Below are 57,671 nucleotides of genomic sequence, written 5' to 3'. Positions count from 1 at the left end.
ATCCAAATGGTGGTACTGTATCAACAGCATCTAGGGATGTTACCTATGGTGGTATTTATGGTTTACTCCCAGCACCAAATAAGGATGGTTACATTTTTGAGGGATGGTATCTCTCTGATAGTGATGGAACTAAAATAGAAAGTACCACGAGAGTTAATTTTATTGATGATCATACTTTATACGCCCATTGGACGCCATCTAGATATAGCATTGTATTAGATAACAATGATGGAAGTACTAACAAAAGTTATAAATCGATTTTATACGGAGAAAAATATGGATCTTTGCCTACTCCGAATAGATATGGTTATACCTTTATGGGCTGGTTTACATCTGCTAATGGAGATGGTGTACAAGTAACCCCGTCAACTATTCATAATGTAGCTTCAAGCGATACCATATATGCTCATTGGAAACCAAACCAATACATAATCCATTTTAAAGGAAATGGAGGAGAAATAGATGTAAATAATATTACAGTCACCTATGGAACTACTTATGGAGAACTGCCGACCCCAATATTTGATAATTATACTTTTGAGGGATGGTACGATGCGAGTGGAAGTTTAATAAAACCATCTAGTAATGTATATATAACGCTGGATCAAGTCCTTTATGCACGCTGGAAGGGTAATCAATTCACTATAGATTTTGACTCCAATGGCGGATCAACAGTATCTTCTGTCAAGGTGAACTATGGTAATAATTATGGATCATTACCGACACCGTATAGAACAGGCTATACGTTTATCGGCTGGTTTACTTCTCCAAATGGGGAAGAAATGGTGACATATTATAATACAGTCAGGTTAAAAAAAGACCAAACATTATATGCTAGATGGGATGTTATGAAACCTTCTGTTACGTTTAATGTAAATGGAGGTAATATGATTGTAAATGGGGAGAAGGTAACATCATCCATAATATCTTTGATCTATGGTGAAAGATATGGTAATTTACCGATACCAACTAGAGAAGGTTATTCCTTCTTGGGATGGCATTTTCAAGGCATGGCAGGCGTTATAATCACATCGGACACTATAGTAACAGAAACTTCGTCACATTCTCTGTATGCAAATTGGAGTGCAAACTCTTATACAGTTGATTTTGATACATCTGGTGGAAACCTAATAAACAATTCAATACAAGTTACTTATAACAATTATTATGGGAATTTGCCTGTTCCAGAGAAGGCTAATTATACTTTTAGCGGTTGGTATACGAAGCCGGATGGCGGTGAGGTAATTAAATCAAGCTCAACTGTAAAATTACAAGGAAATCAGACTTTATATGCACATTGGCAGGGTATAAGTTCTATAGTTAATTTAGATAATAATATGGGCAATCCAACTTATAGTAGAAAAGTGGTATATTATGGAGGCGCCTATGGCTCCTTACCAGTACCAGCTAGAACAGGTTATGATTTTGCTGGCTGGTTTACAGCTTCTTCTGGGGGGATCAAAATTGATGAAACTGCGAAAGTAGATTATACTATTGAACATACATTATATGCACATTGGACTCCTAGAAAAGTAATTGTATCTTTAAATCCTAATTATAATTCAGAATCAATTAGTACTAAAGTTGTATTATTTGAGGAAAGCTATGGATACTTACCGACGTTAACAAGAGTTGGTTATCGGTTTAAGGGGTGGTATACTTCACCTACTGGGAATGTTCAAGTAGTAGCAGAGGATTTGGTGAAAGCTTCAACTGATTTTACATTATATGCTCAATGGGAAGGATACAGTTATAATGTGTTTTTTGATGCCAATGGAGGGAGTATCACAACTACCAGCGATGTAGTAATGAATGGGAAAAATCATTATGGAGTATTAATTACGCCTACGAGACCGGGATATAGTTTTGATGGATGGTATACGGAAAGAAGCGGTGGAACTTTAATTACTTTATGGAGCGTTGTTGATACGATATCCTCTTATACACTATATGCGCATTGGACTCAGGAAGTCTATCGCATTACTTATTATGTAAATGGCGGGAATTTATCTTCTAGTAATACCACTACCGTATATATTGGGCAAGATTATAGTAATTTTCCAATACCTACAAGAGAGGGGTATTCTTTTGAAGGATGGTATACATCCCCTGATACCAATGTGTCAAGAGTTTATTCTGTGAGTCAAGCATGTAGCTTATATGCACATTGGAAACAGAATAAGTATACAGTATCTTTTGACGGAAATGGAGGAAATGTTTATCCTTCAACGAAAGAGGTTCTTTATGGATCACATTACGGGGAATTACCTACTCCTACAAAAGAAGGCTATTCTTTTGGTGGATGGCTTACCGAAGATGGAAAAGCAATAACCTTGAATTCGGTGATGAATAGAACAAAGAACCATAAATTGACTGCACAATGGAATAGTATGAGATATGAAATAACTTATAATTCTAATGGGGGAAATCCAGTTAATACAATAAAGAGTGCTTATTATGGTGGAGAATATGGTCCCCATCCAGTACCTACTCGTATAGGACATAATTTTGCAGGCTGGTTTACAGAACCTTCTGGTGGAAATGAAATTATTTCCAGCAGCATTATACGGAAGAAGAGCAATCACGCGCTCTATGCACATTGGACACCAATGAAGCCGCTTATTACATTCTATGCAAATGGAGGACGTATTTATGAAAATGGATTAAAAGTTCATTCAATGTCAAGTATTAAAACCTATGGCGAACATTACGGTGAGTTACCGGAGCCAATACGGGAAGGATATATCTTTAACGGATGGTATACATCTTCTTATGGTGGTGAAAAGATAACTGAAGATAATATGGTGGAAGTTGGGAGCAACTCAAATTTATTTGCACAATGGACAGGAATAAGTAATAAGGTATCTTTTGATTCTAATGGTGGGTCTAATATTAATGAAATAATAGATGTAATTTACGGTAATCCTTATGGAACTTTGCCAACTCCAACCCGGACCGGATATAATTTTGCTGGATGGTTTACAGAGAAAAATAATGGAACTGCAATTAATTCAGGTACTGTTGTAAATATTTTAAATAATCAAACTTTATATGCACATTGGATCAAGAGTGTTTTTTATATCACTCTTGATGGAAATGGCGGGTATATGTATGTGGGTAAAAACAATGTAGTAACTACCTCAAAACTAGTTACATATAGTGAAACATATGGACCTTTACCAACGCCAACCAGAACTGGTTACATATTTGAAGGATGGTATACAGAGTTAATTGGTGGACAAGAAATAACTCAAGAAAAGGATGTATTTATTACTGGACAACAAAGACTATACGCGCATTGGAGAAAAATAATTTTAGAGGTTGTGTTGAATGAAAATGGTGGAGAACCTTTATCAGCAAAAATTAAAGTTGAGTACGATGGTACTTATGGATATCTTCCTACACCAACTCGTGAATACTATGCCTTTAAAGGATGGTATTATAGTAACCAAGAAATACTTTCTGATACTAAAGTGACAAGTTATTATACACATACATTGTATGCGAAGTGGGAACCCAATACTTACAAAGTTACTCTTGAACCTAATGGGGGTAGTTTAACACAAACAAGTATAGATGTAGCCTATGAGGGTACTTATAATATACTACCAAATCCAACATGTGAAGGTTATTATTTTATAGGTTGGTATGATTCATTATGTGGTGGAAATAGAATTAGCAGTAATAATATTATGAATAAACCATCGGATACAATTTTGTATGCACGTTGGAAAGAGAATAATCATAGAATTACCTTTAATGTTAATGGTTATAATCAATTTGAAAAAAGTGTCATTAGCAATCAGGTTTATGGTGAATTACCAGTGCCTTCTCTTTCGGGATATAATTTTATAGGATGGTATACTGACCTCTTAGCAGGTGATATAATTACGGAAACTGACAAAACAATAATTAATAAGCCACATACTTTATATGCCCGTTTTAAAGTTAAGACACCGACTATTGTTTTTCGTGCAAATGGTGGTAAACTCGAAAATGCGACTAAAATAGTCACATATAATGGTAACTATGGTGAATTACCTATACCTTCATTAACGCATTATACATTTGATGGTTGGTATACTGCTGTTACGGGTGGTACTAAAATTACAGAAAGTTCTATAGTAAATATTATGGATTCGCAAGCTTTATATGCTCATTGGATACCGGATACTTACATAATAGAATTTGACCCTAATGGTGGAAATGTAACACCTACAAGCAAAACGGTTACATATGAATCAACATATGGAACACTTCCAACTCCAAGCAAACCAGGTAGCACTTTCGTGGGCTGGTATACGGAACAAACAGATGGAGTTCATATAACATCCAGCATGCTTGTAAAAATAAAATCTTCCCAGAAAGTGTATGCACGTTGGAAATAAATACGCATTTTGCTATAACTTTATAATACTTATTATCTATTCAATAGGAGAAATTTTAATATGACTGTGGCTATTATGTATTTGTTAAGTATTCTATATGGTATAGGCAAGGTAATATTTCTAATACTCGGAATACTTTGCTTTATTAAATACTTAAAAAGAAAAGATTGATATTTAATAATTATAATTTCAAAAAAGGAATCAATATTTCATTGATTCCTTTTTGAAATGTAATAAATTAGTCATAACAAAGAACTTGTTTTTTTATCCATTTTTTATGATTTAAAAGAAGGGCACATTAAATCTCCCGTGTATATTCCTTCAACCAAGCCTGCTCTTCAGCAGTCAGATATGGAGATAATTTTTCATACACTTTTTTATGGTATTCATTTAATCTTTTCTTATCGATAGGAGATAAGTAATCAATGTCAATGGCATCTAAGTCAATTGGTGCAAAGGTAATCGGTTCAAAATACATGAATTGACCGTATTCATTCTTTTCGCCTTTTAAACAAACCATTTCATTTTCTATACGGATGCCGTGGCTGCCTTCAATATATACACCGGGTTCGTTGGTTGTAACCATGCCTTCTTCTAAGACACATCCGTCATCCCGTTCCGGTACTTTCTTCCAACGGAAACCATTTGGAGATTCATGAACATTTAAGAGATAGCCTACACCGTGGCCAGTACCGCATTTATAATCCAAATCCATATCCCAGATTGGGCCTCTTGCAAGAATATCAAGATTTTGGCCGATACAGCCGTGTAAGAATCTGGCATTGGACAAGTTTAGCATACTTCTTAATACAGCCGTAAAATGAACTTTCTGTTCCTGCGGTACTTCACCAAGAGCCATAGTTCTTGTAATATCTGTAGTTCCTTCATAATATTGACCGCCGGAATCCACTAATAACAAACCTTCTGTTTTTAATACAGCATTGCTGTCTTCGTTAGCAGAGTAGTGCATCATAGCTGCGTTTGCTTTGTAAGCACAGATAGTATCAAAGCTTAATTCAATAAAGCCTTCCTGATCTCTGCGGCGGGCTTCCAGATAATCACTGGCACTGATTTCAGTAATTTCAGTTTTTCCTATATTGTTTTTTAACCAATACATGAATTTAGTAAATGCAGCTCCATCTTTAAGATGTGCTTTTTTCAAATTCTCGATTTCAACCGGATTCTTAATTGCTTTCATAAGAATCGTAGGATTTTTCTTATCAATTATATTAATATCAGCATTCAGGCTATGATAGATAGCATAATTTACTTTATCGGTATCCAGTAAAATAGCTTCTTTTACGGTAAATGTTTTAACAAATTCATAAATATCATTATAATCTTTTACTTCTACCTTGTCGGAAGCCAATTGCTTCTGAATATCAGAAGTTAATTTATCTTTGTCAACGAACAAATAAGCTTTATCTAAAGTAATGATGGCATAAGATAACACAACGGGATTGTATTCAATATCATTTCCTCTGATATTAAAGAGCCATGCAATATCATCTAAAGAAGTGATAATATGCACGGTGGCATTTTGCTTATTCATTTCTGCTCTTAATTCAGAAAGTTTATCTGCAGAAGATTTACCGGCATATTTAACATCCAGTAAAAAAGCTGGTTCTTCCGGAAGACTTGGTCTGTCAGTCCAGATTGAATCCACCAAATCTTTTTCGTAAGCAACGGTAACATTTTTATGTGCTAATTTTTCCTTTAACTTTAAGCCAAATCGGGTATTAATGACCCTGCCGTCAAATCCCAGGACGCCATTTTCAGGCATCTTATCTGCCAGGAATTCTTCAATGGATGGAACACCTTCTTCACCCATTTTGAATAAAGTAATACCGCTGCCTTCAAGTTGTCTTGCAGCCTGAATAAAATATCTTCCGTCAGTCCATAAACCTGCTTCTTTCAGTGTTACCACTAAAGTACCGGCAGAACCTGTAAAGCCTGACATATATTTTCTGGCTTTAAAATAATCACCTACATATTCGGATTCATGGAAATCTGAGGTAGGTATGATATAGGCATCTATGTGATTTTCTGCCATTAAAGCTCTCAAATGATGTACTCTTTCTTTTATCATGATTGATCTCCTTTCGTTGCAGCTGTTAAAAAATGCGGCATATGGCATTTTGTGGCGCATATGTCGCAAATGTCCTTTTATTTATAAACCTGAAGATGCAATAAGTAGAAGACAATTTGTGTCTGCAATAGTTCTATTACATCTTTTCCGGCTCTTCGTAAGCCTCTCCAAATAATTCAACAGTAACTTTCTTCATTACCTGTGGTTCTAATGGACGATCGGAATAATCGGTTTTATTTTCTGCAATCTGATTTACCACTTCCATACCTTCGGTAACTTTACCAAATGCAGCGTAGGAACCATCTAAGTGGGGTGAATCTTTGTGCATAATAAAGAATTGAGAACCTGCTGAATTAGGCATCTGTGATCTGGCCATGGAAATAACGCCAGCAGCATGTTTTAGATTATTTTCGAAATGATTATAGGAAAATTCACCTTTTATACTATATCCAGGGCCGCCCATTCCGCTTCCTTCCGGATCTCCACCTTGAATCATGAAACCACGAATTACTCTGTGGAAGATAAGACCGTCATAGAAATTTTTTTGTACCAAAGAAATAAAGTTCTTTACTGTGTTTGGAGCAATGTCAGGGTATAATTCTAATTTAATAATACTTCCATTCTCCATTTCAATAGTTACAATAGGATTTGTCGTTGCCATTTTTTTGTATCCTTTCTTTATGAAATGTCTGTTGGACAATTATAACATATATTCTCAAATGTGTCTAATAAATTATATTTTGTAGCTTTCTTAATTAAATACCATGGATTGTAAATTACCTCTTGCATTTTGTATATCCCAGTAATATAATAGGAATTAAATTAGTGGGAATTAAAATAATTGGATATAATATAAATAAAATTTGAATTCCCAGCTAATAACCGAGATATTGGAATTAAAAATATAGAATAAATATAAGAGAAAGTTTGAGGTGTTGATATGTCTGGTAATTTATTGGATATTAACAATCTGCAAGTTCGTGTAGAAGATAAAGTAATATTAAAAGATTTAAATCTTACCATAAAAGAAGGAGAAGTTCACGTTATTATGGGTCCTAACGGGGCAGGTAAATCAACGTTAGGTTATGCCATTATGGGACATCCGGGATATGAGGTGGATAAAGGCAATTTGGTATTTGAGGGTGAAGACATTACCAATTTCAAAACGGATGCCAGAGCAAAGAAAGGAATCTTTTTATCCTTTCAGAATCCGGAAGAACTGTCGGGTGTTACTCTTGAGAATTTTACAAGAACATCGAAGAATACAATAACCGGGGAACAAGCTCGTTTTATGACTTTTCGTAAGGAATTGTATGGGGTAATGGAAGCTTTGGATATGGATAAGGATTATGCTAACAGATATTTGAACGTAGGATTTTCAGGTGGTGAGAAGAAAAAATCAGAAATCTTACAGATGCTCATGTTACAGCCTAAACTTGCAATTCTTGACGAAACTGATTCAGGACTGGATGTGGATGCTGTTCGTCTGGTTTCAAAAGGAGTAGAAGCCTTTAAGAATGACAGCAATTCTTTGTTAATTATTACCCATAATACAAAGATACTGGAATACTTATCCGTTGACTATGTGCACATTCTGGTGGAGGGTAAGATCGTACAATCCGGAGATCGTTCCTTAATCAATCAAATTAATGAAAACGGATATAAAGATTTTATAACCTCAGAAATAAGTGCGTAAGGAGGTTAGCTATGGACAATTTAGAAAAGAACACAACAAGTAAAAAGACCTTTGTAGAAGATGTGGATCGCAGCATATATGATGTTAAAGATAGAGTAAATGCTTCTTATCAAAGTCATAAAGGACTTACTCCTGAAATTGTTGATGAGATATCACGTGAAAAAAAAGATCCGGAATGGATGCGGGAGTTCAGGCAGAATGCATTAAAACTATATAACACTATACAACTGCCAAAGTGGGGACCAAATTTAGATGAATTGAATATGGATGATATAGTAACCTATGTTCGTCCCAACACTGCCATGCAGGCAAAATGGGAAGAGGTACCTTCTGATATTAAGAATACTTTTGAGAGATTGGGAATCCCCCAGGCAGAGCGAATGTCGCTTGCCGGAGTGGGTGCTCAATACGACTCTGAAGTGGTTTATCATAATGTAAAAGAAGAAGTTAAAAGTCAGGGAGTTATCTATACGGATATGGAAAGTGCCCTAAGAGAACATGAAGATATGGTTCGCACTCATTTTATGAAATTAGTTCCTCCAAATGATCATAAATTTGCAGCTTTACATGGAGCTGTATGGTCCGGCGGATCCTTTGTATATGTACCCCCCGGTGTTAAGGTTGAGATTCCGCTGCAATCTTACTTCAGACTGAATGCTCCCGGAGCAGGCCAGTTTGAACATACTTTAATCATAGTGGATAAAGGTGCGGATCTACATTTTATTGAAGGATGTTCCGCTCCTAAATATAATGTAGCCAATTTACATGCAGGCTGCGTGGAACTATTTGTGGAAGAAGGAGCAAGACTTCGTTATTCCACCATTGAGAACTGGTCCAAGAATATGTTTAATCTAAATACCAAGAGGGCAGTAGTAGAAAAGGATGGAAAGATTGAATGGGTATCTGGTTCCTTCGGTTCCCATATCTCTTATCTTTACCCAATGAGTATCCTAAAAGGAGAAAATTCCAAGATGGAATACACCGGCATTACTTTTGCAGGTAAAGGACAGAGTCTGGATACGGGAGTGAAAGTTGTTCACGGGGCACCAAATACTTCCTCTATTATGAACTCCAAATCCATCTCCAAAGACGGCGGTGCCAGTACCTTCCGAAGTGCAATTCGTATTGCCTCCAATGCTGGCGGCTCTAAATCGGCGGTATCCTGCGAATCCTTAATGCTGGACGACAAATCACGTTCGGATACCATACCAGTTATGGATATTCGTAATGATGAAGTAGACGTAGGACACGAAGCAAAAATCGGAAGAATCAGCGATGATACCATATTCTATTTAATGAGCCGGGGAATTAGTGAAGCAGATGCCAGGGCCATGATTGTAAGCGGGTTTGCAGAACCTATTGCAAAAGAACTTCCTTTGGAGTATGCCGTAGAAATGAATAATTTAATAAGACTTGAGATGGAAGGTACCATTGGTTAAGGGAAAGGAGAGAACCATGAATTTAAATATAGAAGGTGTAAATGCTTTGCCGGTTCGAACCTGGAGCTGGCTTGGTATTAATGACAGAGATATAAAGGGAGATATTCCTGAAATTCTTCCTTATAAAAAGGATTCTTTAATTACAAAGGATATAAAAAAAGAGAAAGATATTTTGTTTGCCATAAACGCTGGAACAGGATATAAAGCCTTATTAAACGGGACTATTACCAATACAGATAAGAATGTCAGTGTAAAAGGCAGAGATATAAACGGAAGAGATACAGACACAGATATAAGCAGCAAGGATAATAACTACAATGTAAAGGATGTAGATTTAATTAATACAATTGAAAAAGTGTCTATGATTCCTACCGGTATGGGAGAAATTGCTGCAAATTATATCAGAAACAACAGTAATACAGGTATATTCCTAAGAATTCCTGCCGGTAAAAAATACAAAGAACCGATTTTTCTGGAGTATGATTTAGATGAAGAAAATAAAACGGTTGTTGATTTTAACACCATATATGCAGAAGAAGACAGCGAAGTGACGGTAGTGATGCATTATAAATCAAGAAAAGGAATTTCTGCTTTTCACAGTGGATTAACGTATCTCGTTGCAGGGAAAAATGCAGTTATAAACTTGCTGCAAGTTCAATTATTAAATGAAGAGACCCTCCATTTAAATGATATTGGAGCAGTTATCGAAAACGGGGGAGCCATTAATCTGGTCCACACAGAATTAGGCGGAAGTAAAGCATACAATGGATGCAAAGTCGATTTAAAGGGAAGTAACAGTAAAATTAATATAGAAACCATATACTTTGGAGATAAAGACAGAATTATTGATATGAATTATGTTATGAACCATCGCGGTAAGAATTCCAACAGCCGGATTCATGTAAATGGGGCATTACTAGACCAAAGCAGTAAAACCTTCCGGGGGACTATAGATTTTAAAAAAGGAGCATCCGGTTCAGTAGGCCATGAAGAGGAATTTAATCTATTATTCAGTCCCGGAATTAGAAACCTGACAGCACCTTTGATCCTTTGCGAAGAAGATGACGTGGAAGGAAAGCATGGGGCCAACAGCGGTAAGATAGATGAAAATAAATTATTTTATATGATGACAAGAGGTCTTGATGAACTATCTGCCAAGAAAATGATGATTGAAGCAGCCTTTTCTCCGGCGATGGAGCAAATTCCTTTTACAGACTTACAAGATCAAATCTCTGAATATGTGAAAGAGAGGTTGAATAACATTGAATCTATATAAAAATGATTTTCCAATATTAAGTACGAAAGCAAATGGAAAAGATTTAGTTTACTTTGATAATGCTGCAACCACACAAAAACCGGTATCTGTAATGGAAGCCATTAATAAGTATTATAAAGAGCAGAATGCGAATCCCTACCGGGGATTATACGGACTAAGTGTAGAGGCTACCAATGCTTATGAAGAAGCTCGTGAGACCGTTGCTGAATTTATAGGCGCCGGAAGCTCAAAAGAAGTTATATTTACAAGAAATGCTACAGAATCTTTAAATCTAATAGCATATACCTATGGGAGAATGAAGTTAAAAGAAGGAGATAAGGTGGTAACAGCAATCTCTGAGCACCATAGTAATATTCTGCCCTGGCAGCAGGTTACCAAAGAGAAAGGCGGGGTATTATCCTATCTGTATTTAAATGAATCCGGGCATATTACGGAGGAAGAAATAGAACAAAAGATTACGGAAGATACTAAAATCGTTGCTGTTGCACATGTATCCAATGTATTAGGAACCATTCATCCGGTAGAAGCTATTATTAAAAAAGCCCATGAAGTAGGAGCGGTCGTTGTATTGGATTGTGCCCAAAGTATTCCTCATTACCAGGTAAATGTGAAGGAGTTAGATGCTGATTTTATGGTATTCTCGGCTCATAAAATGTTAGGACCTATGGGAATTGGCGTTCTGTACGGAAAAGAAAAACTTCTTAATGAAATGCCTCCTTTCCTAACCGGTGGCGAAATGATTGAATATGTTTATGAACAAGAAGCAGCTTTTGCACCTCTTCCTAATAAGTTTGAAGCAGGAACACCTAACGTTGGCGGAGCTGTGGGATTGAAAGCAGCCATAAATTATATTCAAAAAGTTGGATATAATAATATAAATAAAATAGAAGAAGAATTAACGGAATACGCACTGACCAGAATGAAAGAGATACCTCATATTACTATATACGGAGAAACTGACAGCACCAAAGAAAGGTGCGGGGTAATATCATTTAATATAGATGATGTACATCCCCATGATACTGCTTCCATCTTAGATGCTGATGGTATAGCCATTCGTGCAGGCCATCATTGCGCACAACCTCTTATGAAGTACATGAAAGTACCTGCAACCTGCAGGGTCAGTCTATATTTTTATAATACAAAGGAAGAAATAGATATATTTATCAATAGTTTAAAGAAAGTCAGGAGGTGGCTCGGATATGGGGATTGAACAAATATATAATGAAGTATTAACGGAACATACCACATCCAATCGAAATAAGCACCATATTGAGAATCCAACCCATGTCTGTAAGGGCGTAAACCCAAGTTGTGGTGATGAGATTGAATTAGAAATACGTGAAAAAGACGGAATTATAGAAGATGCTGCTTTTACCGGTGTAGGCTGTGCAATTTCTCAAGCCTCTGCTTCCATTATGATTGATTTAATTAAAGGTAAGCCTGTAGAGGAATCTATGGAATTAGCTAAGACTTTCTTTGGAATGATTAAACATGAAATTACAGATGAGAAAGAATTGGAAGTGTTAGAAGATGCCATTGTATTAAAAGACATCGGACATATGCCTGCCAGAGTAAAATGCGCGGTACTGGGCTGGCATACCTTAGAGGATGTTATAAAAAAAGAAGAATAAAGGCACCATGAAGGACTTTAGGATAATAAAAAGACACTTTACATGGAATATACAGGGATGTTACTCTTGAAAGTAACATCCCTGATTTAGGTTTTTATCATATTTTTATTATAATTAATCTTCCAAAGAGATTACAGATACAGGGCAGCCGTCTCTTGCCTCTTCTGCAGCGGAAACATCTTCGTCTGAAACCTCATCTACATAAACTTCTGCAAGTCCTGCATCACCCATTTGGAATACAGATGGGCAGGTATCTGCGCAAAGACCGCATCCAATGCAGCCATCTTGATCTATAAAAGCTTTCATATATAATTCCTCCATTCTATGTAAGTATTCTGGTTATGATATGTTTACCAGATATCAACATTTTATCAGATGATACCATAATTTTCAATAATAAAGTATTCTAGTATTGAAATATTAATATGGGGTAAAAAGGGAACCTATTAATATTGATCAAGCATGCCAAAGAAAAGAACACTTATATTAAGGCATGAAAATACGCTTTCTCTTTTGTTTGATTTCATGGAAGTTTTGTAATCAGGATTGGTATAAAGTACATATTTTTTATTATAATCAGCATAATAAAGATGATAAAATCTTATGTCAGATACCAAATATGTTATAAATAGCTTCTATACATTAGCCGAAACCAGTGATAAAATAGAATAATGTAGGAAAAGATAAAAACAATGGAAAATATGATTAAAAGTAGTGCAATAATTGTATAGCAGGAAAGCTTGTAAGGAGGTTTTTATATGGCAACATTTGAAGAATTATATCGTAAACTAGTAAAGGAATCCTTGGAAACCAATGGGGCACCACAAATATCACCGGAATATGATCCACATCATTTGGATTGCTTATTATATCCTGAAAAATATGGTTCTGTAATTCATATAGGTAAGTGTGAATGTCCCGACGATGGACCTGCAAAATGTTCGGAAAGCTGTATATTTGATGCCATCACAAAGGATGAAGATGGAGTTATTCGAATTGATAAAGAAAAATGTGTAGGCTGCTATGCATGTATTGATAACTGCGATTCCAAAAAATTGACAGCAAGCCGCGATATACTACCTGCCTTAGACGCTATGCGTAAAGCGAAAGGACCGGTATATGCTTTAATTGCACCCGCTTTTTTAGGACAATTCAGTAATGATGTTACGCCGGGAAAGTTACGTACAGCTTTTAAGAAACTTGGATTTGATGGTATGATTGAAGTGGCTTTATTTGCAGATATATTAACCTTGAAAGAGGCTTTGGAATTTGATAAAAATATTCTTACTGAAACAGATTATCAATTAACCAGCTGTTGCTGCCCGATTTGGATCGGGATGATCCGTAAAATTTATAATGAATTGATGCCTCATGTACCCGGTGCTGTTTCACCAATGGTGGCAGCAGGACGTACCATAAAGGCACTGCATCCAGATGCACTTACTATGTTTATTGGCCCTTGTATAGCGAAAAAAGCAGAAGCAAAGGAAAAAGACATAGCCGATGCAGTGGATTTCGTACTTACTTTCCAGGAAGTACAGGACATATTTGAATTTGCTAATATTAATCCGATGGAGATGGAAGAAAGTGAAAAAGATCATTCCTCTAGGGCAGGAAGAATCTATGCCAAAACAGGAGGAGTTAGCGAAGCAGTATCCAGCACAGTAAAACGCCTGAACCCTGACCGTAAAATTACGGTACGCACCAGACAGGCAGACGGTGTACCGGCCTGCCGGGAGATGATTGCTCAAATACAAAAGGGTGAGATTCAGGCTAACTTCTATGAAGGCATGGGCTGTGTCGGTGGCTGCGTCGGTGGACCTAAAGTAATGATTGACCGTAATCTGGGACGGGAACATGTAATTCAATATGGAGAAGATGCCAGCTATCCCACACCTATAGACAATCCTTATGTTATTGAACTCCTTCATAGACTTGGATTTGATACCGTGGAAAGTCTCCTTGAAAAAAGTGATATATTTACCCGATATTTTTAATAAATAGTTTAAAGTCGATTGTAAAAGGCGAAGAATCTTATTGATAATAGATTTCTTTGCCTTTTATATTGTGGTACTTGTGCTTTCGTTTAATAAATAATATCCTCTTTAAAATATTTTGAGTTTAGGAGGATATTAGACCAAGACGTCATTGCACTTATGCTAAATATAGATTATATTTAACATATCATTTAACACGTATTTAGACAAAAGAGGAGGTATATATGGAACTGCCAAAGGTACCGATTGGGGAACGCCTGAAAACATTACGAAAGAGTAGAAATCTAACATTGGATGAAGTTTCAAAAATTACAAGTGTCAGTAAACCAATGCTTGGTCAAATAGAACGGGAACAATCTTCTCCTACGTTTAATACCTTACTCAAGATCGCAACAGGCATGAAGGTTCCTCTTTCGTATTTCATGGAAAGTAATGATTTTAATTACAAAATTGCTGATATAAAGGATATGAAACCCACTCTAGAAGAAAACGGGCATATGAGAATCTTTACCATGATTCCTTATGATCCAATACAAAATTTTGAAATGTTTTGTATAGAGATTGATCCGGGTTGTGAACACAAATCCCAAGCACACCAAAACGAAGAATGTGTTTTTATAATGGAAGGAAAAATAGAACTAAGATTAGTAGAGGAAACAATCATTCTGGAAAAAAACCAGATAATAAGATTTCAAGCTAACATAAATCATTCGTATTCTAATCCATACAATGAAAAGTGCGTTATCCAAAGCATTTTATTCTATCCCATCCTATGAGATAATAAGAACGGTTTTGAACTTGATAAGTAATCATTTTAAGTCTTTAATTAGGAAAATCACTTGTTTAATGTTCTTCTTGTATGCTATACTATATTAAAATATGTCATAACATATACATAAATATTGTAATATACAGTGATAAGGCATCAATAAAGCAAATACAATTAGAGATATGGGGGATTTGAAATGGCAACATTTGATGATTTTTTGAATCTGGATATAAGAGTTGGTGAAATTATTCAATGCGAAAGTTTTCCGAAAGCAAAAAGACCAGCGTATAAAATTTGGGTTGACTATGGAAATGAAATAGGTATAAAGAAGTCAAGCGCGCAGATAACTGAATGCTATACCCCGGAAGAACTGATAGGTATGCAGGTTCTTGGAATTATGAACTTTCCTCCAAGACAGATTGCAGATTTTATGTCAGAAGCGCTTATACTTGGGGTTTATTCAAAGAATGGAGTTGTTCTTATATCCCCTCAGCAAAAGGTTGAAAAAGGTGACAAACTGGGATAACCTTGTATCAACCTTCCAATAACTATTTTTGATAGTAACTGTGACAAAGTCACAGTTACTATATTTATTTTGTGATATTATTAACATATATTAAAATCCAATATAATTAATAGAAATAATGCAGACATTTTATTTCTGATCGGTTGATAGTTTTTATAAGAAAGAGAGGGTTAATATGAGCAAAGTAATTATTGTTGGCGGGGTTGCTGGAGGAGCGTCTGCCGCTGCACGTCTTAGGAGATTAGACGAAAAAGCAGAAATAATTATGTTCGAGAAAGGAGAATACATCTCCTTTGCAAACTGTGGATTACCTTATTATATAGGTGGAGAAATTACGGAAAAAGAAGCCTTGACATTACAAACACCGGAAAGTTTTCACGGCAGATTTAATGTAGATGTAAGAGTGTTACAGGAAGTAGTATCTGTTGATGTAAATAAAAAACTGGTTAAGGTTAAGAATCTTAAAACCAATGAAACTTATGAAGAAACTTATGATAAGCTGATATTATCCTCTGGCGCGGCACCTGCAAAACCGAATATAAAAGGTGGGGATAACGAAAAAGTATTTACCCTTCGCAATATACCGGATACTTATAGGATTAAAGATTATGCAGATCAAAGACATGTAAAAAGCGCAGTGATAGTAGGCGGTGGTTACATTGGAGTTGAGATGGCAGATAATCTTTATGCTGCCGGTCTTAAAGTCACCATAGTAGAATTTGCAGATCATGTAATAGCACCCATTGACTATGATATGGCTTGTGAAGTTCATAATCATATCCGTAGTAAAGGTGTTAATTTAATTCTTAAAGATGGTGTTAAGGAGATCAGAAACCATGGAGAAGAATTAAAAGTAATTCTTGGAAATGGTGAAATCATAACGGATATGGTAATTATGTCTGTTGGTGTCAGACCAGAAAGTACATTAGCCAGAGAAGCAGGTTTAGAAGTGAACCCTAAGGGCGCAATAATAGTGAATGCTAATATGCAAACCTCCGATAAGGATATTTATGCAGTTGGCGATGCAATTCAGATTAAAGATTTTGTTACAGGTGATGATGGATATATTCCTTTGGCAGGACCGGCCAATAAACAAGGAAGGATTGCTGCTGAGAATATAATTGGAATTTCAAGTACTTATAATGGAACCCAGGGAACGGGAATCTTAAAATGCTTTGATTTAACAATAGCTAATACCGGAATAACCGAGGCAAGAGCAAAGCAATTGGGTTTAAATTATGAAAAATCCTTTACCTATTCCGCTTCACATGCTTCCTATTATCCCGGTGCTGTAAATATGTCAATTAAACTTATTTTTGAAAAAGATAAGGGCAAGATCTTAGGTGCTCAAGTAGTAGGGTATGAAGGAGCAGATAAGAGGCTGGATGTTATTGCAACTGCCATGAGAGCAGGAATGACCATATATGATTTAACAGAGTTAGAGCTGGCATATGCACCTCCATTCTCATCAGCAAAGGATCCGGTTAATATGGCGGGCTTTGTGGCAGAGAATATAATGACCGGAAAGGTTAAAATCTTCCATTGGAATGAAGTAAAGGATCTACCAAGGGATGGCAGTGTCAGTTTGCTGGATGTTCGTACCAGTATGGAGTATGCAAATGGTTCTATAGATGGATTTATCAATATTCCATTAGATGATCTGCGTGAGAAGCTGCATGAATTAGATAAATCAAAACCAGTGTATGTAACCTGTCAGATTGGTCTTCGGGGATATCTTGCCTGCCGCATATTAGAGCAGAACGGGTATGAATGCTATAATTTATCAGGGGGTTATCGTTTATATAATACAATCTACTATAATAAACCAATGATTGTACGTGATGAAGAAAGAGCGGTGCCGGATAAATTGGAAGCTGCTTCTGTATCTGAAAAACCGGTGAATAAACTTGAGATTAATGCCTGCGGCCTTCAATGTCCGGGACCAATTATGAAGTTATCAGAAGCAATAAAAAATGCAGAGAATGATGATATAATAGAAATAACTACCACGGATCAGGCATTCGCAGCGGATGTTGAGGCCTGGTGCAGAAGAACCGGAAATACATTTCAAGGCATAGTTTCTGAGAGAGGAATAACCAAAGCTTCTGTCAAAAAAGGATGCGTAAACACCCAATCCGGAGGAGATTGCAGTGCACCTCTTTCCGAAGGAAATAACAAAAATATTATTGTATTTTCAGGAGATTTAGATAAAGCCATTGCCTCTTTTGTCATAGCGAATGCGGCAGCGGCCATGGGACGAAAAGTAAGTATGTTCTTTACTTTCTGGGGCTTAAATATCTTAAGAAAGCCGAAAAAAGTATCTGTAAAAAAAGATTTTATGAGCAAAATGTTTGGATTTATGATGCCTAGAGGAAGCAAAAAATTATCTTTGTCCAAAATGAATATGGCAGGTATGGGTTCTAAAATGATTCGCAATGTGATGAAAAAGAAAAATGTGGAGAGTTTGGAAAGCTTGATTCAAGCCGCAATAGACAATGGAGTAGAATTAATTGCCTGCACCATGAGTATGGACGTTATGGGAATTAAAATGGAAGAATTAATAGATGGTGTGAAACCGGGCGGTGCGGCCGCTATGCTTGCTAATGCAGAAGAATCGGATATGTCATTATTCATATCTTGATTTGTTTGATAATTCTAGGTACATTTTGAATATAAATTCAGCTGTACTGAATTATAAGTGAAGAGACTTATTATAGGAGAGTTTCTTTGGCGATAGAATTTAGTTATGCTGAATTTATGCTTAGAATGTCAGTTAATGATCTGAGAAATTATATTTAAACAGATATAAGCAGGATTCTACCTGAAATAAAATAGCTTGATTAATATATAAACATGGTATAGAATGGTAAACAGTTGAGCCATCTATTAAAAATTGAATATAATTCAATAAAATTGATGCGTTATGATATATCCTGTATTTGGGCACTTGGGGTATAGATAGCAAGTAGTGCAACCGGCAATTTTATGTTACTTTTTAAGGGACATTTATTTTACGTTAAGTAGAATAGATATCTCTTTCCTTGCATTTCTTTCTTGCATAAGCCCCATGATTTTCGAAAATAATAAATTTATTATTGATTCCGAGTAAATAGACAGGATAGTCGGATTTTTTCATGTTCTTATAATTCAACATAAGAACGTTAGATAGGAGAATATAATGGGACAAAATTATGCAAGTTTTCATATAATTGCAGAAGATACAAAAGAAACACAAAAACAGTTGGAGCAATACTTCAGTAATAATACCACCTCTAATAATATAAGTAATATCCGGGAAGGTTTGACAGAATCTATTGATGATGAATATATAAATAATAAGTTTAGTCTATTTAGTTTTCTCCAGGATTTATTTGAGAACACCCCAAAACTGATACTGATAAATAATAATAAATTCATTTCTGTATATGATGAATCATATTCTTTAGAAAACATGGAAACAGAAGGAATAAACTTATCTAAATATTTAGAGACTCCGGTTATTGGAACCGGTAATTTAGATGATGATGTTTTTAGTATCTTATTATTTCATAAGGGAAAGATTATTACCCGGTATACTATGGGAGAGGGTTTAGAGAAATACGAATTTAAGCTGTGTAACATGGACTTGGAACTATTCAAAAATGTAACGAATCTAAGTGTGGAAAAACTGGATGCTTTATTAAAGGAAGAGGACATCTATGACATAGAGGACGGGTTTTCAGAACTCTATAATATTGCATTAGATTTAACTTATGATGATTTAGCATCTTTTGAAAATAAATTTAAAAAGCTTAAAGAAACCAATTCATATTCTATTTTTGAACTACTAGTTACATCATGAGAAAAGAAGAAATGGCCGTCAGTAAAAGACTGCCATTTCTTGCTTTAATAAACTGTTTTTCCATGGATTATATAAAAACAAGCTTACATAAAATTTATATATTATGAAAATAATAATATCACATAGAAAGAGGAGTGCAGAAAAAATGGAGATAGCTGATTTAAATAGTAGGAAGGTTTTAAAAGACGAGGGAGATAATTACTCCATAAAAAAAGTTAATTTATTTAACGAAATCCATCAACATTTAATGGAAGATGAAAAACCATCAGACTTTTTAAATAGTTTATCTAATAATCATATATTTCAAGACATTCCTTTTTCTATGTTATTAAGGTTAAAGGAAACAGAACAATCCACCGTACACCATCCGGAAGGAAATGTATGGAATCATACTATGCTTGTTGTAGAGGAAGCTGCTAAAGTAAGAGAAAAAAGCAAAAATCCGGAGGCCTTTATGTGGGCCGCATTATTACATGATTTAGGGAAACCGGATACAACAAGAGAGAAAAAAGGAAAAATTACCGCATACGATCACGATAAAGTAGGAGCAGAATTAACCAGAAGATTTTTGTCATATTTTTCTTGTGAAGAAGAGTTTATTAATGATGTAATAGGCCTTGTGAGGTATCACATGCATATATTGTATGTTACCAAAGATTTGCCTTTTGCAAAACCAAAAGAGATGATAAATTATACGGATATTAATGAAGTTGCCCTATTAGGCTTATGTGACAGACTGGGAAGAAAAAATGCAGATAAGAATAAAGAGGAAGAAACCATTCAGCTTTTTCTTAATAAATTGAAAGTTTTGAAAGGAATGGTAAAGTAATGAGAGAGAGAAAAGATAATAAAGGCAGAAATAACATTAACAAAAAAGATCATCAATTAAAAACTAATTCTTTAGTAGACTGTAGTTCCGATAAAACAGAGGATAAGACAGAAAACAAAAGTCAAAATAAAAGCTGGAAATAGATGATTTCTCTTGACACTGATATCTGGTATTCATCCAGGATCGGAGTTCGATTTAAAAAATGATTTCTGAAATAGAGAGCGCTTTTATAAATTAAATATATATTTCTTACTATGTTTGATTAGTAAGGATTCTTGAAAAACTGCCATGGGGAGTATACTTTCCCAATGGCAGTTTTCATAAGAACATTATTGGGTTTTAGTGATTTTTAAACCCGAATCTACCAATTCGTTTACTTTAGTGCCCTGTTTGTCCATATCCGATGCTCCGTTCCCATCGTTTGCGTTATCTTTGTTAGTCATATTTGTATTATCTTTCGCAGCAGTTCTTTTGGTTGGCGTTCCTTTATTATCTTTTAATGGTACCATTGCATTTCCTCCTTTTTTGAATAGTATTTGTATAAAATAAAACCATATACATCAAATTGAGACATGTATATATAAAAAATAACTTGATTATGTGGAGGATTCGTGATAATACTATAGCTAGGACAAATACGCTAGTAAAATTATGTAAGTTTCTTTTTCCCCCGGATTTTCAGAATATTTCATAAAATATTTCACATATTTGCCACAATTTTGTGTTAATGTGTAGAATGTACATAAAGTGGATAAGGAGAAATAAGCTTTTATAATATAATGGAGGAAGTTATGAAAAAGCGATTTATTACCTTTATAATCATGCTATTTATGATGGTGGTTTTTACAGGATGTTCAAAAGATAAACCCAATAATATTATTGTTACACCCCCTTTAATAAGTAAAGAGAATAAAGAAAAAGAGAAAGAAAAAGTTCCTGAGAAAAAGACAGTAGAAGCAGCCGGCTGGAAGATGGATGTTTTAAATTATAAAATTACAACTTCCTTACAGGATGTCAAAAAAGATTTGGGAATTAAGAAAATAGACAAAGATATGGCACAGGCAGAAGCAAAAGAAGGAAACGAGTTTATACTTGTGCAGCTTAATATGGAAAAGGTAGACAGCATGGAACAGATTCAATGGGACAAGTTCTACCTGACAGATAACTCAGGCAATTCTTATACCAGAATAGATGATTCATTTTTATCGGACTTAGGTGTTGCACGTATGACCGGAATGGATTTAAACTTTGGCATAAAAAAAGGCTGGATTATGTTTGAAATAAAAGAAGGATATAATCAGCTACGGTTAAATTATAAATTTAAAAAGGCACGTATGGACTGTATTATCTTCGGTGAAGGAACGGTTGAAGAAACCAGTAATAAGTTACTTCCTACAGAAGTTGATTATTTGAAAGATCAAAACTATATTGATGAAGCACTTTTAGATGAAGCTAAGAAAAGTTATAGTTTTGATAACCCATTGATTGTTGTAAATCCTTATGGTAATTCACCTCTTACCGCCATAGCTATATTCAAAACAGAGGAAGAATCTTCTGTAAAACTTACTGTGAAAGGTAAAAAATCTCAAGATGATATTACCGCAGTCTTTGATAAGGGAAATACACATATATTACCTGTTTATGGACTTTATCCCGGCGATACAACAACTTTAGTATTTCAGCTGGAAGATGGCAGGGAAAAAACAGTTAAAGTAAAGACGGACAGTATAAAGACTAATCTGGATGATGGAATAGTAAAGATTTTGGATAGTAAATATTATAATTATTCTAAATTAACCTTTGTATCTACTGAATCCAGAGACGATGCATATGGCATTGCAGCTTATGACAGCGCAGGAGATATCAGATATATTTTAAAAGGATATTCCGATACATTTAAGAGATTAAAGAATGGCAATATTATGGTAGCTTCCTCCAGACTATTAAAAGCGCCAAACCATTACACCGGTCTGCTGGAAATGGATCTGTGCGGGAAAGTTTACAATGATTATATAATTCCGGGCGGTTATGTAAATGATTTTATGGAACTAAAAAACGGAAATCTTTTAATCATTGGCAATTCTAAGGATCTTCAGACATTGTCCGATTATATTTATGAAATAGACAGAACTACCGGGGAAGTTATTTATGACCTTGATATAAAGAGCCTTATGGAGCCGGTTTTAGGAGAAGATATAGATGTTGCCGAAGAAGACTGGTTCCAATGCAATGGATTGTGGTATGACAGAAAAACCGATACAATCCTTTTATCCAGTGGCAGTTTGAATTCAATTGTTGCGTTAAATAAAACTGACAAAACCTTAGAATGGATTATCGGTGATCCGGGAATATGGGAAAATGCTGATCCAGGCCTTTTATTCACACCTTCGGAAGAGGAATTTGAATGGATATATGGACCTCACCAGATTTCTATGTTATATAATGGAGATATATTGGTATTCGACAATGGTGTAGGTCGTCCGGCATATGATGAAGACGGTAAGAACAATGGTGTATTGTCAGGAGAGCAGGTTTATTCAAGAGCGGTTATCTACCGAATTAATTTGAAAGAAATGACAATTCGTCAGATTTGGGATTATGGAAAAGAAAGAGGACCGGAATGGTATTCCTCCTTCCATGGGGGAGCAGAGTTCCAAGACAGAAGAAATTATCTGTTAACTTCAGGTGGAAATCTCTTTGATCCTAAGAAAGAGACATATGATTTAACCCAAAAAGACATTACCGGTAGTGAGAAAACTACCTATATAACTCAGATTAAAAATGATGAAATAATATTTGAATTGAAACTGGATCAGTTGATTACCAAAAGTAATAGAATGCCTATCTATTCCAGAAAGAAAAATTTTGAACCTTCCATAGAGGGTAAATATTTAGGTGACTTAGGTGTTACAGCCACGGTTCCATTTGAAAATCTGGATACCAATGCTGCCATAAGTACTAATTATAAAATTAGCGTGTCACAGAATCCGGATAGAGTTGTTATCGTAGGAAACTGGCCTTTTGTAGCTGAAGATGCTACATTGATTTTAAGAAGAAGTGATGGTAAACTTCAGGCATATTCCATTCCGGAATTAATGATTGAGAAGAAAGAAAGCGATACAGTAAACTTCAAAATGTGGTTTTCACCAATAGGACTGGAAGAGTTTTCTTATGATATTTATATCCGAAACAATGGTGTCATCTATAATTCAGGATATAAGATTGAATTATAGATATAATATGAAGCAAGAAAAAACAGTACCGAATGCTTAGGGCTTTCGGTACTGTTTTTTCTTTGTTACAAGAAGAGTTAGAATATAAGATCTTATAATCTTTAAACCAATCCCAATTGTTCGTCAACAGGAAGTGAGAAAGTAATACCTTTTCCCGGTGAACTTAAACCGGTTGTTTTACAGATATTCTCCATAATGGATTTTTTATTTTCTTTTTTGGCAATTATCAGTACTAGTTCTTTATCCTCCTGGATGGATATTCCTAAGAACTTGGTTGCTTCATGACTTCCAAGACCTCTTGCATGAACTACGGTTCCTCCCGTTGCACCGACTTCTTTGGCTGCATCCATTACTTGATCAGAATGACCTTGATTTACGATTGTAATGATTAATTCATATAATTGTTCCTGCTTCATTGGATTCACCTCATATTCTTTTTTAATATCCATACGGTTTTCTTGTTCAGCAATGATTTTGCATATAATACTGCTAATACCGGTTATCATAATGGTAAATGCAATACCCCGTCCGGGCTTGTTAAAATACATTTTATTTTGTAATAAATCAAATATCTTTGATATTTTATAATCCGGTATTATACTTATAATAACGAATTTTTTGGTATCCCCAAGACCTAAGTAATCAAGTATATCAGAAGTGGCAGTACCTTGACCATGGGTGATTAAATTGAAAGGAATATGGTGCTCATTAAATAATTTAAGTAATTCCTGTTCATATTCATAATCAATAATAGTAATAAGAGCTTTTAAGATTTTATATTCAGGTGCTTTGCTTTCCATAATTACGACCTTTCTTCCGTATCAAAATATATAATTTCATCGGATAAGAGCAGTTCCGGTTGATAGGTATCATTCTCCAGCTGTAAACTACGCCTGGTTCGGAATTTATATAAAAGGCCCAAACCTTGAATCGTTATTAAGGGTGTCATAGCTACCATTGCAACTGTCCCAAAGGCATCGGATAATATATTTCCACCCACTGCTTCACAAGCTCCCATTGCCAGAGGAAGAAGAAATGTTGCAGTCATTGGTCCGGAAGCAACACCGCCGGAATCGAAAGCAATTGCTGTGAATATGGACGGGACAAAGAAAGTTAAAGTAAGAGCAATGAGATAACCTGGAATAATTAAGTACCAAATGGATAATCCGGTAGATACACGAAGCATGGATAATCCAACAGATACTGCAACTCCTATGGACAGACTTAATTGCATGGATTTTCCGGTTATATTACCTTCTGAGATGTCCTCTACCTGTTCTTTTAATACATGAACGGCAGGTTCAGCGGCTACAATGAAAAAGCCGATTAACATTCCCAAAGGGATAATTAGCCATTGATAAGTACCGCTAAGTAATTCACTGCCTAAATAGGAACCGGCAGGCATAAAGCCAATGTTTGCCCCGGATAAGAAAAAGACAAGCCCAAGATAGGTATAAAGTAAACCAATTATAATTTTTAAAACTTGTTTTTTGGGTAATTTCATTTTAAATATTTGAAAGATAATAAAAAAAGCAATAATTGGTAACAGTGCCATTGCCACTTCCTTAAAATACATAGGCATACCGATTAGAAAAGCTTTCAGTACTGCTGAAAAGCTATTGATTTCAGTAATGGTGGCTTCTGCATATTCTGTGGCGCCAGGTTTAAAAAAGATACCCAGTAACAATACCGCAAGTATTGGACCAACAGAACATAAGGCCACTAGTCCGAAACTATCCTCCTGGGAATTCTTATCACTTCGCAGGGAAGCCATACCGATACCTAGTGCCATAATAAAAGGTACTGTCATGGGACCTGTAGTAACTCCACCGGAGTCAAAAGCAACCGGTATAAAATCTGCCGGTACAAAAGCCGCCAGCAAAAATACAAGACCATACATAACAATAAATATGACGGAAAGTTTTATTTGAAATAAAGTACGAAGCAGGGCGATTACCAAAAACAATCCGACCCCAAGAGCGACAGCCAGGATAATTACCATATCAGGTACACCGGGAGTTTGTTTTGCTAACACTTGTAGATCAGGTTCGGCTATCGTTATTATTAAACCCATAAAAAAGCCTAGAATAACTAAAAGTTTTATTTTTCCTGATTTCGCAAGATAAGAACCGATCCTTTCACCGATGAACATCATGGACACATCCGTTCCCAGTGTAAATAGTCCCATTCCTATAATTAATAATAAGGAACCTATTATGAACATCATCACAGTACCGAAAGACATCGGTACAATAGTAAAATGCAATAGTAAAACTAATAACGTAATTGGTAAGACAGAAGTTAAGGATTCTTTTAACTTCATTAGAAATTTCTTATTCATGTGACACCACCTTTGGAGCTTGGTTAACGAGTTACATTGATGGTTTATATGGATAATACAATATTATTTTTTGAGAATTGAATACAGCTAAACGTGAAAATATGTAAAAATACCTATTGTTTTCATTATAAAAATACCTCCTGTCAATATATTATTAGAAAAAAGGAGCTGCTGTTAATTAATTGATAGTTATTAGCTGCCCTAATATATTATTGTATAGTAATATGGGTAAAATCTCAAGTTTTATTTGCTAAAAATTTTTATTGTTGAAATATTCTAAAAAATATCTTTTTTTTATAAAATTTATAGGATACAAATTGTCTCTCAATACATCACAAAATTAAAGATAAAACATGACAAAAATTTATGAAATCTTATAAAATTTTATCTTCCCCTATGATTAATCATTGACATATTTCAGGTCTTCCCCTATACTTGTCGTTATGAATAAAATTCGATGTTAGTTTCCTATAAGGAGCTGTTGCAAAACAAAAAGATTTTGCAGCAGCCTCTTATTTTATGTTATAGGAAATCTTTGACAGATGTAAGGGGAATGAATATGGAAGTATTAACATATATGGTAATTGGAATAGTGATAGGATTTAAATGGTTTCCTTTAAAGCTGAAGAAATGGAACGAGAGAATTCAGATAATAAGTATTTCTGTTCTAATTTTTCTAATGGGAGTTACTTTAGGCAGCAGACCTAATTTCTTAAGGGATTTTGTACAATTAGGAGTAGAAAGTCTTTTATTAGCATTTCTCCCAATAATTTTTTCCGTACTTTTTGTTTATTATATAACAAAATATTTTTTTAAATAGATTGTAGTATAATGTGAAAATTAGATTGTAACAATTTACTTTGCAAATTTGTTGTGTTTCGTTAGAATGGAGATTAGAATGGTTTATATCGCAATTATATCTTTAATATTGGGAATTATATGTGGGCAGTGGATTTTTAATGAACAGTGGATTCAGTTTTTTACAAATCAGTCCCAGCATGTACTATATGCATTGCTAATTTCTGTTGGAATTAGCGTTGGTCTTAATAAGCAGGTGTTTCAAAAAGTAAAAGAATATCATCTGAAGATACTATTAATGCCTATGGGAACTATTATGGGTTCTTTAATTGGAGGTCTTATAGCCAGCTTATTTATTAACATATCCTGGTATGACAGTATGGCTATTGCTTCCGGTCTTGGTTGGTACAGTCTGAGTGGTGTTATGATTACGGATTTAGCAGGAATACAATTAGGAACCGTAGCTTTTATGAGTAATCTTATGAGGGAAATTATTGCATTTATTATTATTCCCTATATTGCAAGAACCTTTAATAAATATACTGCTATAGCACCGGCGGGAGCTACCAGCGAAGATACCTCACTTCCTATGTTAATAAAATATACCAACGAAGAAGTGGTAGTTATGGCAATTTTCCACGGGGTACTATGCAGTGTAATGGTGCCTATATTAATAAAATATATATACATATTCTTTAAAGGATAAATAGTCTAAAAAGTATCTTTAAAATTTAGCAGATATTAAAAAGCTTTATGGTGCTAATGCACCGGAATTGAGGATTATGATGCATTTGGAAAAACACCATCACTTAAATAAGCAGCAGATGATAGAGGTAGAGGAATTAGTAAATAATTGCTTGAAAACAGATGGATTAAGCAGAGAACTTTACTTAGATAATGACATGAACCTTTATGAAAATTTAGACAGTTTCTTTCTGCTTTATGAGCAGCAGCAATTAATCAGTGTGTTAACTATATTTCAATTGAATGAGAGAGAAGCAGAAATATCAGGTTATACGTTACCTGATAAAAGGAGGAAAGGTTACTTTACCACTTTATTGGATGCTGCAGAAGATGAATTGTTAGATTTAAGTATATATGATATGGTTTTTGTAGTGGAACCAAATAGTACCAGCGGTAAAATGGCTGCCTTATCTTTTGGGGCTTCTTATATAAAATCGGAATATTTGTTAAGGTTAAAGCTTGAGGATTATACAAAGAAATACAGTGAATTTTTATCGAACCTAAAATTCATAATAACTCCTTTAACATCAAAAGATATTATGCAGGCAGCAGATATCCATTCTGAGATATTTAAGACGGCATTTCATGAATCGGAAGAATTGATACAAAACATTTTAGAATGCGATTATATGGTATGTTATGTTGCCAAATTAGACGAGGAACTGATAGGTATATGTAATGTAAACTATGGAATGGAAAAAGCATCTATATTCGGATATGGGGTTTTACCAAGGTTTCAAGGGAAGGGCTATGGAAAAGGGTTGATTAATTATGTACTAAGACAATTAATAAAAGAAAAAGTTGGAGAAGTTACGCTGCAAGTGAACAGTAATAGCAAAAAAGCAATGAGAATCTACAATTATTTAGGATTTCAAATAGTATCCCAATATGATTATTATGACTATAAGATTGAATTAGAGGAGTAACTAAGTCTTACTTTTGGCATAAAATAATTGTAAAACAAGGTATTAGAGGGTGCTATGGCAAACAGAGTGGTTATAGATCCGGGTCATGGAGGAGTTGACAGTGGTGCGGTATATGGTAACAGGCTTGAAAAAAATGATAATCTTAACTTAGCCCTGGCAGTTGGAAAGATATTGGAAGGTCACGGTGTTGAAGTTTTATATAGCAGAACGGAGGATGTTTATTCTTCACCGATTAAAAGAGCTCAAGTAGCAAATGCTGAAAATGCCGATTTATTTATAGCACTTCATAGAAATTCAAGTCCTTTACCCAACACGTACAGTGGTGTGGTAACTTTAATGTATGATGAGAAAGGTATTAAACCTATTGCTGCAGAACTTATTAATAGGGAATTAGAAAAAGTAGGATTTCCTGATTTAGGCATAGATATACGAAAGGATTTACCTATATTAAAAAGAACGAATATGCCGGCTTTATCTGTAAATGTTGGATTTATCAATACAGACTCGGATAATCTTTTATTTGATGAGCAATTTGAAGCCATTGCAAATGGAATTGCTGCAGGTATATTGGAAACTCTTAATATGATGAATGAAACTACTGAAAATACACATACTTATCGGGTACAGGTAGGATTATTTGGAGTTTTAGCAAACGCAGTTTATCTTCAATATCAATTAATGCTTCTTGGTTATGAACCCCTTATTGTTTCCCAGGGAGATTTATATGCAGTGCAAATAGGGGAACTTCCAAGCTTGGATCAGGCGGTTATGTTAGAACAGGAATTAAAGAGGGTTGGATATGATACATTAATTGTACGGTACGAATAGATGGTAGGGCAATTCACATTTTGTGTAAAAAAATTAAAAAAAATATTGCTTTTCTGCGTTAAAGTGATATAATTTATATAAGAGCAAAAACAAAGGCGTATTTGCCTAGCCTGAATCGCCTGTTTTTTGCTCTTTTTTTGTGCGATATATTTTCATGTGTTTGGTATAAAAATTATGAAAGATAAAGGAGTAATTATATGGGATACGTTGATGAAGTAATTGAATTAGTAGTGAAGAAAAATCCGGGTGAGCTTGAATTCCATCAAGCTGTAAAAGAAGTATTGGAATCACTAAGACCCGTTGTAGATGCAAATGAAAAGAAATACAGAAAAGAAGCATTACTTGAGAGATTAGTAGAACCGGACAGACAAATTAAGTTTCGAGTGCCTTGGGTTGATGACAAAGGTCAGGTTCAAGTTAATACAGGTTACCGTGTTCAGTTTAATAATGCAATTGGACCATATAAGGGTGGTCTGCGATTGCATCCTTCTGTAAACATTGGAATAATTAAATTTCTTGGATTTGAACAAATCTTTAAAAATTCTTTAACCAGTTTACCCATCGGTGGTGGTAAAGGTGGTTCAGATTTTAATCCCAAAGGCAAATCAGACAGGGAAGTACTGGCTTTCTGCACAAGCTTTATAACGGAGCTTTATAAATATATTGGAGCAGATGAAGATGTTCCGGCAGGTGATATTGGAACCGGTGCCAGAGAAATCGGTTATATGTATGGTCAATATAAGAAAATTACTGGTAAATATGAAGGAGTACTAACCGGAAAAGGTTTATCTTACGGTGGTTCTTTGGCAAGAACAGAAGCAACTGGATATGGTCTCCTATATTTAACAGAAGAAATGTTAAAATGTAACGGTCATGATATAGCAGGTAAAACTGTAGCAGTATCCGGATCAGGCAATGTGGCTATCTATGCAGCGCAAAAGGCTGAGCAGCTAGGGGCAAAAGTAGTTACCATCAGCGATTCCGATGGATGGATTTATGATCCGGAAGGCATAGATGTGGCTGCATTAAAGGAAATCAAAGAAGTAAAAAGAGAACGACTTACGGACTATAAGAACTACAGACCAAATTCTGAATACCATGAAGGCAGGGGAGTATGGAGTGTGAAATGTGATATTGCTCTTCCCTGTGCTACACAGAATGAATTATTATTAGAGGATGCAAAAGTTTTAGTTGCCAATGGATGTATTGCAGTTGCAGAAGGTGCCAATATGCCAACTACTTTAGAAGCAACTGAGTTTCTTCAGGAAAATGGTGTTTTATTTGCACCGGGTAAAGCAGCTAATGCCGGAGGTGTTGCTACTTCAGCACTTGAGATGACACAAAACAGCGAAAGACTAAGCTGGACTTTTGAAGAAGTAGATTCTAAGTTAAAACAAATTATGGTTCATATTTTCCATAATTTATCTGATGCTGCTGAACGTTATAACCAAGAGGGTAATTATGTTGCAGGTGCCAATATTGCAGGTTTTGAAAAGGTTGCAAACGCCATGTTGGCCCAGGGTATTTGGTAAACTGTGAATGTTTAATTTTATAGACAAAAATAAAAGGGATCAGGAATGATTATTGTCATTTCTGATCCTTATTTTTTTGTTTCTATAGGCAAAGCAATTTTCACTAAATTAAAATAATGTCATATTATAAGGTAAAGAATCATCAGATATGAGATGGCAGTATCAATATCAGAGAAAGATCATAGCACTTAAGGGGGAATTTCAGTTATGGAGTTTACACTAAAAGAAATGTTTGAAATATTTATGAAGCGAATTATTTTTATTGCAATTTGTACGATTGGAGGCTTATGTGTTTCTTTTCTATATAGTAAATATATTATAAAACCAACATATATTGCATCAGTACAAATGTATGTTAATTCCAATGATTCCACTTCTTCTGCTGATTTAAATGAATTAAATTATGCTCAGAAAGTAGTAACAACTTATATAAGCTTTTTGCAGACAAAGAAATTTTATGAACAGGTAATAGAAGAAAGTAATTTAAGATTATCCAGAGAACAGCTAAAAAGTATGACTAACATTGAATCTATCAATAATACAGAGATTTTTGAAATAAGTGTAAGCTCTATGAATCCCGAGGATTCATTTCTATTAGTAAAGTCAATGGAGAAAATTGCACCTAAATTAATAAAGAGTATTAAAGACACAGCACAAATCAGTATAGTTGATCCTCCGGCTTTACCAACCTCACCCTCCAGTCCCAATATATTAAAGAACACTTTAATTGGAGGAATGATTGCATTTATTATAACTATGCTGATTTCATTACTAGGGGAAGTTATGGATGTAAATGTTAAAAACCAGGAGGATTTATTAAAAAAGTACCAAGTTCCTATCTTAGGGGCAATACCAGATTATAACAAGAATAAAAAGAAAAAAGTTTTATTAAAAAAGATAATACCTATTGCAAAAAGACTAAAAAAGAAAATAGGCTGGAAGGAAAATAAAAAGACAAATGAAAGTGAAAATATAAAAGTAAATGTGGAGAAGGATACACAATTCATTATAACAGAAGCCTATAATTCTCTAAGAACCAATTTGAAATTTACCTTACGTCATGAAGGATGTAAGAAGATTGTAATAAGCAGCTCGCTTCCAGAGGATGGGAAGAGCACAATCACTACCAATTTAGGTATTGTAATTGGCCAAACCGGTTCAAAAGTATTATTGATAGACTGTGATTTAAGAAAAGGAAGATTGCACAATTTTTTCAATATAAAAAGCAGTCCTGGGGTCAGCAATGTATTGTCCAATATGATTGATATAGAAAATTCAATTCAGAAGACCTCATATGATAACGTATATGTACTGCCCTTGGGAACCATCCCTCCTAATCCCTCTGAACTGATAGCCAGTAGTCAAATGGAGGAATTATTAAAGAAGCTGGAAAGAGAATATGACTATATTATCATTGATACACCTCCAATCAGGGTTGTATCCGATGCCCTCAGCCTGATGAAGGCAGCGGATGGCGTGTTAATAGTTGTAAGAGAGGAAGTAACCTCACATTCGGATATTACAAACTTTCTATCTAGATGCAAATACATGGAGATTAAAGTACTGGGATTTATACTCAATGGGATTTCTTTTGATCAGGATAAGAAATCAAAATATCATTACTATTATTACAATAATTATAATGGTTGATCTGCATACACACATTTTACCGGGGATTGATGATGGAGCCAGTAGCATCGCTGAAGCAGTTGAAATGACGAAATCTCTTTCCAATCAAAATATTAATAAGGCAGTGTGCACTCCTCATTTTAACCCTATGCAGGTTTCACTCCAAGAATTTATAAATAAAAGAACAACTGCAATGAGCCTAATGCATGACGCAAAAGTTGAGCTGATTCCTGGGAGTGAAACAATACTTCACAGTTATTTATTTCATTATCCTGATCTTAGTAAGTTATGTATAAGAGATACAAAGTATTTGCTAATTGAATTGCCATATAGTAAAAAAAAGGATGGAAGTATATTTGAAACAATTGAAAAACTGATTTCATTCTATAATATCATACCCATTATTGCCCATATAGAAAGATATGATATAGCAAACAAGAATATAAGAAAGTTACGGGATATGGGCTGCGTAATTCAATTAAATACAACTTCATTAATAGAGAAAAAAAGAAGGAACCAAGCAGTCCGTTATTTAAAGGCTGGATTAATTGATGTACTGGGTAGCGACTGCCATAATATGAGGGATAGATTTCCTGTTATAACACAGACATTGGATATTATAACACAAGAAATTGGAAGTAATTGCTGCAGCAATCTAAAATATAATGCAGAGTGTATTGTGAATGGGATTGAAATGAATAAAAAAATAATGTTTCTTATAAATAAAGGGATTTAAACCAAAGATAGATTTATTTAAGATTTTAAAAAGGAGTGACAAATATGAAGTGGGATTACTTTTTTTTGTCGCCTTTTGTATTAACTAAGAGCGACTTTTCTATAAAATTTTTGAAACATGACGGAAACAACCCAGTGAATAAGTCAGTTCAGAGGTACTCCTATGATGAAAATTTTGCAAAATAGTGAAAATAATTTACCATCCTCTGCTAAGGATTTTAGAGTTGATGATCTTTTAGAGCGGGATTGTGTTTCTTTTGATAAGAAAGAAATTGATAAATTCTTTAATCAAAAAGTGATTATGGTAACTGGAGGAGGGGGGTCCATTGGCTCGGAATTATGCAGGCAGATTGCCAGTTCCAACCCGGCTCAGCTAATCATTATCGATTATTATGAAAATAATGCCTATGACATACAACAGGAGTTGTTATGTGATTATAAAGACGGCCTTAATTTGGAAGTTGAAATAGCCACCGTACAGGATAGGGATAAGATGGATCAGTTATTTCAGCGTTATAAGCCGCAAATAGTCTTTCATGCAGCAGCTCATAAGCATGTACCTTTTATGGAACAATGTCCGGAAGAAGCAATTAAGAATAATATTTTTGGAACTTATAATGTAGTTCAGGCAGCAAATCAATGGAATGCCGAAAAATTTGTTCTTATATCTACAGACAAAGCGGTAAATCCAACCAGTATGATGGGTGCGAGTAAAAGAATGTGCGAAATGATTATTCAAAGTATGAAGAATATTAGTAATACAAAATACGCAGCAGTCCGTTTTGGCAATGTTTTAGGTTCTAATGGGTCGGTAATTCCTTTGTTTAAACGCCAAATTGAGCATGGAGGACCCATTACCATTACAGATAAAAGAGTGGAACGATATTTTATGACAGTTTCGGAAGCAGTTCAGCTTGTATTAACAGCAGGGTCTATGGCATCACATTCTGAAATTTATGTATTAGATATGGGGAAGCCGGTAAATATTCTGAAACTGGCAGAAAATTTAACCCGTTTACTAGGTTATGTTCCATATTCTGAGATTCCAATAATAGAAGTAGGGATGCGCCCTGGAGAAAAAATAAATGAAGAACTTTTTATGCAGGAAGGACTTGTCATAACTGAAAATAAAAAGATATTTATTGAGAGACAGAAATCAATGTCGCCGGAAGAAATCGAAGAGAAAATGAAAATATTAAGGGAGGCATTGGAGACAAAAGAAGGGAATATTATTCGTCAATCCCTTATAAAGATTGTACCTAGCTTTATGATAAATAATAATGTTACGGATTAGGCTATTCCATAGGTTTATCCATGCATTGAATAAGCCTAATGAAAGTAACAGAATAAATACTTGGGAATATATTATTTAAAGGGTATGAGGACTTTGAAAGGGGTATGATCGTAAACATGAGTGGGGAAAAGATATACCTTTCGTCACCACATATGAGTGATGAAGGTTATGAAATGAATTATATCAGGGAAGCCTTCGATTCTAACTGGATTGCTCCTCTTGGCAGGAATGTTAATGAATTTGAGAAAGAGCTGGCCAATATGGTAGGAATTAAATCAGCCGCTGCTCTTTCCACTGGAACAGCGGCTATTCATATGGCCTTAAAAGCAGCAGGTGTCAGGGAAGGAGACATTGTGTTTTGCCAATCCTTAACCTTTTCTGCCACTGCTAACCCAATTATTTATGAAAAAGCAGTACCTGTATTTATTGACAGCGATTATGAAACTTGGAATATGAGTCCGTCAGCACTACAGAAAGCCTTTGAAAAGTATAGAAGGCTTGGGAAAAAGCCTAAGGCAGTTATTGTTGTCCATTTATATGGTTTGTCAGCGAATATGGATAAAATATCAGAGATATGTAATGAGTATGACGTAACTTTAATCGAGGACGCAGCAGAAAGTTTAGGTACCCTATATAAAGGCAGATATACTGGTACCATTGGTGATTATGGTGTTTTCTCCTTTAACGGTAATAAAATCATTACTACCTCGGGAGGCGGTATGCTGATCTCGGATAAAGAAGAAAGTATCAATAAAGTAAAATTCTGGGCAACCCAGTCCAGAGATCCAGCCAGGCATTATCAGCATAGTGAATTGGGTTTTAACTATAGGATGAGTAATATTTTAGCTGGTATCGGCCGAGGTCAGCTTATGATATTAAATAAGAGAATTGAGAAGAAAAGATATATATTTGAGTATTATAAGAAGATGCTTAAAGATATGGAAGGCGTCCACATGATGCCAATGAACAATTGGAGTAAATCAAATTGCTGGTTAAGCTGCATCTTGTTAAGAGGTAAGGTAAAGCCCCTTGATATTATACTGGCATTAGAAAAAAGCAATATTGAATCCAGACCCATCTGGAAACCTATGCATATGCAGCCATTTTTCGAAGGCTATGATTTTGTTGGGGCAGGTGTTTCCGAGATGATATTTGAAGAGGGAGTCTGCTTACCAAGTGATACAAAGATGACAGATGAAGACTTAAACAGGACAATTTCCATCATAAAAGAGTTGTGGTCATAAGGGTTAAAAACATCAGTAATATGGGGGAAATCAATTGATTCTATCGGGTGAGAAAGTTATATTAAGAGCCATTGAACTTTCTGATAAGGATATATTAAAAAACATGATAAATGACGGTGAAATGGAATACCTGCTTGGGGGTTGGTCATTTCCAGTATCTGATTTAAAGCAGGAAGACTGGATTAAGTCCATTGATTCCGAGCCTCATGTTTTACGATGCATGATTGATGATAAACAAGAACATTCTACCGCAGGTACAGTAATCCTGTCAGATATAGATTATATCAATGGTACCGCACAGATTCATATAAAATTATTGAAAAGCTTCCGGGGAAGGGGCTTTGGTACGGATACCATTAAAACAACGGTCCGTTACGCTTTTTCTGAACTTCGTCTTCAATGTATTTATGCACACATTAATGATTATAATATTGGCTCCCATAAGCTGTTTGAAAAATCAGGTTTTCAGAAAGAAGGGGTACTGCGAAACAGAATATATAAAAAAGGTGCTTATCATAACCTGTTTGTATACTCCATTTTGAAAGAGGATTTTTATGGAAATAGGGAGTGAATTTTGGTTAGATGACGTTTTGACAGAACAAAAAAGGGAAGCACAGTGGGTAAGAAAGTTTGGTAATACAGTACTTACAACTTCTGGAAGAGGTGCTATATCTCTGTTATTACAAGAAGTAAATCCCAGATTTAAATCCGTTTTATTGCCAGCGTATATCTGCGATTCCGTAATTTTACCATTTCAAAAGAATGGATATCATTGCAGCTTTTATGACGTTAATAAAGATTTATCTCCTGTAATCGAAACCATAAGGGAGAATAGAGAAGTAGGAATATTTCTTCATATGGGTTACTTTGGATTTTCTACTAATAGTAATCTAATGGAAGTAATTGGAGAACTCAAAAGAAGCTCTGCTATTATTATTGAAGATGTGACGCAAACTTTATTTTCTGATTTTAAGAGATATGAAGAGAATGACTACTATATTGCCAGTGTACGAAAATGGATGGGTTTACCCAGCGGTGGCCTGCTGGCATCACCAGCAGGGGAAATAAAAAATACATTACCGGAAGATAAATCCTTTGCGGCAATTCGAAAAGAGGCACTCTTACTTAAGGCAGAATATATACATAAGAAAGAGGAATCATTAAAGAAACAGTATTTAAATTTGTTTTCACATGGGGAGAGGATACTTTCAGAAGAACCTTATCCCTATAGAATTGATTCTTTATCAAATAATATTATGAATGGAATAGATGTAAATAAATTAGTAAAATCGAGAAATAACAATTACCAGAGATTAAAGAAAGGTTTGAATGGGATTGGATTCATAGAACCTGTTTTTAAGGATGTTCCGGAAAATACATGCCCAATGTTTTACCCGGTTTATCTTAATAATAAACGTGACCAAATCAGAGAAAGGCTTAGCAGCCAGCAAATTTACTGTCCCATACATTGGAGCAGACCAGAACAGATTTCTGCAAATAATTTTAAAAATGCAAGGGATATTTATAATAGGGTTCTGTCCATACCATGTGACCAACGATATGATTGGAGAGATATGGATAGAATAATATCCGTACTTGGTGAATTAGAAAATGACAGATCATTAATCAGGGGAAGTGAATAAATGAGAAAGGAAGTATTGATAAATCAACCGGAAGAATGGAACCGGATTGTTACCAGTTTTCATAAATATGATGTTTACTATTTGTCTGAATACGTAAAAGCTTTTCAGATTCATGGGGATGGAGAACCTGCTTTGTTTTATTATGAAGATGATGGGATAAAAGCAGTAAATGTATTTATTTTAAGAGATATAGAGGCAGACAAGAGGTTTAAAAATCAAATTCCCCAAGGCGCTTATTTTGATATCACCACGCCATATGGCTATGGAGGATTTTTAATTGAAGGAAATATTACCCGGGATACTGTGAAGCGGTTAGAAAAGGAATACACAGATTACTGTATTAATAAAGGTATCATAAGCGAGTTTGTACGCTTTCATCCCCTCCTAAGCGATTACGAAACACTTGAAATGCTGTATCATATTTCAAAACTTGGTAAAACCATTGTTATTCCATTAAATTCCAAAGAAGAAATATGGAATAATCTTACCAGTAAAAACAGGAATATGGTAAGAAAAGCAGTAAAATCAGGAGTTGAAATCTACTGGGGACGAAGCAAAGACTTAATTAAGTCATTTATGCCCTTGTATAAGGCAACTATGGATAAAGATAAGGCAAAACCATATTATTATTTCGGAGAAGATTTCTTTCACAGCATATTATATGATTTAAAAAATCAAGCAGTTTTATTTTATGCTGTATATCAGAAGCACATTATTTCAATGGCGGTCCTGTTGCTTACCAATGGTCATATGAACTATCATCTTTCTGCATCACAGAAAGTATACCAGCATCTTGCACCAACTAATTTATTATTATATGAAGCCGCATGCTGGGGTTTTGATAATGGATTTAAGACCTTTCATTTAGGGGGAGGATTGGGCAGTAAGGAAGATAGCTTATATAGGTTTAAAAGCAGTTTTAGCAGAGATTCGGATTATACTTTCACTATTGGAACTAAGATTTTCGATCAGGAAAAGTATGACCAGCTAATAGAAATCAGAAAAAAGGAAATGCAAAAATCCAATCACTCCGACACTACTATGTTACAATCTGCCACTGATTTTTTCCCTTTATACAGAGGTGATTATCTGTAGTAATACATACCAATTTCATAACATAATACTGCTATGTGAAAAGTATGAATTGTATTATGGATAGTTACTCTTGGGTCTGTTTTGTAAATTTGCAAGCATCCCAATTAGACTGGAGGAGATCATGAATATATTAGTAATAGCTCCCCATGCAGATGATGAAATTCTTGGAGTTGGAGGTACAATAGCAAAATATATCCATGAAGGTCATAATGTTTTTGTATGCATTACATCAAGGGGATATAAGCCTTTGTTTTCTGAAGAACTGGTAGAAACTGTTCTAAGGGAAGCAAAAGAATGCCATAAATTATTAGGAATTAAGGAAACGTTCTACTTTGATTTTCCCGCTTCCATGTTAGAAAAGGTAAATCGTAGTGAAATAAACGATAAGCTGTATGAAGTAATTTACAAAGTGCAGCCGGATATTGTATTTATTCCCCATTACGGTGATATGCAAAAAGATCATGAAATAATAGCAGAGGCATCCATGGTAGCTTTAAGACCGAAATATAAACATAGGGTAAAGACAATATATTCTTATGAAACTGTCTCGGAAACAGAGTGTAATATACCCCATACAGCAAATGTATTTATACCAAATGTTTATATTGATATTAGTAATTATCTTCAAAAGAAGATGGAAGCAATGAAACAGTATCAGTCCCAATTGTATGATTTTCCAAATTCCCGTTCCATTGAAGCTTTAGATGCTCTGGCTAAATACAGAGGTGCAACTATAAATGTAAGGGCTGCAGAAGCCTTTGCTTTAATCCGGCAGGTAATCTGACTGAAAAATGAGGTATTAATTTGTACAGTAAATATATAAAGCGCATTTTTGATATAAGCGTCTCTATCCTGGCAATTATAATGTGCATACCCTTTTTTACGATTATTTCACTATTTGTCCGGATTAAGCTTGGCAGACCAATTTTATTTAAACAGCTTAGAGTCAGTAAAAATAATCATATTTTTACTATGTATAAATTTAGAACTATGAGGGATAGCAGAGATGCCAATGGAAATTTACTGCCTAATGAATTAAGACAGACCAAGTTTGGAAGTTTTCTTCGTTCCACATCTCTTGATGAACTTCCCGAACTATGGAATATCTTAAAAGGAGATATTTCTTTTGTTGGACCAAGACCCCTTGTTCCAGAGTATCTGCCTTATTATACGGAATATGAGCTGCAGAGGCATAAGGTAAGAGGCGGGTTGATTCCACCAGAAGTTTTGTATGGTGACATTACGCCTACATGGCAGCAGCAGTTTAAATATGAAATTGATTATGCCAACCATGTATCCTTCCTTCTGGATTTTAAAATTATGATAGCATCCCTAAAAGGTATTTTTAAAAGGAACGCAATTCAATATGGTAATTATAATAGAGAATCCTTTTTTCAGGAGAGAAGGGATAAAATCAAAAAGGAAGATTAGAGCAAAAAGGATCCTCTTTTTTATAAGGAGATTTAAATTTATGATAATAGCCATTCACCAGCCAGATTATATACCTTATCCGGGATATTTTTATAAGATTGCCCAAAGCGATTGTTTTGTTTTTCTTGACGATGCCCAGTATTCCAATGAAGGTTTTAGCAATTGGAACCGGATTAAATCACCTCAGGGAGAACTCCGGCTAAAGGCTCCTGTGCAGCAGACATTAGGAAACCGTATACAGGAAGTAAAGACCAGGGATTATCTGGGATGGAAACAAAAGCATTTGAAAACTTTGTGGATGAATTATAGAAAAACAAAATATTTTGAACCCGTCTATTCGGATTTTGAAAGTATTTTACATCCTGAATATGAGAATATTGCAGATATGAATATTGCTATTATTCAACTTTTTTGCCGCAAACTTGGTATAACCAAAAGATTTGAGCGTTCCTCTTCCTTAGGTATTACAACTTTTAAAGAGGAGCGGATTCTTGATATATGTACGGCGCTAAAAGGCAGTGTTTATTTATCCGGGAATGGAGCCAGGGTATACCAGGTAAGGGAACATTTTCTTGAATCTGGCATAGAACTTAGGTATACCGATTACCATTCCATTATCTATAAACAGCTCTGGGGAGAATTCCTGCCTGATTTATCAATCATAGACTACCTGTTTAATTATGGTTATGACTGGGATTCTATTAAGGTACAAATGGGGGGGGAGAGCCATGGAAGTTAAAAAGGAAATAGGAAGTTTTCTTGAGTTGGATTTTCCTAAGGGACTTGAATATTATAAAGGCAATGCTGCACGTTTAAATTCTGCCAGGGCAGGTATTTATCATGCTGCACGTGTACTTAATTGCCATACTGTTTTTCTTCCCTATTACCAATGTGAAACGGTAAGGGATTTTCTTATAAAAAAAGGGATAAAGGTTCTTTACTATTCCCTGGATAGAAACTTTAGTCCCAAGATACAAAGCTGTTCTGAGAATACAGCAATTGTACTGGTCAATTACTTTGGAATCATGGGGCACGATAGAATGAATTATTTATCATCCAATTTCCAGAAGGTGATTATTGATAATTCCCAGGCCTTCTTTGCACCGGCTATAAAAGGCTGCTTAAATGTATACTCTGCAAGAAAATTTATTGGGGTACCAGATGGTGCCTATGTAATTGGAAATCATGGGGAGGAGTATTTACAGGAGTATGAGCTGGATTATTCTTCTGACACAAGTCTGTTTTTATTACAGCGCATTGAATATGGATGTGAGGGGAAGGCATATCAGGCCAGGGAAGCCAATGAAGCCAGAATAAATCAATCCGACATAAAGAGAATGTCTAAATTAACCCATGCTATATTAGATGGAACGGATTATGAGTATATAAAGAGCAAACGCCGGGAAAATTTCAAAACCGCCTGTAACTTATTTGACAACATCAACAAAATCAATCCGGGGATGTTCTATTCCGATGATTGTATTCCCATGGTGTATCCATTAGTAGTGGAGGATGATAAGCTATTGCTCAAATTACTTAAACATAAAGTATTCCAGGGACATTGGTGGAATTATCTTTTAAGTGAAACAGATCCGGATTCTTTTGAATACTATATGTCCAAATATATGATTCCAATAACCATAGACCAAAGATATGGTGAAAATGAAATGAAATATATCTTTAATATTATAAGTAAGGAATTATGAATCAATGAAAGTATTATTGATAACAATGTCATGGCCTGAAAAAGCGGATTATAATCTGTATACAGATCTAATGCAGGAGTTTGTTGAACATGGGCATCAGGTTACTGTACTGACTGCAAATGAATGGGTAAATAAGCAGAAAACCCATCTGTCCTATGAAAATAAGATACAGGTTCTGCGAGTAAGGACCGGGAATATACAAAAAACCAATAAATATTGTAAGGTTATTTTTTCCTTCCTTGCAAATCCACAGATTATCTATGCAGTACATAAGTATCTAGAAAACCAGACCTTTCATTTAATTCTTTTTACAACACCTCCTATTACTTTATCGCCTAGTGTGGTGCTATTAAAAAGAATGTATAAAACCAAACTATATCTTTTATTAAAAGATATATGGCCACAGGATACGGTCGATCTGGGTGCCATGAGGAAAGGTGGAATTGTCTGGTTAGTTTTTCGGTACTTAGAAAAATTCACTTACAAAAGTTCGGATTATATTGGGTGTATGTCAAAGGCAAATGTAGAATATGTAAAAAAAAACAATGAATATCTAAACAATAAAATAATTGAAGAGTGCCCAAACAGCCAGAAAATACGGGATTCAATAATGATAGACAGAGAGTTTATCAGAGAAAAATATAATCTGCCGAAAGACAAAACTATCCTCGTCTATGGCGGAAATCTGGGAAAATCCCAGGGAATCGGGTTTTTAGTTGATATCATAAATTCTTATAAAGACGACTCTGATTATTTCTTTTTAATCACAGGGTCTGGTACCGAATATGATTTTTTATACAAGAGTATAAACAGTATGCCCGCCCAAAATGCAAAAATATTACCATGGATTCAGAAAAAAGAGTTTATCCAGTTAATTCAGGCTTGTGACATTGGACTAATTTTATTAGATAAAAAAAATACAGTACCTAATTTTCCATCCAGGATGCTGACTTATCTGAACGCCAAAATCCCAATTATTGCTGCTGTTGATAAAGCTACGGATATTGGCGATATTATTGAAAGCGCTGGCTGTGGGGTAAAAACCTGCCATGGGGATATAGATGGTTTCAGGAAGGCTGCAGAAAAAATGAATCAATCAGAAGAAACCAGAAAATTAATGGGAGAAAAAGGACATCAACTGCTTTTGGATAACTATTCCTCGGATGAAAGTTATAAAATAATCATGGAGCATTTTCAGGAAGAAGAGCAAATAGAAAAGGAAATAGAAAAGGAAATAGAAGAGCAAGTAGAAAAACAAAATAAGGTTATGAATGGGCATAACAGATTCAATAATTATGTACCAGAAGGGAGGGTGAGTTCAATAAACAAAATAAAAAGTTTTATTTTATCTTCAATCTTTAAGCTTATTAATTTTATCTGCTACGGAGATTTACCAACGACTTATTATTTGAAAAAAGGAATGAAGATAGGCCGCAATTTTCACAGACAGACAGCAACGAAATTTGATCCTGCCCATTGCTATCTTATAGAGATCGGGGATAACGTAACAGTGGCTAACAATGTTCAGATTCTTGCCCATGACCAGTCTGCCAGAGTTCATTTGGGGTATGGTAAGGTTGGAAGAGTTGTTATTGGGAATAAGGTATTTATAGGTGCTAAAACCTTAATATTGCCGGGCGTAATCATTGGAAACAATGTGATTATTGGGGCTGGCAGTGTGGTAACAAAAAGTATTCCGGACAATTCAGTTGTAGTTGGTGTACCTGCCAGAATAATTGGATCTACAAGCGATTATCTTATAAAATACAAAAAAGAGTTGTTAACAAAACCGAAGTTTAATAAATCTTATAGTAATAGCCGGAAATTATCAAAACGTCAAAAAGCGAAAATAATAAAAACCTGTAAAGAGGGTTATGCATATATTGAATTAGGTAAAGTAATTGAATATGGAAGAAGGAAGCAGACTCTGCATGATAAATAACATTAAACAAATATTATTAAAGAATCAAAAGCTATCCATAGTCTTTGCTTATCTTTATACCCATCTATTTGGATTAAACAGAATGAAAGGGAAAATTAAAAATAAGATTTACCTTAAAAACTGTTTCATGAAAAACAGCCAGATTAAAATAAGAGGCAGGAATAATACAATATTTGTAGATAGTCAAAGTGTATTATCCAGATGTAAGATAAATATTACCGGTGACAACAATAAAATCTTTATAGGCAGCAGAGTATCTGCCGTAGAATGTGAAATCCATATAGAGGATGATAACAATCTTGTATGGATTGGGATGGGAACACATATCAGCGGAAGGACCCATTTAGCATGTATGGAAGGAAGTAAAATCACAATAGGGGAAAGCTGTCTTTTCTCCTCAGATATTGTTTTTCGAACAGGAGACAGTCATTCTATTCTTGATTTACAGGGAAAACGTATTAACCAGTCAAAGGATATCAGAATAGAAAATCATGTATGGATCGGCAATAAAACCATAGTAACTAAAGGAGCAAAAATAGCCCAGGATTCTATTGTAGCAACAGGTGCAATTGTTACAGAAAAATTTGACGAACCCAATGTTATATTAGGGGGGATCCCGGCTAAGGTAATAAAAAGAGGAATTAACTGGGAAGAAAGAAGGATATAATTTGGTGAGTATATGAAGGAATCGAAAAGCTTTTCTGAGAGAGATTATATATTCGTTGTAAAAGCATTTGCTTTATTAAGTATTGTTGCTGCACATGTTGCAACCGTACCCCAAAATACACCACCATGGAATGTTTTATTGGGGAATATGCTAAGCAGCATTGGCTCTATTGGTGTTGGCGTATTTTTCTTATTTTCTGGATATCTTTACTTTCGTACTACTAAAACATTCTACCAATTTTTTTATTCCAAAATCAGGACGATTTTAATCCCGTGGTCTTTTTGCGGAACCCTCCTGTTTTTGTATGTTGCTCTTCGTAAAGGCGGATTAAATTTCTATAATTGGTTTACCACACTTACTGTATTTAGCCATTTATACTATTTGACGGTTTTAATGATTTTTTATTTATTGTTTTGGAAGTTAAGAAATAATAATCGTTTTTTAATAGTCATCAGTTGTTTATCCGTAATTAGCATTACTTTAACCGGACAGGAATTGCTGGACATTTATCCATATATTAACCCTTTGAATTGGGCCATTTACTTTATACTTGGGTTGCTTATCCGAAAGTATAATCTTCTTGAAAAGCTGGCTTTATTTTGTAAGAAATGGCTTGCAATAATATGCAGTATATATGTGTTTATTCTGATGGTCTATCTGTCCATTGGCATATACATCAGTTATTGGAAACATGCTGCAATAATTGCCGAACTGTTTGCAATTGCCTTAGTATTGGGAGTATCTAGTTATTGCTCTGGTATGAAAAAAGCAAATTGGTTTGTCTACCTGGGTAAAATGTCATTTTCCGTATATTTATTGCATACACCATTTGCAGGAATTATTACGAACTTTTTTAACCGCTTCCATCTTTGGTATTTTACATTATTCAGGCCTTTTATTGTTATATTAATGACTTTAACAGGTATTGAAATGGTACGGTATCTATCGAAAAAAATCAAAGTAAATAAGATTGCTGATATATTACTTGGGGTCTATAAGACAGATAGGAGCCGGATATGAGAATTTTATTAATCAATTCTGACATTGGATATGGAAGTACAGGAAGGATTACCAGTGATTTATATCATTCCATAATAGCATCTGGAAATGAGGCACGAATAGGGTATGGAAGAGAATGCACGGAGGATTTGGATGGTAATATAAGAATAGGAAACCTCCTGGACGTTTATATTCATGCATTAAAAACAAGGCTGTTTGATTTACAGGGCTTTGGCTCCGTTAAGGCCACGAAGAAGTTTGTACAGCAATCAAAAGCATACCATCCTGACCTGATTCATCTTCATAATATTCATGGAAGTTATATTAATATAAAATTATTGTTTGAATACATAAAGGAAATGGGGGTACCTGTCATATGGACACTACATGACTGCTGGGCCTATACAGGTCATTGTGCCCATTATACCTTTGTGAATTGTAATAAATGGAAGAGGGAATGTGATAATTGTATTCAAAAGAACCTATACCCTGCCAGTTATTTATTCGATAATTCAAAAGAAAATTATAATTTGAAAAAAGAAATTTTTACTGGCGTAGAAAATCTAACCATAGTTACTGTATCAAACTGGCTAAAGGAAGAAGTTAAGAAGTCTTTCTTATGTGACTATGAGGTTAGAGTGATACCAAATGGAATTGATCTGAATATATTCAAGCCATCAAGAAGCAGCTTTCGGCAAAAAAATCATTTGGAAGGTAAAACAATATTATTGGGAGTAGCATCCATATGGAGTAACAGAAAAGGGTTATGGCTATTCAATGATTTGGCAGAAAAATTAGACAATAACTATAAAATTGTACTTGTGGGAATGGATAAAAAGCAAAGAAAGTTACTTTCCAGCAATGTATTAGCTGTAAGCCGCACGAACCAACTAACAGAATTGGCAGAAATTTATTCTGCAGCGGATATATTTCTCAATCCATCTATAGAAGAGACCTTTGGAATGGTTTCCTTGGAAGCCCTGGCATGTGGAACACAGGTAATTACCAATAAATATTCCGCTAATCCGGAACTGGTTAACGAAAAATGCGGAAGGATTGTGAAAGCCATCAATGCAGAATCGTATATGACTGCTATCAGGGAATTAAAGAAAATGCCTAAGAATACAAACGATTGCGCTCAGTGGGCGAGACAGTTCAATAAGCATAAATGTTATCAAGCATATCTAGATTTATATAAGGAAGTGATTCCATGAAAATTTTATGGGTAATCAATGTACCCTCCCCATACAGAGTTGATTTTTTTTCAGAGTTGGGAAAATACTGTGAACTAACGGTACTATTTGAAAAATTTACATCAACGGAACGGGATGAAAGCTGGAGTCATCATCATTTTGTTAATTTTACCGGAGTTATAATGAAAGGAATTCCGGTTGATGTAGATAAAGCAGTTTGTTTGGGAATGATTAAGTATTTGAAAAAAGAAAAGTATGATTTTATAGTCGTATCTAATATAGCAACTCCAACAGGAATTATCGCTATTGAATATATGAAGCTTCGTAAAATTCCATATTTACTGGAAGGTGATGGGGGATTTCCTAAGAATGGAAAAGGTCTGAAAGAAGCTTATAAAAAGCATTTAATAAAAGGTGCTGCCGGATATTTCAGCACTTCTCAAAGCCATGATGAATATTTTCTTACCTATGGAGCTAAGAAAGAAAAAGTATTCCGCTATCCTTTTACCTCCCTTAGAGATCAGGATATCAGTTCTCACCTAGCAGAGAATGAGGAAAAATTGCAGCTAAAAAAAGAACTGGGGGCTGGAGGAGGAAAGGTAATCTTATCCGTAGGCCAATTTATCGATAGAAAGGGTTATGATATTTTATTCCGATCCTGCAAAGATATCCGTCCCAATTTGGATATCTACATCGTAGGGGGGAAACCCACAGAGAAGTATATCAGCCTTATAAAAGATTTAGATTTAAACAATGTCCATTTTGTAGAATTTAAGTCCAGGGAAGAATTAAGTAATTACTATCGGATGGCCGATTTATTTGTTTTGCCAACGAGAGAGGATATATGGGGCTTAGTGGTCAATGAGGCTATGGCACATGGTTTACCTGTGGTAACCACGGATAAATGTATAGCGGGAGTAGAGTTGATTAGGAATTATGAGAATGGCTTTCTTATTCCTTCTGAAGATCCGGAAGCACTTGCAGAAAAAATAAGTGAGATTCTGGAAGATGCGGATTTAAGATTAAAAATGGCAAATAACAATCGAAATAAAATCAGGGAATATACCATTGAGACTATGGTAAAACGACATATAGACGTATTTATGACTCTTAAAGAAGAAAATAAATAATTTTTAACCCAAATTTCTGAATATTACTACCTTTATTTCCTCCATTCTGATTAAGAGAGGGTATGAATAGAAAATGAAAGTTTTATTTTTAGGGTATGCAGTCAACCGGGAAACTGCTTCACAATTATATGGTGCATCGGTGGCCGGTAATAAAATGCAGGTCAATGTATTGGAGCAGTTAGCGAAGTATTCGGATATGGATCTGAAATGCATTACAATTTACCCGGTTGCTGCTTATCCAAATGGAAAATTAGTTATAGAACGGGAGAGAATTTGCCTTTTTGATTCATTTTATTCTCTTAAAATAGGATTTCTTAATTTACCAATCCTAAAACAAGTATATGAAACTTTTTCCACCTATTTTGAAGGAAAAAGACTTATTAAAAAATATAAAATTAAAACTATATTTACTTTTAACATGTTTCCTGAAATAGGATTACCTGCAAAATGGCTGAAAAAGAAATATGGCTGTAATATTGTAACACTCCTTGCTGATTTGCCCGTTGATGATACGGTTGGCAGAAAGGGCATTTCAAAGGTGCTTCGACGTATATTTGATTACTTAACCGGGAAGGGAATAACCCTCTGTGACAAAATAATCACATTAAATAAATATGCAATCCAGTTATTTGCACCGGATAAGCCTTATATTGTAATGGAGGGGGGATTGGATTCCCGTGATATTAATGAAATACCAGTAAAAACGTCTGCAGAAAAGAATCTGGTTTATTCAGGAGCTCTTGTTGAATATAGTGGAATTATGAATTTAATAAAGGCCATGGGGTATATAGAGGATAAAGAGGCAATTCTTAATATCTATGGCAGTGGTCAGATTACAGAGTATGTAGCTCAATGTGCGGAGAAAATGGATAATGTCCGCTATTGGGGTAAAATTGATAACAATTCCATAAAGAGAATCCAAAGCGAAGCTTACTTACTAATTAATCCGAGACCTGTTGACAATCTTATCTCTAAAGTTACATTTCCTTCTAAGATCTTTGAGTATATGGTCAGCGGAACTCCGGTACTAACCACAAGACTAAATGGTTTTACAGAAGAATATTACGATAAAATGTTTTTTGTGGAGAATAATGAACCAATGGAATTAGCCGGTAAAATCAATGAAATAATGGGGTTACCAAGCAGTGATTTAGAAAAAAAGGCATCGCTAGCCAGAGAATTTGTTTTAGAAAATAAGACATGGGAAAAGCAATGTAAAAAAATATATGAATTTATTAAAAAAGAAGTGTGAAGGAAAAGCATTCACGCTTAAAGCTTATGTCAGATGGAATCAGAACAGTTTGATTTTGCCTGGCTTGGAGGACTGAATATGAAAGAATTTATTATGAATTCCAGTGAAAATAAAACAGACAATTTTGATAAGTTTGTGTTTTACGCCTGTGTTATTGATACACTTTTTTTGCCTTATGTTTGGTTTATATCAGTTCCCTATACAATGCCTCTGACATTTTATTGGTTCTTAAGAAGATATAAGAAATTAAATGAATCAAAAGAATATAAATTATTTCTCATAATTTTTATTTTAATGTGTATCAGTACAATGTTTAGCTTTATTTTAGCTCCCCAGTATATATATAAAAATCTAGTGTACTTAATCCAGTTCACCACTATGTTTTTGTATTATTTTATATTTGTGAATTATCTGAATCAATTTGACTTTAAGGTTAAGAATTTTTTAATTGTATTTATTGTTTCTGTAGTCATATTAGCCGTATTCTACAATATTGATAAATCTTTTTACCACAAAGTAATACTGTTTTGGAATCACCGTTCCGGTATTTCCATCAACGAACTTTCCTATGCAAATTTTGTTGGATACCGATATTCTTTCATATGGATGGATGCCAATAACATAGGATATATGATGAATGCAATTGTATTATATTTATGGTGTAATGAGAAAACCAGTTTTTTCACCAAAACATTTTCCTTATTATCCTTACTGTTTGTATTAATATCCTGCATGAGCAACGGAGGATTCTTAGTTTTTGCTTTTAATATTATTGTATTTATTATTGTAGAGCTAATCCAGTTGGTAAAAGGAAAACACAAGTTAAAGTTTCAAATTACCCCCACTTCTCTAGTTTTGTTTTTGATTACGGTATTATCACTGATATATATCATTCCACAAATACCAAAGTATTTAGAAACTGGTGTTGCTCTGGAAGCATTAGAGCGAATTGATAGAAATTCAGGAGATTCCCGTATTAGAATATGGCAGTATATCATTCAGAAAGTTAATTTTCTGGAATATATACTTTGGGGTAAAGGTGGGGTTACATTAGTGGATGGCAGCAAGTTTTCTCCTCATAATGGACATTTTTACTGGATTCTTGGATATGGATTTGTTTCTTATTTTATTTTTATGTATTTAGTATTCCGAAAAAGGAAAAGAACCAGCCTGAAACAATATATTTGGGTGCTGTCTATATTAATAGGTTTTACTGTTAATATCTTGCTTGGAGAAATAAAAATGATGGGTATTGTGATGCTGTTGGTTGCATGTTCCTCCAGCCAAAAATATCTGGAAGCAAGAGGCAGTTAAACCTGATTCAAAGCCATAAAAAGAAGTGAGATAATTATGAATAAAGATTTAATTAGTGTTATTGTACCTGTTTACAATGTGCAGGAATATATATGTGAGTGTATTGAATCCATACGGGGTCAGACTCACAATTTATTGGAAATCCTCCTGGTTGATGATGGCTCTACAGACAGTAGCCGAGAAATATGTGACAGATATGCAAAAAGTGATAGTAGAATTATTGTCATTCATCAAAAAAACAAAGGTGTCTCATCTGCAAGGAACTCCGGATTAAAGCGGGCTTCCGGGGATTATATCGGCTTTGTGGATGGGGATGATAAAATTGCACCTAATATGTATGAAGAGATGCTAAAGAACATCCAATCCCATCATTCACAGATGTGCGTATGCACAAAGCATATCTTTCATAATCGAATATTAAAGAACTCCAAAATCGGAAAGAAAGAGATTGCAAACAAAGAGGCAATTTTAGAGCTATTGCAAATGAACTTTCCAACTTCATTGGGTTCCGGCCTATATGAAAAAAGTTTAGTTAAAAACCTTTATCTGAATAAAGAAATCCATTACTGGGAAGATTTTGAGTTTCAGCTTCGGGTGCTGGATCGGGCAAAATTAATTTCAACCTGTGACTATCCATTGTATTACTACCGGCAAAGAAATGAGAGTGCCAATCATCAGCAAATCAATGACAAAGTAATGTCATGCTTAAAAATAGCCCCTTATGTTAACAAATTTATAATTAGTAATTATCCGGAGTATAAGGAAGAATCAAAAGAGCTTTATACAATCTTTTTACAAATTGTTATAGGCTATTTATCAAAATCTGAAATTGTCCATAAAAAATACTTTAAAGCAATAACAAAATCTGCAAGAAAATATTTCTTATATGCAATAAAATCGAAAAGAATAAGGTTTTTAATGAAAATATATATTATTTTATGTGCTATTGATTCCAGAATCTTTTGGAAGCTATACAGGACTGTAAAAGATATCTAGACAAGGACTATAAAGGGCTAATAGCAGGAACAGCAGAGGAAAGACTTTGAAGATGTGGCAAACAGAGATCGCACTTTGCGAACAGATGTGATATGCAGGGGGTGTATATATGAAAAAGGTTGGAGTAATTACCCTGAATGGTTATTTTAATTACGGAAACCGCTTACAAAATTATGCTTTACAAGAAGTATTAAAATCTTTGGGTTTTCAGGTGGAAACCATATTAGTCGATACAACAAGTCATTCTGAAAACACCTCTTCAATTCCTATGAGGAAAGGAAGGTTTTTTAAAAATAGAAAGAAAAAAGATATGGCACTTTCAGAAGTACTTTATAAGATTATTACAATATTGTGGAACCAAATTCATAAGAAGGAAATTGTAAAATCCAGAATGCAGCGGATCAAACGATTGAAAGCTTTTTCAAATAAGTATATTAGAGAAACGAAATTTTCTATTTCCAGTCAAAATATACCGGAGGATTTAGCCAGCCGTTATGATTATTTTGTTACTGGAAGCGACCAGGTATGGAATCCAGACTATATCCGGAATTCATCCATTTATTTTTTAACCTTTGCTCCCGGGAAGAAAAGAATTGCTTATTCCCCTAGCTTTGGTATCTCTCATATTCCACCTGAATATCTAGAAGATTATAAACTATGGCTGTCTGAAATGGCCAGCTTATCGGTAAGAGAAGAGGCGGGAGCAGATATTATAAGAAATTTAACAGGGAGGGAAGCGAAGGTTTTTGTTGATCCCACTCTTTTATTAACAAAAGAAAAATGGCTTTCGATATCGAAGAAACCTTTCTGTAAGCCGAAAGAGCCTTATCTTTTAACATACTTTTTGGGAGAACAAACACTGGGTCGAAAGAATAAAATAAAAGAGGTAGCAAGGAAAAATAGATTAATTGTAGTTAATTTAGCAGATATGGCGGATTTAAAAAGATATTCAGCTGATCCTGGTGAATTTATAGGATATATACAATCATCCAGTGTTCTCTTTACAGATTCTTTTCATGGATGTGTATTTGCTATTTTGTTTGAAAAACCATTTGTTGTATTTGATCGGATTGGGACCAGGGTTTCCATGAATTCCAGAATCGATACCCTTCTTGGTACCTTCCGGTTACAAACAAGGAAGTGGGAGCTTTTAAAAAAGGATGAAATTTTTCAAATAGATTATTCGCAGACTGCTCCTATTTTAGAAGATGAACGTAATAAAGCAATTGATTATCTAAAAGGTGCATTAAGTTAAAAAGAATCTAAATTTTAAATATGAAAAGCTCTATGAAAGTGGTATCAATATGGGGAGAATTGAAAATGCAGAACGGAATATTTTCTTTGGCATCTTAGGGAATTTTGTATCCTTTATCCTGGGATTTATATCAAGAACAGTATTTATTCACAACCTGAGTGTAACCTATCTTGGTGTCAATGGCTTATATACGAATATATTATCTGTTTTATCATTAGCAGAACTTGGTATTGGCACAGCAATGAATTATAGTCTTTATAAGCCCGTAGCGGAAAATAATTATGAAATTATAAAGACACTGATGCAGTTATATAAAAAAATTTATCGTATCATTGCCATAATTATAACAATGGCAGGATTAATTCTACTGCCCTTTTTAAAATTCATCATAAAAGATCCAGGTAACATCAGTCAAAATGAATTGCTCCTATATTACCTCATATTTCTATTCAACACAGTTAGTACCTATTTTGTATCGTATAAATACAGTTTAGTAAATGCGGAGCAAAAGAATTATATTCAATCTAATATTCAAGTTATTACTTCAGTGGCAGTATTAATATCACAAATTATCATTCTGAAAATATTTAAAAGTTTTATGCTCTATTTAATTACTGGGGCGGTTATTGGAGTTATACAAAAAGTATTCGTCCATTTATATATGAATAAGCAATATCCTTATCTTTTAGAAAAAGATTATGTTCCTTTATCAAAAGAAGAAATGAACCCCATTAAAAAGAACATAACTGCATTAATGTATCATAAATTTGGAGACGTTATGATACATCAAACGGATAATATTATTCTTTCTTCATTTATTAGCGTAACTTTTGTTGGATTATTATCTAATTATAATCTGATTATTCTTTCAGTAATTAGTTTTATAAATACAATTTTTAATTCTCTAATCTCTGGGTTTGGCAATGTGATTGCATTAGACAGTAAAGAAAAGCAATATAAATTATTTAAAGTTTATCGCTTTTCTGCTTTCTGGATCTATGGAATGGTTCTGATTATATTATATTTTATGCTGACCCCCTTTATTACCCTTTGGATTGGAGAAGATATGGTCATTAGCAATACAGCAATACTATTAATCATGGTGGACTACTATTTTAAAGCCCACCGTATTGCGGTAAATAATTATAAAACAGCAGCAGGTATTTTTGATGCGGATAAATACATTGCTCTGATTCAAGGAATTGTAAACTTAATTATTTCCATACTGCTGGTTCAATTAATTGGAATAAATGGAGTATTTATAGGAACCATAGTATCCGGTTTAATTTCTAATTTTACCAGGCCTTTTATTATATATAAAATGATTTTTAATAAAAAAGCCCATGAATATTACAAGGATTCCTTCCTTTACTTCGTTGCCATCAGCGTAGTGTTTTTTATCTGTCAATTTGTAAGGAAGTCATTTTGTAATCACATAACACCAGTAAGCTTTTTTGTTTTATTTATACTGGTAATTACAATACCAAATGTCTCTTTTTTCATCTTGTTTCGTAAACGGGAGGAATTCGTATATATGCAGGAACTTTTAAAATCGTATCCAGATAAGTTTAATAATATTAATAAATTCTATTCCAATACCCTTTTAAAGGCCGGAAATAAGATAAGATTCATTAAGAATAAAAAAACAGTCTACGTGAATAAGGATATCACGGATAAAAGAAAAGAGGCTCTACCCTCCAATTCTAACAAGATAGAAGAAGAGAGGATTGCTCTATTCAATAATCTGCGTAAAAACACAAGAATTCAGCTTCTCGCTTATCCGGAGATTAGTAGGAAGCAGATGATAAAAACTAATATCTATAGTATTATTTTCACAAGGAAGCTGACCAGAGCAGATCATTTTTTCTGGCCCAATGGACTTTTAGCTTTGGCTTTAGAATGCTCTTACCATGCTAGCAAGGATATTCAGGATATCTATATTCTGAAACAATATTATGATAAATGGATTCATAATGGTATTCCTATTATAAACCCTGATTATGCCATTAATGGTTATTCCTTAATTTATGTACATCAAAAAATGAAAAAAGATATTTATAAAGAAGCCATTCAAAAAATTATCAATTATTTATATGACTATCCAAGAGATAAGATGGATAGTATTCCCTATAGAAAAAACAGTCCTGATGATATTTATGTCGATAGTATAGGTATGATATGCCCTTTCTTGTGTCGTTATGGAAAAACACATAATGATGAAAAGGCTATAAGTTTAGCAGTAAAACAAATCATCAATTTTATTCATTTTGGATTAGACAAGAATACCTCCCTTCCATACCATGGATATAATTTAAAAGAAAAGAGCAAGCTGGGAGTCATTGGATGGGGCAGAGGGGTAGGATGGTTATTAATAGGCATGGCAGACAGCCTTGAATATATCGATCCCATGAATCCAAATTATAATTTTTTAGTAAGATCTTTTATTAGAATTGTTGAAACGACTATAAAGTATCAGAGAGAGAATGGGTATTACTCCTGGCAGTTAACAGCTTTAGAAGGACATATTGATACATCATCAACTTCCATGATATCTTATGCCATTCATAGAGGAGTTAAAATCGGTATACTCAATAAAACTTACTTATATTATTCCAATTTAGGACTACAGGCTATTCAGAATTCTATAATAGGCGGTCTGGTAACCAATTCCTCAGCAGAATGTATGGGATTTAGCATGTATCCTCAAAGGTATGATGTGTTTCCATGGTCTCAGGGACCAGCCACTGCATTAGCAGCTTTATCTCTGGACGAAGAATTAGAAACTATGAATTAAAGAATCTTTTTCAGCAGTTGGGAGGATTTTAAAATATAAGACTGTATTCTTACAAACATTTATTCAAATGAGGCCCCATTTCCTCTTAAGGGGCCTCATATACTTAATACCAATTAAATTTATACTTCACTCTAGCTTCGTCTTCTAAAGATAGGAAAAATATGAAAAACCCGGTATATAGTACCAGATATTATTGCAAGGAAGATACCCACAAATATGCTTAAAATACCATACCTTCTTGTAAAACTTAAGCAATTAAGGCTCGTTATAAGAGCTGTCATGGTATAAATACCCTTGAAAAAATACAATCCTGTAATATTTATCAAAAAAATAAACAAGTCAAATATTAAAGCAGTGATTATTCGGGGTTCTCCTTCTACACATCCTATTTTTCCATATACTTTAGCTGCAATTAATCCAGGGACTAACATTATTAAAAAGAATCTGATAAAGTCCATAGGTCCTCTCCTTTCAGGCATTCTGATAAATGAGCCATCAAATATATTAATATATTATGAAACAAACTTATAAAATGTTACAATAAATGTCGTAAAAGTGAGAAGCAAAAAGAATAATACAGAATAATGTTTTTTTACCTAAATTTCTTTGTTCTACATTATTATAAAATTCATACAATAAAAAGATAGAGGTTTTAAATAGGAGTAAAAATGTTTAAAGATAAAAAGCTTTTGATAACAGGTGGTACTGGCAGTTTTGGAAATGCTGTGTTGAAACGTTTTTTAGACACAGAGATTGACCAAATCCGCATATTTTCAAGAGATGAAAAAAAACAGGATGACATGCGAAACCTTTATAAAAATAGTAAATTGAAATTTTACATCGGTGATGTGAGGGATATACAGTCCATAAAAAATGCCATGTACGGTGTTGATTATATTTTTCATGCTGCGGCTTTAAAACAAGTTCCATCCTGTGAGTTTTTTCCGCTGGAAGCGGTAAAGACAAATGTTTTAGGGACGGATAATGTTTTAACTTCAGCTATAGAATTTGGAGTAAAGAAAGTAATCTGTCTGTCTACGGATAAAGCGGCTTACCCAATTAATGCAATGGGGATTTCCAAAGCCATGATGGAAAAAGTATTTATTGCAAAATCCAAGACGGTGGACCCTGACAGAACAACAATCTGCGGTACCCGTTATGGAAATGTAATGGCTTCCAGGGGTTCCGTCATTCCCCTTTTTATTCAACAAATTAAAGCCGGAAAGCCTTTAACAGTTACCAATCCTAATATGACCCGGTTTTTAATGAGCCTTGAAGATGCCGTGGAACTTGTAATCTATGCATTTTCAAATGGAGAATCCGGAGATCTTATGGTACAGAAATCACCTGCCTCCTCAATTGGAGATCTGGCTCAGGCACTAATTGAATTATTTGGCAGTGACAGTAAGCTAAATATTATCGGTACCCGTCATGGTGAAAAATTATATGAAACCCTGTTAACAAAAGAAGAGTATTTTGTAGCTCAGGATAAAGGAAAATTCTATCGTGTGCCCGCAGACAAACGGGATCTAAATTATGATAAATATTATCATCAAGGTAACAAAATACTTTCTAACTATAAAGAATATAACTCCAATAACACAGAAAGATTAAATATAGAGCAGATTAAAGAACTTCTATTAACTATTGACTATGTCCAAAAAGAATTAAAAGGCGGGTGTCATGAATGAAGATATTAGTAACAGGAGCAAAGGGGTTTATCGGAAAAAATTTAATTGCTCAGTTAAGAAATTTAAATTATACAGATCTCTTTCTATTTGATAAAAATACAGAAATCACTCTGTTGGATCAATATTGTAAGGAAGCTGAATTTGTATATCACCTTGCGGGGGTGAATCGCCCTAATGATGACAGGGAATATATGGAGGGAAATTTTGAATTTACGTCAGTTCTTATGGATACCTTAAAAAAACATAAAAATAATTGCCCGGTTGCTATGTCATCCTCCATACAAGCTATTCTTGATAATCCATATGGAAAAAGTAAAAAAGCAGGAGAAGCTGCGGTATTTAATTATTCCAAAGAGACAGAGGCAAAAGTTTTTGTATATCGGCTGCCAAATGTATTCGGAAAATGGTGCAGACCCAATTATAATAGTTTTATAGCAACTCTTGCTCATAATATAGCCAGAGATTTGCCTGTAACGGTCAATGATCCGGAAACAGTTTTAAATCTGGTTTATATTGATGATGTAGTAGAAGAATTAATAAATCTATTAAAGGATAAGGGGAATAGGGAAGGTGATTTTTGTGAAATACCGGAGGTATATCAAATCACACTGAAAGAAGTGGTGAATTTACTACAGTCTTTTAGAAATAGCCGTTTTGATTGTTCCATTCCTAATATGTCTGAGGATTTTACCAGAAAACTATACAGTACTTATTTAAGTTATCTGCCGGAAAACAATTTTATGTATCCTTTAAAAATGAATGCAGATCATAGAGG

Annotated in this window: 49 protein-coding genes and 1 riboswitch (2 of these 50 running past the window's edge); of the genes, 43 read left to right on the top strand and 6 right to left on the bottom strand. The window is 34.4% G+C overall.

Annotation, left to right across the window (positions count from 1 at the left end; all coding sequences use genetic code 11):
* On the top strand, positions 1-4,388 hold the 3' portion of the coding sequence (locus RT261_RS06415) for an InlB B-repeat-containing protein (RefSeq protein ID WP_313130830.1). It extends 4,132 nt beyond the left edge of the window; only the last 4,388 of its 8,520 coding nucleotides appear in the window; its start codon lies off the left edge, out of view; its stop codon occupies positions 4,386-4,388.
* A 298-nt stretch (positions 4,389-4,686) separates the two neighbouring features.
* On the opposite strand, the gene RT261_RS06410 is transcribed toward RT261_RS06415, so the two are convergent.
* Entirely contained in the window at positions 4,687-6,477 is a 1,791-nt protein-coding gene (locus RT261_RS06410) for an aminopeptidase P family protein (protein ID WP_313130827.1), read from the bottom strand.
* Between the two features lie 136 nt (positions 6,478-6,613).
* Positions 6,614-7,138 carry a peptidylprolyl isomerase gene (locus RT261_RS06405; RefSeq protein WP_313130824.1) on the bottom strand — a complete coding sequence of 175 codons (525 nt, stop codon included), beginning with the start codon at positions 7,136-7,138 and terminating at the stop codon, positions 6,614-6,616.
* Between the two features lie 279 nt (positions 7,139-7,417).
* Here RT261_RS06405 and sufC point away from each other — a divergent pair, with 279 nt between their 5' ends.
* The 5 genes from sufC to sufU are packed head-to-tail and all read left to right on the top strand — an operon-like array spanning position 7,418 to position 12,522.
* The gene (sufC, locus tag RT261_RS06400) at positions 7,418-8,173 is read left to right on the top strand and encodes a Fe-S cluster assembly ATPase SufC (protein WP_313130822.1); all 756 of its coding nucleotides are present in this window, start codon (positions 7,418-7,420) and stop codon (positions 8,171-8,173) included.
* An 11-nt stretch (positions 8,174-8,184) separates the two neighbouring features.
* Positions 8,185-9,612, top strand: coding sequence for a Fe-S cluster assembly protein SufB (gene sufB / locus RT261_RS06395; protein ID WP_313130819.1), 1,428 nt, complete (start codon positions 8,185-8,187; stop codon positions 9,610-9,612).
* Positions 9,613-9,628: 16 nt separating this feature from the next.
* Positions 9,629-10,888, top strand: coding sequence for a Fe-S cluster assembly protein SufD (sufD, locus tag RT261_RS06390; protein ID WP_313130817.1), 1,260 nt, complete (start codon positions 9,629-9,631; stop codon positions 10,886-10,888).
* Positions 10,869-12,101, top strand: a complete 1,233-nt coding sequence (locus tag RT261_RS06385) for a cysteine desulfurase (protein ID WP_442871766.1) — start codon at positions 10,869-10,871, stop codon at positions 12,099-12,101. The genes sufD and RT261_RS06385 overlap by 20 nt, the downstream gene beginning before the upstream one ends.
* A complete protein-coding gene (gene sufU, locus RT261_RS06380) occupies positions 12,091-12,522 on the top strand; it encodes a Fe-S cluster assembly sulfur transfer protein SufU (RefSeq protein ID WP_313130812.1) in 432 nt (143 codons plus the stop codon). Before RT261_RS06385 ends, sufU begins: the two co-directional genes overlap by 11 nt.
* Before the next feature lie 114 nt (positions 12,523-12,636).
* Here the strand turns inward: sufU and RT261_RS06375 are convergent, their stop codons facing one another.
* Positions 12,637-12,828: a ferredoxin gene (locus RT261_RS06375; protein ID WP_313130810.1), complete on the bottom strand. Its 192-nt coding sequence runs from the start codon at positions 12,826-12,828 to the stop codon at positions 12,637-12,639.
* A gap of 452 nt (positions 12,829-13,280) precedes the next feature.
* Here RT261_RS06375 and RT261_RS06370 point away from each other — a divergent pair, with 452 nt between their 5' ends.
* The 7 genes from RT261_RS06370 to RT261_RS06340 all read left to right on the top strand — a co-directional run bounded on the left by RT261_RS06370 (position 13,281) and on the right by RT261_RS06340 (position 20,627).
* The gene (locus RT261_RS06370; RefSeq protein WP_313130808.1) at positions 13,281-14,519 is read left to right on the top strand and encodes a [Fe-Fe] hydrogenase large subunit C-terminal domain-containing protein; all 1,239 of its coding nucleotides are present in this window, start codon (positions 13,281-13,283) and stop codon (positions 14,517-14,519) included.
* 224 nt (positions 14,520-14,743) lie between these two features.
* Positions 14,744-15,295: a helix-turn-helix domain-containing protein gene (locus RT261_RS06365; protein WP_313130806.1), complete on the top strand. Its 552-nt coding sequence runs from the start codon at positions 14,744-14,746 to the stop codon at positions 15,293-15,295.
* Positions 15,296-15,484: 189 nt separating this feature from the next.
* Positions 15,485-15,814 carry a tRNA-binding protein gene (locus RT261_RS06360; protein WP_313130804.1) on the top strand — a complete coding sequence of 110 codons (330 nt, stop codon included), beginning with the start codon at positions 15,485-15,487 and terminating at the stop codon, positions 15,812-15,814.
* Positions 15,815-15,989: 175 nt separating this feature from the next.
* Positions 15,990-18,455, top strand: coding sequence for a DsrE/DsrF/DrsH-like family protein (locus RT261_RS06355; protein WP_313130802.1), 2,466 nt, complete (start codon positions 15,990-15,992; stop codon positions 18,453-18,455).
* Between the two features lie 264 nt (positions 18,456-18,719).
* A riboswitch (cyclic di-GMP riboswitch) is annotated at positions 18,720-18,803 on the top strand.
* Between the two features lie 189 nt (positions 18,804-18,992).
* Positions 18,993-19,655, top strand: a complete 663-nt coding sequence (locus RT261_RS06350; protein WP_313130799.1) for a hypothetical protein — start codon at positions 18,993-18,995, stop codon at positions 19,653-19,655.
* A 145-nt stretch (positions 19,656-19,800) separates the two neighbouring features.
* Positions 19,801-20,484 (top strand): HDIG domain-containing metalloprotein, encoded by a 684-nt coding sequence (locus RT261_RS06345; protein ID WP_313130797.1) that lies wholly within the window; start codon positions 19,801-19,803, stop codon positions 20,482-20,484.
* Entirely contained in the window at positions 20,484-20,627 is a 144-nt protein-coding gene (locus RT261_RS06340; RefSeq protein ID WP_313130796.1) for a hypothetical protein, read from the top strand. Before RT261_RS06345 ends, RT261_RS06340 begins: the two co-directional genes overlap by 1 nt.
* Before the next feature lie 186 nt (positions 20,628-20,813).
* Here RT261_RS06340 and RT261_RS06335 read toward each other — a convergent pair whose 3' ends face one another.
* Positions 20,814-20,993 (bottom strand): hypothetical protein, encoded by a 180-nt coding sequence (locus tag RT261_RS06335; protein WP_313130794.1) that lies wholly within the window; start codon positions 20,991-20,993, stop codon positions 20,814-20,816.
* Positions 20,994-21,275: 282 nt separating this feature from the next.
* Here RT261_RS06335 and RT261_RS06330 point away from each other — a divergent pair, with 282 nt between their 5' ends.
* Positions 21,276-23,717, top strand: a complete 2,442-nt coding sequence (locus tag RT261_RS06330) for an aryl-sulfate sulfotransferase (protein ID WP_313130792.1) — start codon at positions 21,276-21,278, stop codon at positions 23,715-23,717.
* Between the two features lie 101 nt (positions 23,718-23,818).
* On the opposite strand, the gene RT261_RS06325 is transcribed toward RT261_RS06330, so the two are convergent.
* Both RT261_RS06325 and RT261_RS06320 read right to left on the bottom strand, forming a co-directional pair.
* A complete protein-coding gene (locus RT261_RS06325; RefSeq protein WP_313130790.1) occupies positions 23,819-24,517 on the bottom strand; it encodes a P-II family nitrogen regulator in 699 nt (232 codons plus the stop codon).
* 2 nt (positions 24,518-24,519) lie between these two features.
* The gene (locus RT261_RS06320) at positions 24,520-26,058 is read right to left on the bottom strand and encodes a DUF1538 domain-containing protein (protein WP_313130788.1); all 1,539 of its coding nucleotides are present in this window, start codon (positions 26,056-26,058) and stop codon (positions 24,520-24,522) included.
* Positions 26,059-26,515: 457 nt separating this feature from the next.
* On the opposite strand from RT261_RS06320, the gene RT261_RS21120 reads away from it, so the two are divergent.
* The 29 genes from RT261_RS21120 to RT261_RS06180 all read left to right on the top strand — a co-directional run.
* Positions 26,516-26,878: a LysO family transporter gene (locus RT261_RS21120; RefSeq protein ID WP_442871764.1), complete on the top strand. Its 363-nt coding sequence runs from the start codon at positions 26,516-26,518 to the stop codon at positions 26,876-26,878.
* Between the two features lie 78 nt (positions 26,879-26,956).
* Positions 26,957-27,562, top strand: a complete 606-nt coding sequence (locus RT261_RS06315) for a lysine exporter LysO family protein (RefSeq protein WP_313130786.1) — start codon at positions 26,957-26,959, stop codon at positions 27,560-27,562.
* Between the two features lie 79 nt (positions 27,563-27,641).
* Positions 27,642-28,526: a GNAT family N-acetyltransferase gene (locus tag RT261_RS06310; protein WP_313130784.1), complete on the top strand. Its 885-nt coding sequence runs from the start codon at positions 27,642-27,644 to the stop codon at positions 28,524-28,526.
* Positions 28,527-28,580: 54 nt separating this feature from the next.
* Positions 28,581-29,354, top strand: a complete 774-nt coding sequence (locus RT261_RS06305; protein ID WP_313130781.1) for an N-acetylmuramoyl-L-alanine amidase — start codon at positions 28,581-28,583, stop codon at positions 29,352-29,354.
* A gap of 197 nt (positions 29,355-29,551) precedes the next feature.
* Entirely contained in the window at positions 29,552-30,886 is a 1,335-nt protein-coding gene (gene gdhA, locus RT261_RS06300) for an NADP-specific glutamate dehydrogenase (RefSeq protein ID WP_313130779.1), read from the top strand.
* A gap of 207 nt (positions 30,887-31,093) precedes the next feature.
* Complete coding sequence (locus RT261_RS06295) at positions 31,094-32,536, top strand: polysaccharide biosynthesis tyrosine autokinase (protein ID WP_313130776.1); 1,443 nt, start codon at positions 31,094-31,096, stop codon at positions 32,534-32,536.
* Entirely contained in the window at positions 32,529-33,251 is a 723-nt protein-coding gene (locus RT261_RS06290) for a CpsB/CapC family capsule biosynthesis tyrosine phosphatase (RefSeq protein ID WP_313130773.1), read from the top strand. Before RT261_RS06295 ends, RT261_RS06290 begins: the two co-directional genes overlap by 8 nt.
* 162 nt (positions 33,252-33,413) lie before the next feature.
* Positions 33,414-34,544 (top strand): UDP-N-acetylglucosamine 4,6-dehydratase family protein, encoded by a 1,131-nt coding sequence (locus RT261_RS06285; RefSeq protein WP_313130771.1) that lies wholly within the window; start codon positions 33,414-33,416, stop codon positions 34,542-34,544.
* Positions 34,545-34,696: 152 nt separating this feature from the next.
* Positions 34,697-35,788, top strand: a complete 1,092-nt coding sequence (locus tag RT261_RS06280) for a DegT/DnrJ/EryC1/StrS family aminotransferase (RefSeq protein ID WP_331665419.1) — start codon at positions 34,697-34,699, stop codon at positions 35,786-35,788.
* A 34-nt stretch (positions 35,789-35,822) separates the two neighbouring features.
* Positions 35,823-36,359: a GNAT family N-acetyltransferase gene (locus RT261_RS06275; RefSeq protein WP_313130765.1), complete on the top strand. Its 537-nt coding sequence runs from the start codon at positions 35,823-35,825 to the stop codon at positions 36,357-36,359.
* Positions 36,343-37,431 (top strand): DegT/DnrJ/EryC1/StrS family aminotransferase, encoded by a 1,089-nt coding sequence (locus RT261_RS06270; RefSeq protein ID WP_313130763.1) that lies wholly within the window; start codon positions 36,343-36,345, stop codon positions 37,429-37,431. The genes RT261_RS06275 and RT261_RS06270 overlap by 17 nt, the downstream gene beginning before the upstream one ends.
* Positions 37,432-38,526, top strand: coding sequence for a lipid II:glycine glycyltransferase FemX (locus tag RT261_RS06265; RefSeq protein WP_313130760.1), 1,095 nt, complete (start codon positions 37,432-37,434; stop codon positions 38,524-38,526).
* Between the two features lie 121 nt (positions 38,527-38,647).
* On the top strand, positions 38,648-39,310 hold the full coding sequence (locus RT261_RS06260) for a PIG-L deacetylase family protein (RefSeq protein ID WP_313130758.1): 663 nt from the start codon (positions 38,648-38,650) through the stop codon (positions 39,308-39,310).
* Between the two features lie 80 nt (positions 39,311-39,390).
* Positions 39,391-39,957, top strand: coding sequence for a sugar transferase (locus tag RT261_RS06255; protein ID WP_442871765.1), 567 nt, complete (start codon positions 39,391-39,393; stop codon positions 39,955-39,957).
* 40 nt (positions 39,958-39,997) lie between these two features.
* On the top strand, positions 39,998-40,696 hold the full coding sequence (locus tag RT261_RS06250) for a WbqC family protein (RefSeq protein WP_313130754.1): 699 nt from the start codon (positions 39,998-40,000) through the stop codon (positions 40,694-40,696).
* Positions 40,686-41,663 (top strand): hypothetical protein, encoded by a 978-nt coding sequence (locus tag RT261_RS06245; protein WP_313130752.1) that lies wholly within the window; start codon positions 40,686-40,688, stop codon positions 41,661-41,663. Before RT261_RS06250 ends, RT261_RS06245 begins: the two co-directional genes overlap by 11 nt.
* 4 nt (positions 41,664-41,667) lie before the next feature.
* On the top strand, positions 41,668-43,605 hold the full coding sequence (locus RT261_RS06240) for a glycosyltransferase (protein WP_313130750.1): 1,938 nt from the start codon (positions 41,668-41,670) through the stop codon (positions 43,603-43,605).
* A complete protein-coding gene (locus tag RT261_RS06235; RefSeq protein WP_313130749.1) occupies positions 43,595-44,272 on the top strand; it encodes an acyltransferase in 678 nt (225 codons plus the stop codon). The genes RT261_RS06240 and RT261_RS06235 overlap by 11 nt, the downstream gene beginning before the upstream one ends.
* A gap of 12 nt (positions 44,273-44,284) precedes the next feature.
* A complete protein-coding gene (locus RT261_RS06230) occupies positions 44,285-45,292 on the top strand; it encodes an acyltransferase (RefSeq protein ID WP_313130747.1) in 1,008 nt (335 codons plus the stop codon).
* The gene (locus tag RT261_RS06225) at positions 45,289-46,485 is read left to right on the top strand and encodes a glycosyltransferase (RefSeq protein WP_313130745.1); all 1,197 of its coding nucleotides are present in this window, start codon (positions 45,289-45,291) and stop codon (positions 46,483-46,485) included. Before RT261_RS06230 ends, RT261_RS06225 begins: the two co-directional genes overlap by 4 nt.
* Positions 46,482-47,594: a glycosyltransferase family 4 protein gene (locus tag RT261_RS06220; RefSeq protein WP_313130743.1), complete on the top strand. Its 1,113-nt coding sequence runs from the start codon at positions 46,482-46,484 to the stop codon at positions 47,592-47,594. The genes RT261_RS06225 and RT261_RS06220 overlap by 4 nt, the downstream gene beginning before the upstream one ends.
* A gap of 73 nt (positions 47,595-47,667) precedes the next feature.
* A complete protein-coding gene (locus tag RT261_RS06215) occupies positions 47,668-48,846 on the top strand; it encodes a glycosyltransferase (RefSeq protein WP_313130741.1) in 1,179 nt (392 codons plus the stop codon).
* A gap of 33 nt (positions 48,847-48,879) precedes the next feature.
* Positions 48,880-50,160 carry a hypothetical protein gene (locus tag RT261_RS06210; protein WP_313130739.1) on the top strand — a complete coding sequence of 427 codons (1,281 nt, stop codon included), beginning with the start codon at positions 48,880-48,882 and terminating at the stop codon, positions 50,158-50,160.
* A gap of 36 nt (positions 50,161-50,196) precedes the next feature.
* Positions 50,197-51,156, top strand: a complete 960-nt coding sequence (locus RT261_RS06205) for a glycosyltransferase family 2 protein (RefSeq protein WP_313130736.1) — start codon at positions 50,197-50,199, stop codon at positions 51,154-51,156.
* Between the two features lie 109 nt (positions 51,157-51,265).
* Complete coding sequence (locus tag RT261_RS06200) at positions 51,266-52,411, top strand: polysaccharide pyruvyl transferase family protein (RefSeq protein ID WP_313130734.1); 1,146 nt, start codon at positions 51,266-51,268, stop codon at positions 52,409-52,411.
* Positions 52,412-52,460: 49 nt separating this feature from the next.
* Entirely contained in the window at positions 52,461-55,205 is a 2,745-nt protein-coding gene (locus RT261_RS06195; protein ID WP_313130732.1) for a glycoside hydrolase family 88 protein, read from the top strand.
* A gap of 294 nt (positions 55,206-55,499) precedes the next feature.
* A complete protein-coding gene (locus RT261_RS06190; RefSeq protein ID WP_313130730.1) occupies positions 55,500-55,736 on the top strand; it encodes a hypothetical protein in 237 nt (78 codons plus the stop codon).
* Between the two features lie 137 nt (positions 55,737-55,873).
* Positions 55,874-56,896 (top strand): polysaccharide biosynthesis protein, encoded by a 1,023-nt coding sequence (locus tag RT261_RS06185; RefSeq protein ID WP_313130727.1) that lies wholly within the window; start codon positions 55,874-55,876, stop codon positions 56,894-56,896.
* Positions 56,893-57,671 carry the 5' portion of a capsular polysaccharide biosynthesis protein CapF gene (locus tag RT261_RS06180; protein ID WP_313130725.1) on the top strand. It continues 331 nt past the right edge of the window, so the window shows 779 of its 1,110 coding nt (coding positions 1-779); its start codon is at positions 56,893-56,895; the stop codon falls past the right edge of the window. Before RT261_RS06185 ends, RT261_RS06180 begins: the two co-directional genes overlap by 4 nt.

Origin of the sequence: Anaerocolumna sp. (assembly GCF_032079385.1) — a bacterium.
Classification (GTDB): Bacteria; Bacillota; Clostridia; order Lachnospirales; family Lachnospiraceae; genus Anaerocolumna.
This window is presented reverse-complemented; position numbering and strand designations above follow the sequence as displayed.

Coding starts and splice junctions, on each gene's coding strand:
- RT261_RS06410 (WP_313130827.1), bottom strand. CDS start 6,477: ATGATAAAAGAAAGAGTACATCATTTGAGAGCTTTAATGGCAGAAAAT.
- RT261_RS06405 (WP_313130824.1), bottom strand. CDS start 7,138: ATGGCAACGACAAATCCTATTGTAACTATTGAAATGGAGAATGGAAGT.
- sufC (WP_313130822.1), top strand. CDS start 7,418: ATGTCTGGTAATTTATTGGATATTAACAATCTGCAAGTTCGTGTAGAA.
- sufB (WP_313130819.1), top strand. CDS start 8,185: ATGGACAATTTAGAAAAGAACACAACAAGTAAAAAGACCTTTGTAGAA.
- sufD (WP_313130817.1), top strand. CDS start 9,629: ATGAATTTAAATATAGAAGGTGTAAATGCTTTGCCGGTTCGAACCTGG.
- sufU (WP_313130812.1), top strand. CDS start 12,091: ATGGGGATTGAACAAATATATAATGAAGTATTAACGGAACATACCACA.
- RT261_RS06375 (WP_313130810.1), bottom strand. CDS start 12,828: ATGAAAGCTTTTATAGATCAAGATGGCTGCATTGGATGCGGTCTTTGC.
- RT261_RS06370 (WP_313130808.1), top strand. CDS start 13,281: ATGGCAACATTTGAAGAATTATATCGTAAACTAGTAAAGGAATCCTTG.
- RT261_RS06365 (WP_313130806.1), top strand. CDS start 14,744: ATGGAACTGCCAAAGGTACCGATTGGGGAACGCCTGAAAACATTACGA.
- RT261_RS06360 (WP_313130804.1), top strand. CDS start 15,485: ATGGCAACATTTGATGATTTTTTGAATCTGGATATAAGAGTTGGTGAA.
- RT261_RS06355 (WP_313130802.1), top strand. CDS start 15,990: ATGAGCAAAGTAATTATTGTTGGCGGGGTTGCTGGAGGAGCGTCTGCC.
- RT261_RS06350 (WP_313130799.1), top strand. CDS start 18,993: ATGGGACAAAATTATGCAAGTTTTCATATAATTGCAGAAGATACAAAA.
- RT261_RS06345 (WP_313130797.1), top strand. CDS start 19,801: ATGGAGATAGCTGATTTAAATAGTAGGAAGGTTTTAAAAGACGAGGGA.
- RT261_RS06340 (WP_313130796.1), top strand. CDS start 20,484: ATGAGAGAGAGAAAAGATAATAAAGGCAGAAATAACATTAACAAAAAA.
- RT261_RS06335 (WP_313130794.1), bottom strand. CDS start 20,993: ATGGTACCATTAAAAGATAATAAAGGAACGCCAACCAAAAGAACTGCT.
- RT261_RS06330 (WP_313130792.1), top strand. CDS start 21,276: ATGAAAAAGCGATTTATTACCTTTATAATCATGCTATTTATGATGGTG.
- RT261_RS06325 (WP_313130790.1), bottom strand. CDS start 24,517: ATGGAAAGCAAAGCACCTGAATATAAAATCTTAAAAGCTCTTATTACT.
- RT261_RS06320 (WP_313130788.1), bottom strand. CDS start 26,058: ATGAATAAGAAATTTCTAATGAAGTTAAAAGAATCCTTAACTTCTGTC.
- RT261_RS21120 (WP_442871764.1), top strand. CDS start 26,516: ATGTTAGTTTCCTATAAGGAGCTGTTGCAAAACAAAAAGATTTTGCAG.
- RT261_RS06315 (WP_313130786.1), top strand. CDS start 26,957: ATGGTTTATATCGCAATTATATCTTTAATATTGGGAATTATATGTGGG.
- RT261_RS06310 (WP_313130784.1), top strand. CDS start 27,642: ATGCATTTGGAAAAACACCATCACTTAAATAAGCAGCAGATGATAGAG.
- RT261_RS06305 (WP_313130781.1), top strand. CDS start 28,581: ATGGCAAACAGAGTGGTTATAGATCCGGGTCATGGAGGAGTTGACAGT.
- gdhA (WP_313130779.1), top strand. CDS start 29,552: ATGGGATACGTTGATGAAGTAATTGAATTAGTAGTGAAGAAAAATCCG.
- RT261_RS06295 (WP_313130776.1), top strand. CDS start 31,094: ATGGAGTTTACACTAAAAGAAATGTTTGAAATATTTATGAAGCGAATT.
- RT261_RS06290 (WP_313130773.1), top strand. CDS start 32,529: ATGGTTGATCTGCATACACACATTTTACCGGGGATTGATGATGGAGCC.
- RT261_RS06285 (WP_313130771.1), top strand. CDS start 33,414: ATGATGAAAATTTTGCAAAATAGTGAAAATAATTTACCATCCTCTGCT.
- RT261_RS06280 (WP_331665419.1), top strand. CDS start 34,697: ATGAGTGATGAAGGTTATGAAATGAATTATATCAGGGAAGCCTTCGAT.
- RT261_RS06270 (WP_313130763.1), top strand. CDS start 36,343: ATGGAAATAGGGAGTGAATTTTGGTTAGATGACGTTTTGACAGAACAA.
- RT261_RS06265 (WP_313130760.1), top strand. CDS start 37,432: ATGAGAAAGGAAGTATTGATAAATCAACCGGAAGAATGGAACCGGATT.
- RT261_RS06260 (WP_313130758.1), top strand. CDS start 38,648: ATGAATATATTAGTAATAGCTCCCCATGCAGATGATGAAATTCTTGGA.
- RT261_RS06255 (WP_442871765.1), top strand. CDS start 39,391: ATGTGCATACCCTTTTTTACGATTATTTCACTATTTGTCCGGATTAAG.
- RT261_RS06250 (WP_313130754.1), top strand. CDS start 39,998: ATGATAATAGCCATTCACCAGCCAGATTATATACCTTATCCGGGATAT.
- RT261_RS06245 (WP_313130752.1), top strand. CDS start 40,686: ATGGAAGTTAAAAAGGAAATAGGAAGTTTTCTTGAGTTGGATTTTCCT.
- RT261_RS06240 (WP_313130750.1), top strand. CDS start 41,668: ATGAAAGTATTATTGATAACAATGTCATGGCCTGAAAAAGCGGATTAT.
- RT261_RS06235 (WP_313130749.1), top strand. CDS start 43,595: ATGATAAATAACATTAAACAAATATTATTAAAGAATCAAAAGCTATCC.
- RT261_RS06230 (WP_313130747.1), top strand. CDS start 44,285: ATGAAGGAATCGAAAAGCTTTTCTGAGAGAGATTATATATTCGTTGTA.
- RT261_RS06225 (WP_313130745.1), top strand. CDS start 45,289: ATGAGAATTTTATTAATCAATTCTGACATTGGATATGGAAGTACAGGA.
- RT261_RS06220 (WP_313130743.1), top strand. CDS start 46,482: ATGAAAATTTTATGGGTAATCAATGTACCCTCCCCATACAGAGTTGAT.
- RT261_RS06215 (WP_313130741.1), top strand. CDS start 47,668: ATGAAAGTTTTATTTTTAGGGTATGCAGTCAACCGGGAAACTGCTTCA.
- RT261_RS06210 (WP_313130739.1), top strand. CDS start 48,880: ATGGAATCAGAACAGTTTGATTTTGCCTGGCTTGGAGGACTGAATATG.
- RT261_RS06205 (WP_313130736.1), top strand. CDS start 50,197: ATGAATAAAGATTTAATTAGTGTTATTGTACCTGTTTACAATGTGCAG.
- RT261_RS06200 (WP_313130734.1), top strand. CDS start 51,266: ATGAAAAAGGTTGGAGTAATTACCCTGAATGGTTATTTTAATTACGGA.
- RT261_RS06195 (WP_313130732.1), top strand. CDS start 52,461: ATGGGGAGAATTGAAAATGCAGAACGGAATATTTTCTTTGGCATCTTA.
- RT261_RS06185 (WP_313130727.1), top strand. CDS start 55,874: ATGTTTAAAGATAAAAAGCTTTTGATAACAGGTGGTACTGGCAGTTTT.